Below are 56,073 nucleotides of genomic sequence, written 5' to 3'. Positions count from 1 at the left end.
CAACCGTGATGTCGATTGTCTCGCCCTCCGGCACGACCACCCCCAAATGATAGCGCAGCACACCTTTATAGGGCCCGCGATGGAGCGGGATCTGCTTGCCCGGCGCAAGAATGGAGAAGAACGCGGTGACCAACCCCGGCACATTCTGGAGCGCCGCCCAGGTTTGCGGGCAGGCGGCGATATTCTCTTCGAAAGGCAGGCCGTAGCCGAGGAAGAAATAGGTCTGCCAGCGTTTGTCGTCGGTCAGCTTGGTCTGGTCGTGGCTGATTTCCTCGAAGCCGGGAATCGCCGCGCCGGAACCCAGCAGCGCGTCGAGTTCGGCGCGGATGGCGGGAAAGGCGGCTTCGAGCTTATGCGTCCACGCAAAGCTGGCCGGATCGTAGAAGGCCGGATCGCCGTGTAACGAGTTGCGCCCGATCACCGCTTCGATCCGCGGCACCAAGCCGCCTGCAATGGCGAGCGTGCGCGGCGGCGCAACGGGCTGTCCGGCGGTCATTGCAAGGCCTCCCGGTAATGGCCGCGCATCGCCGCTTGCTCGGCGGCATCGGCGCGGAAGGTGGGATAGCGACCGAAAATGCGCTCGGCGACCAGTTCCATGCGGTTGCCCACCAGCGCGAGCGGCCGTTCCCGGCCGGGATATACGCGGGGCTCTGCCAGCCTGCGCCCGCCGAAATTGCGCAGGTAAAATCCTTCATGGCCACGGCGCGGTGTGGCGATCAGCCATGACGGGGCAAAAGCCTGCGCCAGCACCACCGGAATGCGCACGGCCAGCAGGGCAAGCTGCGGAAAGTCTCGCGCGAGTTGCGGTTCCACGCAGAAGCAGCTCGAATCCACGATAGCGCAGCCGCTTGCCAGCCACGGCGATGTCACCTCGGGGAACACCGTGCAGGCTGGCGAGGTGGTCTGCGTTCCCCGCGCAATATGGACGCGGATCGAGGCGATGGGCTCGCCCTCCAGCAGCACGGCATATGTCCGCGCATTGGCGTCGCTATCGCCCGCTTCCCAGATCGCGCCCGAGCGATCCTCCGGCACCGCGCCTGCGGCCAGATAGGCACGGTAACGCAGGCGGGCGACCGCAGCCTGCTCTTGCTGTCCGACAATCACCGTTTGCAGCGCCCCGGCAAGCGCGCCCAGCCTGTCCGCACCGCATGCCATTCCGGCGGTCAGATCCTGCAATTGGGCGGCCTGCGATGGCACTTCCCCTGACAATACACTGGCATACATACGCCGCCCCCCAGCGATTCGATACCAAACGTATATTGCATAGCGGCGCACGGATGGAACGGATTTGCTGCGGGCCGCACGCAAAAAGGGGCGGCAAACCGAAGTTCGCCGCCCCTTTCCGCGATGATGCGTTTACGCTTGGCTTAGAAGCGCGCACCTAGGCTCACGCCCACGGTCGAGCGCTGGAAATCGAAGCCGTAAATGTCGTAGCTTTCGCTGATCGAGGTCTCGATCCGGCCATAAAAGTTTTCGCCGAAGCTGTGATCGTAGCCGAGGCCGAAATTGTAGCCGCCGCCGGTTTCGCTCTCGTCGAAATTGATGATCGTGCCATTGTCATTGAACGGGCCGACCAGATCAATGGTCTGCTGGCCGTAACCGGCCTTGGCATAGACCATGCCGTTGGTGCCGACGAGCAGACCGGCGTGGATGCCCGCTGCCCAGTAGCCGCCCGACGAAACGCACAGCTGGCCTTCGCATTCCTCAATCGTGGAGGCCGAGTAGTTGGCATAGGGGCCAACCACGACGCGGTTGCTCACGGGGAAATCGAAGCCGATTTCGCCGCCATAGGAAATGCCGCTGCCCAGTTCGTAATTGATGCCCTGATCGAGCTCGGGATCGTTCAGACGTTCCCACGCCACCTGGCCTTCGATACGGATGCCATCCTTGCCCTGGACGGGGCCTTCCTGGGCCAGTGCCGGGGTCGAAACAACAGCTGCCAGAACAGCCGCGACGGTGATGATTTTCATTGTGCTTCCCTTTAGCAAACGCAGCCCGTGCTGCGATGGCCTGCGCTTAATGCCGCAAAAATTTACCGCACATTACAGTTTGAGAACGCGCGATAATTTGCCCTTGTTTGTGGCTTTCGCACCACAGGTAAGTACATCCATTGGCGGGGTTCAACCGAGAATCGCGAGCACATCTTCCAGCCGCGCGGGATCGCCCAGCGCCAGCACCGTGCCATCGCTGCCTGCGTGCAAAGGCTCGCCGCGCCAGTCGCTCATCACTCCGCCCGCGCCTTCGACCACAGGGACAAGCGCGGCGTAATCGTGCAGCTTCAATCCCGCCTCGGCCACGATATCGAGATGGCCGGAAGCAAGGCAGCCGTAATTGTAGCAATCGCCGCCCATCACCATGCGCTTGTGATCGGTCTGGCCTGCCAGCGCCATGAAGCGGTCGCCCTGCTCCACGCTGAAATAATGCGGGCCGGTGGTGGCGATGGAGGCGTTGCCGAGTTCGGGGCACAGCCGCGCGCGAACAGGCTGGCCGTTGAAGGTGGTGCCTTTGCCGGTAATGCCCACCCAGCGTTCGCCCGTGATCGGCTGGTCGATCAGACCGAGCACGGGGAAGCCGTCCTCCAGCAGCGCGATCAGCGTGCCGAAAATCGGGCGTCCGGCCAGAAAGGCGGTGGTGCCATCGATCGGGTCGAGCACCCATTGGCGGCCCGATACGCCGTCTTTCACGCCGTATTCCTCGCCATGGATGCCGTCGGCGCTCGCTTCGGCTTCGATCAGCTTGCGCATCGCCGCTTCGGCATTGCGATCTGCGGCGGTCACGGGGGAGGCATCGCCCTTCGCCTCGCTATCGATCATCGTGCGGAACAGCGGGACGATCTCCGCCCGGGCCACGTCGGCGAGGCGCGAAATAAGCGCGATATCGGCAGCTGACGGCATGGTTCTTACCTGTTTATCCCTAATTCCGTTGCAATTTGTCGCAATTTTACACATTCATCGCGGTAATGAATGTGGGGCCGCAAATAACATCGCAGACGGGCGCGACCAAAAGCGGGTCTCCGCTAGCCTTGTCCCGCGCGCCTGCAAGCGATCTGCTGCCCTGGTGTTACTGGTGGAGCATTGCCGAAGGGCAATTGCCAGCGGGAATGCGCATAGACTGTGGCCGCGTGGTAGACCACCCTTGCATTACCATCATCTATCACGACGCATGGACCGCCGGCACCGCCGATGGCGAGCAGGTGTGGCACCCCGGCCCGCATGGCCGCGCGCTCTATTTCGGCCCCCAGTCCAAAATGATGCCGCTGGGCATTTCGGGCAAGTATGTGGCGATCACCGTCCACTTCAACCCCGGCGCAGCGCCGCTGCTCGGCTTTCCCAGCAATGCCGAAATGGTCAATCGCATCGTCGATCTGGACGAGCATTTCGGGCGCGATGTGCCGCTGGGTTCGCTGGTCGACCTGTCTGCCAGCCACGAAAAATGGCTCGCCGCGCTGGAGGACGGGTTCCTGCGCCCGCTCGTCGAAGCGGCTGGCCGGAAAGCGCCCGATGCCCTCTCACTCGAATTCGAGCAGCAATGCCTCGCCAATCCGGAAATCAGTGTCGAGGCCTTTGCCGAAGGACGCGACGTTTCGAAGCGGACGATCGAGCGGCTCATCAAGCAAACCTTCGGCCTGACGCCCAAGCAGGCGCTGCGCCGCGCGCGGGTGCTGGATATGGGCGCTGCCCTGCTCGACGTGGCGCGCCCCGAAGACCGGCCCGAGATAGAGCTACGCTATTTTGACCAGTCGCACCGGGTGAAGGAAGTGAAGGCCTTCTTTGGCATGGTGCCCACCGATTTGCAGAGAGGCCGCCACCCTTTCCTCCGGCTGGCGCTGGAAGTGCGCCAGCGGCGGCGGCTCGACGCGCTCAACCGCCTGAAGCCCGACGAGATCGGCCCATGGCGCGATCCAAACGCGGAACCGCGCTCGGGTGGACAAAACACCTAGTCAAACAGGCTCGACACGCTGCTTTCATCGGCGATGCGGCGGATGGCTTCGCCCAGCAACGGCGCAATCGTAAGCACGCGGATGCGGCTCGATTGCTTGGCTTCCTCGCTCGCATTGATGGTGTCGGTAATCACCAGCTCGGTCAGCGCGGAGGTATCCACCCGCGCCACCGCGCTGCCTGACAGCACGCCGTGGGTGATATAGGCGGCAACGCTTTTAGCCCCGTGATCGAGCAGCGCCTGCGCCGCGTTGCACAGCGTGCCGCCCGAATCGACGATATCGTCGATCAGGATGCATTTGCGCCCTTTCACATCGCCGATAATGTTCATCACTTCGCTTTCGCCCGGGCGGTCGCGGCGTTTGTCGACAATCGCCAGCGGGGCGTTGTCCAGCCGCTTGGCGAGCGAGCGGGCGCGCACCACGCCGCCGACATCGGGGGAAACGACCATCAGATCATCGTCGCCATACCGCGCCTGGATATCCGCCGCCATCGTCGGCGCGGCGTAGAGATTGTCGGTCGGGATATCGAAAAAGCCCTGGATCTGCCCGGCGTGGAGATCGACGGCCAGCACGCGGTCGGCCCCCGCCTCGGTAATCAGATTGGCCACCAGCTTGGCCGAAATCGGGGTGCGCGGGCCGGGTTTGCGATCCTGCCGGGCATAGCCGAAATAGGGCACCACAGCGGTAATCCGCGCCGCGGAAGCGCGCCGCAAAGCGTCGATGCCGATCAGCAATTCCATCAGATTGTCGTTCGCCGGAAAACTGGTCGACTGGACGATAAAGACGTCCTCCCCGCGCACGTTCTCGTGAATCTCGACGAAGATTTCCTCGTCGGCAAACCGGCGCACGCTGGCATCGGTGAGCGGGACTTCGAGATAGGCGGCAATCGCCCGGGCGAGCGGCAGGTTCGAATTGCCGGACATGATCTTCATGGAACGCGAATCCCCGTTAGCTGGTCGTGGCCACCGCCTAGCCGAGTGTCACGGAAATGCAACGCGCTGCGCCCGCCTTGTCCGCAGATGCCGCCTCACTGCGCCGCCGCGATCCCCCAATGTTTGGGGGGTGATTGTCCGCTGGTTGCGTGGCATGACGCGGAATATGGAGGGGGATACCACCAGTGCCGCCCGGATTGTGGTGATCGAGGATGACGCGCCGACGCGCGCCGCCTTTTGCGCCGCCATCACGCGCGATCCGCAGCTGGCGCTGGCAGGTGCGGCGGGCGACCATGACGAGGCGCTGCCGCTGATCGTGGCGGGCGAATATGACGTGCTGCTGGTCGATATCAATCTGGGCACCCGCAAGAGCTTCGACCTTATCGAGCTGTCGCGCGCCAATCACGAAGCGCGGATCATGGTCATCAGCGTGCTGGGGGACGAGGACAGCGTGATCAGCGCGATCGAGGCGGGAGCCGATGGCTACATCCTGAAAGATGGCGCCTTTGCCGATCTTGGCCAGCCGATTGCGCAGGTGCTCGCAGGCGAAGCGCCGATCAGCCCTGGCGTCGCGCGGCATTTGCTGCGCCGGTTCCAGCCCTCGACGATGGCCGGCAGCGATGCCGAGAGCGTGGCGCTGTCCCGGCGCGAACGGCAGGTGCTGACCGAATTCGCCCGCGGGGCTAGCTACAAGGAAGTGGCGCGCAAGTTTGATATCTCGCTGCACACTGTGGGCGATTATGTGAAGACGCTGTATCGCAAGCTGCAAGTCAATTCGCGCGGCGCGGCGGTGAACAAGGCGCTCAAGGCCGGGATGATCGAGCTGTGATTGCGGGGACATGGCAACGACTGCGACGTGACGGTGAACTGCGCCGGGGGCTGGCGCGGCTAGTGCTGGCAATTCTTGCGGTGCAAGCGGTGTATTGGCTGGCCGTGCGCCCGCTTTTGGGGGCACCCGAGCTGCCCGATACGCTGTTCGAAGTCAGCTCGGTAGAAGCAGCGCAGATTGCCACGCCCGACCGCGCCGGGATCGAAGCAGCGCAATTCGAACCGGCAGAATTCATGTTCACCGGCTGCTGCGACCCCGCCTATTACGCGGTGCGGCTGACCTTCGATCTCGATCAGCCGATGCCCGACGGCGTGGGCATGACGCCCAGCATCCAGGCGGACAATGCACGGGTCTATCTCAACGGCCATCTGATCGTGAACGACGGCGCGATGGCCCTGCCGCAGCCAACGATCGAGCGGTTGCGCAATATCTGGTTTTTCTCGCCCGACCTGCTCCGTCCTGGAACCAACACGGTCGAAATTGTCACCGTGCGGGCCACCATGCCTTACACCGATGTGACCGAGCCGCGCATCGGCCCATGGCCCGATATGAAGCGCGCCTTCGGCTGGCGCGAGTTCCAGTTTGGCGAGCTGAGCTGGATCGGCATTTCAACCTGCTTGGTGCTGGCGCTCGCGGCGCTGGTGCTGTTCCTGCGCGGCGGACGCAATCCGGCATGGTTCTGGCTGGCCGTGCTGACGAGTGCATGGGGTCTGCGGCTCTATCTCGCCTTCTGGGCCGAATTTCCCCTTGGCGGCAATGGCCGCGTGCTGGTGTGGAGCGTGACGATTACGCTGGTCGCGCTTGGCTGGGCCAGCTTTGCCAATGAATGGGGCGGCAGGCCGGTGCGCTGGTTGCGCTATGCCTTGCCTGCGCTCACCGCCGCCAAGCTCGGGCTCAACGCCGTGGCGCTGTACACCTACCCTTCGCCCGAGGGGTATGACACCAGCAGCCTGATCGATCTGTGGGGCGGTGTGCTGCTGGCGGGCATCGCCGTGCTGCTCTTGCTGCGCCACGCTTTGCTGTTCGGCCTGCGCCATGCGCTGGAAACCGCGCTTTTCCTGCTGCTGGCCATGCTGGTGGGGATTGAGGCGCTGCAGACCCTGCAACTGGTCAGCCATGTCGGCGGACTGGAATGGACCGCGCCGCTGATCTTCGTCGCTTTCGCGGCCTCGTTTTTGTCGCGCAATATCCGCCTGTTCCGCTCGATGGAGGAATATAACGAGCAGCTCGCAACCGAACTCGCGGCGCGCGAGAAAGAGATCGCCGACGCTTACGCCGAACGGCAGGAAGTCGCGCGGCAGCAGGCGCTGCTGACCGAACGCCAGCGGATCATGCGCGATATGCACGATGGCATGGGCGGGCGGCTGATGAGCATTGCCGCGCAGCTCAAAGCGCAAGGCAGCGCCGCGCCGCCGCCCGCAGCCCTCGCTGATGAACTGATGGAGGCACTGGACGAACTGCGCCTGATTGTCGATTCGCTCGATACCGCAGGCGATGATCTGGGGATGGCGCTGGGCGCGTTCCGCGCGCGGATGGAAAGCAAGCTCGCCGCCGCCGGGATCGAAAGCGAATGGACGATTGACGAACACGCCGCCGAAACCACGCTATCGGCGACCGCCATTCTCGATATCTACCGCATCATGCAGGAAGCTTGCGCCAATATGTTGCGCTATTCGGGCGCGGACCACTTCGAAGTCGCGCTGCGCGCACGCGAGGATGGGGCGGTAGTACTGGAAATGGCCGACAATGGCATAGGGCTGGAGGGCGATGCTGACCAAACCGGCGGCAAAGGCCTTGCCAATATGCGCAGCCGCGCGGCGCGCCTTGGCGGGCAGATCGCCTTTGCCGTGAACGCACCGGGGCTGAAGATCAGCCTGCTGCTCCCTCCCGCCGGGACTTCCGCCACTCCCACGCAATAACCAGCATAAGCAGCGCGTCGATCGCGGCATAGATCCACGCGAGCCGTCCGGCACGGTCATTGCCTTCGACCATGCTCGTTTCCTGATCGGCGGGATCATAGACCACATCGATCGACGCGCCGTCGTAGTCGACGCTGGAAAAGGTCACCCAGTCCACGCTGTCGCGACCTTCCAGTGTGCGCGTTGCGCCCTGATAGCAGTAGGTGAGCAGATATTCGTCGGCGAAGCGCCCATCGGTGCGGTGCCGCTCGATCACTGCGGCGCGCACCGCAAAACCTTCGGCGTGGAGCCGCTGCTGCGTCTGCCAGACCGACCAGAGCGGATAATGCGCCGCTGCCCAGCCCAGCACGAGGCCCAGCACCAGCGTGATGACGAAGGCGGGGCCGATCCAGCCCTTGGGCGCCTTGGCCGCTGACTGGCCGGAGGGGGCGGGACTGGAGGACCGGTCATTATACGGATGGCGTGCCAGCCATTGCGCCAGTTCCTCCGCCAGCCTGATCCGCCAGGCAGGCGACACTTTCCCCACCAGTTCCATCCGGCGCGAAAAATCGGCGCGGCGCGGGTCTTTGCCGTTGGCGCTTTGCCCGGCGTGGAGCCGCGCGCCCTCTGCCGCGGCGACATCGCACACCAGACGGTACAGCAGCGCCTCGTCATCGGCAAAGCGGGTTTCGGCCAGCACTTGCCCGCGCTCGGTGACGCGCAGCCGCCATCCGTCCGGCGCAAGCGGTTCGATATGCGATCCGCCATCGTGCCGCGCGGCAAAGTGCAGTGGATAGTCCGCAGGCGCGAGGCCCATCCTTGCGATCATGCTGTCATACCGGGCGCGCAGCGCGCTGCTTCGATCCATGCCGCGCTTTCTAACTGCCCGCAAAGCCGCAGCTTATTCCCATGGATTGGGGAATTTCGAAACCCCGCGATCGGGCACACAACGGGGGCAATCTGACGCATCCCATAAGGACCGAGCCTGTGCTTTTCCCGATCAATGGCCATCGCCGCCCTCTCCGCTTTGTCGTGACCGCTTCGGCGCTTGCCATGGGTGTCGCGCTGTCAACGCCCGCGCTTGCCAATTGCCCCTTTGTCACCGCCACTGATGTCGAGTGCACCGGCCCCAACCCCAACACCACGGTCAACAATAGCGGCGCAGGCGCGCGCACCGTAACCGTGGCGCAAGGGGCGAGCGTTTCCTCCGGCCAGACGACGGTGATCGCGCAGGGCACCCCATCGACGATCACCAATAACGGCACCATCGCCACCGACAGCAGCGCCGGATCGAGCGACTATGCAGCCGCGCTGGCAACGTCCAACACCGGCACCGCGCGGATCGTCAACAATGCAGGCGGCGTAATTTCGGCAACCGGCACCAATGTGATGGGCGCGCGCTTTATCACGCAGAACGGATTGGCGGAACTGGTCAATGCCGGGACGATTTCGGCCAGCGGGACGAGCAGCAGCGGCAGTTTTGGTCCGCGCGGGGTTGCGCTGTTTGCTAGCTCCTCGGATGCGCGCATTATCAATAGCGGGTCGATCACCAGCACCTCGGTCGGCGTCGCAATTGACCATTCGGGCACAGGCGAGACCTATGTCTCCAACGCCAGCGGAGGAGTGATGTCCGGCGCTGCGACCGGCATCTATATCCGCAATGCGCGCGGGCCGGTGCAGGTCGACAATGCGGGCCAAATCCTGCGCACCAGCACCGGCACGGGCGGCTTCCTGCCCGCCGCCCTGGCGATTTTCGACCAGGACCCGGGAGCCACCGGCACGCAAGTCATCATCACCAACAGCGGCACCATCGGCAATGCCGGGCCCCTCGGAAGTTTCGCAATCTATGCCGCTCAAAACGCCAATGGCGTGCTGGAGGTGAACAACACCGGCACAGTCAATGGTGATATCGTCCAGTTCGGCGGGCTCTTGGCGCTGATCGACAATGCCGGGACAATCAATGGCAATATCCAGACCGGCGCGGGCGATGACACTGTGATCCTGCGTGGTGCCAACGTAGTGATGAACGGCCGGCTCGATGGCGGGCTGGATGCCGACACGCTGCGTTTCACCGGCGTTGATGGTTTGCTGTTCACCCAGAACCAGCAGACGTTCCGGTTCGAGAATATCGTTCTCGAATCGGGCACGCTGCGCTTCAACGGGGCCTCTTTCGAGACCTTTGGCAGCGAAGGCATTGGAGCCTTTACGACCCAGGCAGGCGCCACGCTGGCGGTGACAGGCGCGCAGAACAGCGTGTTCTTTGCCGATGGTGGCACCACGACGATTGACGGAACGCTGGTGCTTGATCCGCTCGCCCGCCTGTTCCTCGGCGCGGGGACGGGCGTCTCGCATGATTTTCTCGCCACCAGCGGTTCGACCACCCGCTTCGTGCTCGACACGGTGAGCGGCTCGACGGGCTTTAGCGGCCAGATCCACGCGACCAACATCGCTTTCCAGTCAGGCAGCGTGATCGACCTCGATGTGCGCGATCTCGATCTGCTGGTGAACGGGCGCGCCTTCGATGTTGCGGTCGCCACCAATAGCCTTACCGACGCCTCGGGCGCGATTACCGACAACAGCGTGCTGTTCGATTTCTCGAAGCAGCTCATCGGCGGCAACACGCTGCGCATCACGATGGAGCAACTGCTCTCTATCAGCGACACGATCAATCCGGCCGACCCCAACTCCGCCGCGCTTGCCGGCGCATTGCAGGGCCTGATCGATAGCGGATCGCCCGGAGGCAATGCCGTTTCCACCGTGCTCGGCGGGTTCAGTACGGTTGAAACGCTGGCCGCAGCGGTCGCGGATTTTGCGCCCGATAGCAGCAATATGCTCGCGCTGGGCGGCCTCGCCATGGTCGATCCGCTGCTCGCCAATGTGCGCAGCCGCGCGGCCAGCCATGCGATGAACGAAGGGGGTGTCCAGTTATGGCTGACAGGCGGATTGTTCTCCCGCTCCAGCGATGCAGAAGGCATGGCGCTGGGGTTTGACGGAGACGGCACGAATTTCGCTTTTGGCGGCGAAGTGCGGCTCGGCGGAAGCGGCGCGCTGGCATTGGGCCTGGGCTACGACCATGCGAGCGGTGATTTTACCAATGACGGCGCGCGTTCCACCGCCGATCTCTCTGCCGACCGGGTTTTCGCCTACGCTTTCCTGCCCACCGGCCCGCTGCGCCTCAACGCCACGCTCGGCCTCGGCTGGGGCGAGGCGGACACGGCGCGCGCGATCCTCGTGCTGGGCGATACCGCGACCGGCGCGACCAGTCTCGACAGCAGCTTCGGGCGGCTGGAGCTGGGCTATGATCTGGGCAGCGGCGCGTTTGTGCTCACCCCGCTGGCGGGCATTCAGTTCGCCTCGGTTAATGTGGATGCGTTTGCCGAAACCGGAGCGGACGGGGCGCTCTCCTTCGCCGAACAGAGCCTCAATTCGACCCGCGCCGATATTGGCCTCGGCCTGCGCTGGGCCGACACGGATGCGGAGCGCTCCGGTTGGCGCATCGACGCGGCGCTGCGCTATGCAGGCGAGCTCAATGATACCGGCGCCCCGCTGCGTGCGCAGTTCGTGGGCGGCGGCACCGGCTTTGACTGGGCGACGGGTGATCTCCCGGGCAGCGCGGTGGAACTGGATGCGGGCGCGCATTGGCGGATCGGCGGGCTGGGCACGCTGTCGCTCGCCTATCGCGGCAGCTTTGCCGGCGGCGCGGACGCCCACGCCGGAATGCTGACATTATCGACCGGTTTCTGATACACGAAGGAGCAAATCCGATGAATGACTCACCCAAACTTGCCACACGTTCGTCAGGCTGGCGCAGCTGGGGCGGCGCGGTGTTTGCCGCCGTCTGGGGCGCGCTGGCGGCGCTGCTGGTGCCCGGGCCGGAGCGCGGTTTTATGGAGGAAGCAGCGGAATATTCGGGCAAATTGTTCGGCACCGGGATGGTCTATGGCCTGATCGCGGCGGCGATTGCCCATGTGCTGATCCTGCGCGGGCAGAGCCGTTCAGCGAAGGTGACGACTTATCTCGCCGGAGCACTGGTGGGCGGCTTCACCGCAATGCTCGTCAATGGCTGAGCGATGACGCGCAGCTTGCCCACCGATGGCGGTGTGTTCGCTATCGCAGCCATCGCCCTGCTACTGTCCGGCTGTGCCACGGCAAGCGGTCCTGTCCCCGTACATTACGGCAATAGCGACGCGCTCGATGCGTGCGGTGCATGGGGCGAGGCGCGGGGCGCGGACATTCCTGTGCGGATTGCACCCGCCAGCACGGCGCGGATCGTCTATCGCCTGCCCCCGGGCGAAGGCTTCTGGCTGTGCGACGGCACCGATGACGATGCGTGGATCGGCATCATTGTCGAACACAATCCGTTAATCGGCGACCAGACTGGCGATCCGCAATGCGGTGCTGCCGATCTGGTCGATCCGCGCCAGCCCTATCGCGGGCCGTGCCTGTCGGGCTGGGTGCCCGCCGAAGCGGTAATCTTGATCGCTAGCTAGATCCGGTGCTCGCCGCGCACCCAGCGCACGGTTCCGCTGCTGGAACGCATCACCACGGTTTCGGTGGTGAGGATGCGTTCGCCATTGGCGCGCTTCTTGCGCTTGACGCCCTTCAACAGCGAGCCGTCGGTCACGCCCGTGGCAGCAAAAATGCAGTCGCCCTTGGCCAGATCGTGCAGTTTGTAGATGCGGTCGAGGTCTTCGATGCCCCATTTCGCCGCCCGTGCGCGCTCGTCGGCGTTGCGGAAGACGAGGCGGCCGTTGAACTGCCCGCCGACGCAGCGCAGCGCGGCAGCGGCCAGCACGCCCTCGGGCGCACCGCCCTGGCCCATATACAGATCGATGCTGGTGTCCTCATCAGTGGTGGCGATCACGCCTGCCACGTCGCCATCGCCGATCAGCACCACGCCGCAGCCCAGCCCGCGCAGTTCGGCGATCAGATCGGCGTGGCGCGGCCGGTCGAGCACGCAGACGATAATGTCCTTGGGCTGCACACCCTTGGCAGCGGCCACCGCCTGCACATTTTCGGTCGGCGTCTTGTCGAGGCTGATGACATCGTCGGGATAGCCGGGGCCAACGGCGATCTTGTCCATATAGACATCTGGCGCGTTGAGGAGGTTGCCTTCCTCCGCTGCCGCCAGCACGGCGAGCGCGTTGGGCCCGGCCTTGGCGGTGATCGTCGTGCCTTCGAGCGGGTCCAGTGCGATGTCGATCTTCGGCCCCTTGCCCGGCGCGCCGCCAACCTTTTCGCCGATATAGAGCATCGGTGCCTCGTCGCGCTCGCCTTCGCCGATCACCACGGTGCCATCGATATAAAGCTCGTCAAAGGCGCGGCGCATGGCTTCCACGGCGGCGGCATCGGCGGCCTTCTCATCGCCGCGGCCGATCAGATCGGATGCCGCGATGGCCGCCTTTTCGGTCACGCGCACCATTTCCAGCACCAGCACGCGGTCGATGACGCTCTTGTCTTGGCTCGTCGAATTCATCTGCAATTCAGCCTCTCTGCCCGATTTGCGGCCCGCTTAGGCCGGAGGTGTGTCAATGTCGAGAACAGCGCTCCGGCTTTTGCTGATTCCGTCGGGATTGGCATTCGCGCTGGCCTGTTCCTCTGCTGCCATGGCGCAGGAGACTTATGGCCCGGTGCTGGAAGAGCCGGAGGCAGACAGCGCGCCTCCGCTCACCGAGACGACGCCCCGCACACGGCAATGCGATACCGCGCCAAGCGGGGATGACGTCATTCTGGTGTGCCGCGAGCTGGAGGATGACGAGGCCTACCGCTCGCCCCTGCCCGCGCCCACCGCATCGGACCGCACGATCATTCCCGGCCTCACCGATCCGCCGTGCTGGGTGACCAATCCGTCGGCGTTGGGAACGCCCGGCTGTATGCGCTTCGGCTATGTCCCGCCGCCCGCGATCATCGTCGATCTGACGCAGTTCCCTGAACCGCTCGATCCGGAGGATGCGGCTGCGGTGTCGGCGGTCGCGGAGGAACCCGCAGCGCCAAGCCCGCAAACGGGCGAGAGGGTGCCGATCGATCTGACGGACGAGCAATGAATCGGTGCGGCGTGATCGTGGCCAGTTCGGTAGCGGCGGTGTGGCCGATGGCCGGTTCCGCTCAGGAAGCGGATGCGCAGGCAACGCACAATCAGCCCAGAATCACGGCGCGGGAAGAAGAGGCTTGCGGCCAGAACTTCACCGACGCGAACGTCATCACGGTTTGCGGGCGGCGCGACCAGACCGAGGAGTATCGTTCCCCAATTCCGCGTCCCGTCGATCCGCAGATCCGCATCCTGCCCGGCTTCGAACCGCCGCCTTGCGAAAACCACCTGCTGTCTTTTTGCGGACGATTTGGTGGCGGGAATTCCCGCCCGGCGGAAGTGGTCGACTTCTCGCGGCTTCCCGAGGCGCTTCCTGACGAGGTGGCCGAGCGCGTCACCGCCGCGCCTGAAACTGAACCATTGCCGGAGCCGTTGCCGGAGCCTGAACCGGAGCTCAGCCCAGCAACCACATCACCAGCGGTGCCTCGCTAAGGCTGGGGGAGCCGTCGAGCAGTTCCAGCGCCTTGGCGACGCTGCCTTCGGGGCCTTCATGCGTCACCATGGCGACCAGCACCGGCTCTTCGCTTTCGGCCTGCCGCCCTTGCTGGATCAGGCTTTCGATGGACACGCCCGCATCGCGCATCGCGGCGGTGATTTCGGCGAGGACGCCGGGGCGGTCGGCCACCATCAGCCGCAGATAGGCGCGATTGCGGCGACCGGCGGGGTCTGCGCGCACCGAGTCGGCGAGCATGGCCACCGGCAGCGAGAAGGCGGGCGGCGTGTTGCCGCGCGCAATATCGATCAGGTCGGCCACCACCGCGCTCGCCGTGGGGCCATCGCCTGCGCCCGCCCCTTCGAACAAGAGCCGACCGGCGAAATTGCCCTCGGCCACCACCGCATTGGTCGGCCCGCAGACGCCTGCCAGCGGGTGCGTAGCGGGGACGAGACAGGGCGCGACGCGCTGGAACAGCTGCGGGCTCGGCGCACTGTCGCAATCAGCAAGGCCGATCAGGCGGATCACATAGCCCAGCGCCCGCGCCTGTGCGATATCGGCGGCGCGAATGCGGCTGATGCCGGTCGTGTCCACGGCGGCGAAATCCAGCTTCGTGCCGAAGGCGAGCGCCGCGAGGATCGCCAGCTTGTGCGCCGCATCCACGCCTTCAATGTCGAAGGTCGGGTCAGCCTCGGCATAGCCCAGCGCCTGCGCTTCCCCTAATACCTCTGCGAAATCGCGGCCCGTGCTTTCCATTTCGGAGAGGATGTAATTGCAGGTGCCGTTGAGGATGCCGTAAATCCGCTCGATCCGGTTGGCCGCCGCGCCTTCGCCGATGCCCTTGATCGCCGGAATACCGCCAGCAACCGCCGCCTCGTAGCGAATCGGCGCGCAATGCTGTTCGGAGAGCGCGGCCAGTTCCAGCCCGTGATGCGCGACCATCGCCTTGTTGGCGGTGACGAAGGCCTTGCCTTGCGCCAGCGTCTTGCGCGCGAGCGTCAGCGCGGGGCCGTCCGACCCGCCGACCAGTTCCACCACCACATCGACATCATCGCGCGCGGCGAGCGCGGTCATATCGTCTTCCCACGCAAAGCCGGACAGATCGACCCCGCGATCCTTGCCGCGATCGCGCGCGGAAACGGCAGTAACGGCAATCGCGCGCCCTGCCCGCCCGGCAATCAGACCGGCATTCGCCTCCAGCAGACGAATCACCCCTGCGCCCACTGTGCCCAGTCCCGCCAGCGCGATTCGCAAAGGCTCTGCCATGTACCGTCTCCATTGCTGAACGAGCGGGCGCGTTAGTCAGCGGGCGCGGGCTTGGCCAGAGCAATTAAAGTTTCAGGTGAAACGGCGGGTGCAGGGGCCGAGCTGTTGCAGCACGAAGGCGTAATCGGCGCGCGCGCGGCTCTGCGATTCGCGGTCGTTCTGGAGGAAGGCACCGGCAGGCAATTCGCGCGGCAGCGAGCAGGCGAAGCGGAACCAAGCCAGCGATTCGGCTTCCGGCGGGCGCGCCGTGCTATCGACGATTTCGCCCAGCGATACGCCCCATTGCGGGGCCTGCCCGGGGCGGCGAATCACCGATAGCGAGACCGGCGCGCCGTTGGCGGTTTCCACAAACATCTGGGTTTCCGATTCGCCCGCCAGATTGCCCGCAATGGAAATCACGTCGCGCACGCCGGTGATCGCAGGGGTGGCATCGGCGGCGGCGAGCTGGCGCAACACGCGGCGCAGGCGCGCTTCGATGATCGGGCCGGAGGGGAAGAAAGCGCGGGTGGAAACCAGCTGCACCTCACCCGGGCGGCCGGGAACCTGATCGGCGAAAATGATGTAATCGCGCTCCTCGATATCGGGCACGCCGCCATCCGCCTCGCGGTCGATATCGGTAACAAAAACAAGCGTCCCGCCAATGCCGCCATTGGCAGCGAGCAGGTTGCGGGTGAGCGATTCGATATACAGCCGCGCGCGGGAGACAGGCACATCGGGCGCGCGTTCTGGCGGAAAGGTGCGCTGATCCTCAACGGTAACGATGGCGACGATATCCGCCTCCAGCGCGAAGGTCACCAGATCGGCATAGGTCGGGTCCTCGCCCAGGCGTAGCTCATACGAAACCGGCGCCGATTCGCCGCGCATTTGTGCGGGCAACGCGGTCGCGCAGCCCGCCAGCAAAAGTCCGGCGATTCCCGTAATAATGCTGCGGACCAGCAACTGGGGGCGGATAACTGCGCGCGGAACGATCATGCCGGAACCTCTACCTGGTAAACCTCGTGCCGCCATGGCACAGCTGCACCCTGCAGGCGAAGGGAATTGCGCGTGAATTGCGAATGAACCGATAAAGCGTTTGCCCATATCCTTCGCAATCGTTAAGGCCTCAACGCGCAGGTCCAGACAATCATAAAATAATAAGCCTGTGGCCAAACGGGCACATAAAGTGTCGCGGCCCGTTGAGCATCCGGCGTAACAAATGGCTGGACAACAATTCGCTGCGGCTGGCAGGGAGCGTTCCTTGTGAGTTGCGAAAGCCGGGTTTCCCGGCGTTGAAAACGGAGTGAAGGGACTGGATGGCTTACGCTGACCAAGAGATGAGCGGTAATCGCATGATCGCGATTATCATCGTTGCCCTTATCCACATCGGCATCGGCTATGTGCTGATCACCGGCCTCGCCTATTCGGCGGTCGAAAAGGTGATGGAGCGGGTGACGACGGTGGATATTGAGGAACCGGAAGAGCCGGAGCCGGAGGAAGAGCCGCCGCCACCGGAAGAAATGCCCGAAACCGTGCCGCCGCCACAATATGTGCCGCCGGTGCCGATCGATCTGAACCAGCGCCCGCCGGATTCGCCGACGTCGGACACGCCGCCGCCGCCGGGACCCCCGCCGACGCGCGTGCCGCCGCCCGGACCGCCTCCCGGCCGCCGCCAACGGTTGACCGTTCGCGTGCGCTGGCTCCCGACGGGCAGCAGAGCTGGACTCGCCGGATCATTGAGAACTATCCGTCGCGTGCCCTTCGGCGCGAGATTCAGGGCAACGTGGGCGTCACTGTCACGGTGGGCACCAATGGCCGGGTTTCCAGTTGCCGCGTGACGCGTCCGGCTGATCCGATCTTGGACGAAGCCGCGTGTGACGATTTGACCCGTTTCGCCCGCTTCACACCGGCGTTGGATCGCGATGGCAATCCAACAACGGCGACGTGGTCAACCACTATTGTTTACCAGATCAACTAATTAGCGAAATTCTCTAGGAAGAGGACACACAGCATGCTTATCGAACTTCTCACCAATGCGGCGACTGAAGCGCCCGCTCAAAACTTCGGCTTCTGGGAAGCCATGGAAGAAGGCGGCCCCGTCGCTTGGAGCATCCTTGCCGTCATGATCATCATGTCGGTCGGCTCGTTCTACATTCTCATCACCAAGTATTTCGAACAGAACAAGGTGATGAAGGAATACCGCACCAACCGTGCCGCTTTCTGGCGCGCTGGCTCGCTGCGGGAAGGCGCAACGAAGTTCGACAAGAACTCCGCATGGCGCCAGCTCGTCGATGACGGCATCCGTGCCGGCGAAGAATCGTCCAAGATGGATGACAGCCTCGAATCGCACGATTGGCTGCACGGTACGCTTGCCCGTTCGGAAGCCTCGATCAACGCCTCGCTGGCCGGTGGCCTGCCCTTCCTCGCCACCGTGGGTGCAACCGCTCCCTTCGTCGGCCTGCTCGGCACCGTGATCGGGATCTACCGCGCACTGATCAAGATCGGTGCGACCGGTTCGGCCTCGATCGACCAGGTTGCCGGCCCCGTGGGTGAAGCACTGATCATGACCGCTATCGGTCTGCTCGTCGCTGTGCCTGCCGTGTTCGCATACAACTATCTGCAGTCGCGCAACCGTCGCATCGCGGCGATGCTCTCGGGCTTCTCGACCGACCTGCAGGCGAACATCACCTCGAACGGCCAGGTGAAGCCGGCTGTGCAGGCGCCTGCCACGGCTCCGGCCAAGGCTGCTCCTGCTGCCGCTGCGCCGACCAAGAAGGCCTGATCGGTCTGCATATGAAAGGGCGGGCGCTTCTCATGCTGGCGCCCGCCGCTTCCCCGATTACGTGAGATAGGACGAAACACATGGCAATCAGTTTGGGCGGCGAAGAGACGCCGATGTCCGACATCAACACGACGCCTCTCGTGGACGTCATGCTGGTGTTGCTCATCATCTTCCTGATCGCGGTTCCGGTCGCCATCCAGACGGTGGAAAAGCTGGAAATCCCGATCATCGCTACGGTCGAATCCGAAGACAAGGTGGAGAACCTGCTTATCACGGTCACCACGACCGATGCCGAAGGCCGTTCCCCGCGCACGATCCGCTCGGGTTATTCGGGCGCCTTCCGTGGCGGCGAGTGCCGGGTGTTCTTCAACAACACCACGCTGGTCGACTCGGCCGAATTGTATGACGCTGCGTTCGAGCGACTCGACAATATCGTGCAGAATTATCCGGGCGGCGCAGAGGAGATCGTGAACGATCCCGATGCCATTCCGCAGGTGCACATCCGCGCCGACGTAGAAGCCCCTTGGCGCTGTGTGGCAGGCACGATCTTCAACGTGCAGGCCGCCGGTTATCCGACCATCGCATTCATTTCGAACCCGGTGGATCCCAACGGCCCGTAAGGGACGTGGACCGGCGAACAGATAATTTAGGAGTACGCATCCATGGCAATGTCAGGTGGCAGTGATGACGGATCGCCGATGATGGAAATGAACATGACGCCGTTGATCGACGTCTTGCTCGTCCTCCTCATCATGTTCATCATCACGATCCCGGTCGCGACCCACGCGATCAATATCGACCTGCCCGCACCCAACCCGAATCCGAACCAACCCGAGGTCGATCCCATCACCAACAAGGTGGTGATTACCGAGGATAACCAGATCCTGTGGAATGGGGAGCCGCTCGATCAGGAAGGATTGAGGTACAATCTGCAGCAATCGCTGGCGCTGCCGGTGGAGCCTGAACTGCAGTTCGAACCGATGGCCAATGCCAGCTATGATCTCTCGGCCCGCGTGCTGACAGAGATCAAGAATTCGGGCGCGACGAAGTTCGGCTTTGTCGGCAACGAACAGTACCGCACCTTCGACTGCGGTGGCTGCGCAGGCCTCCAGGCCGCCGAATAGGCTGCAACAGTCCTAGCGACAGGAAAAAGGGCGGCTTCGGTCGCCCTTTTTTGTGCCTGCATTTTTGCCCACAACGGACGGGTTCGATTGGCGTGGCGCGCGAAGGCGGTTTGACAAACTCCACAATGCATGATGTTATGTCATAACATCTTTGGGAGAATGCGATCATGGCCATCAAGTCCCGCCTGCTGGAGCAACGCTATTCCACCACGCCCGCACCGATGCGCGAGCTCAACATCACCCCGCTGATCGACGTGCTCCTCGTCCTGCTGGTGATGCTCATTCTGGCCATCCCCATTGCAACGCATCAAGTGGAGGTCGATCTCCCCAGCGGCGGCAATGGCATCGCACCCGAACAGCAGATCGCGCTCACCATCACGCAAGGCGGCACGGTGCTGTGGAACGGCGAGGCAGTGGATCGCCCCGAACTCGAAGCCCGCCTCGCCTACGCCGCGGTCGACCCCGCCGAACCAGTGATCAGCTTCCAGCCAGACGCCAATACCAGCTATAATGACGCGGTGCAGGTGATCCATCTGGCGGGCGAAGCGAATGTCAAAGGCTTCAGCTTCAGGGGCAACGAGCAATACCGCCAGTTCGATGCGGAGTAGCACGGCGAGGCGCCGCCAACCGCGCCTGCCCTACGACCATGGCGAACCGATCTGGCGCTGCCGCTATGATGTGATTGCGGGAGTGTTGTTTGTGCTCTTTGTGGCGATCACGGCGATGCCGCTGACGCAGATTCGGGCGCACGCACTGGTCATCGATTTACCCACACCTGCCTACGATCAGTTTCTCGGAACAGATGGATTGCCAAAAGATGAGACAAGCCACCTGATCGCACCGCAAGCCGACGGCTCCATCGAATGGGACGGCGAGAGGGTTTCCGAAGTCGAACTGTTGGAGCGCATCCAGGCCGCGCTTGCCCGGCCTATTCTGCCTGAGATCCTCCTGACACCCGATGCCAATGCCAGCTATGAAAGCTCCCTAAGGGTGGTCGCAACTTTGCGTTTGGCCGGTGCCGACCACTTCTGCTTTGGCGAGTTGGAGATTTACCGGAGCTTCGGGAAAGGCGAAGCACTTCCCCGCTTGTCGCTGACCCTGATTGGCGACCCGATCTCGCCTCCACCTCCGCTCATGCGCGGGGCAAGGTGCACCTCGAACGCGATCATCGCCTACTAACCCAACCCCTCCGGCAGCCCGTCCACCCGCATCGCCACGCCCGCCAGCGTCTCCGCCTCCAGCAGCAGTTCGTCGTCCACGCCGCTTTGCGGAACCGCCTCGCGGCCGATCATCGTCATCACGGGCACGGCGAGCGGACTCACGCGGTCGAGCACCACGTGCTCCAACTTCTCGGCGGCGGTATCGAGCAGATCGCCCAGCCGCCCGATATCGGTCATCCGCGCCCGCGCATCCTGCCACGCCGCCTCGATCAACACATGGTCGGGCTCGTATTTGCGCAGCACGTCGTAAATCAGATCGGTGCTGAAGGTGACCTGCCGCCCGCTCTTCCGCTTGCCGGGATGCTGCCGTTCCACCAGCCCGCCAATCACCGCCACCTCGCGGAAAGCGCGGCGCAGCAAGTGGCTGTCCTGCACCCAGTCGATGAACTCTTCGGTCAAGATGTCGGGCGAGAGCAGCGGGCGCGGATCGTCCACCGGCTTGAGGCTCCACACCGCCAGCGAATAGTCATTCGCCACAAACCCGCCCGGCATCATCCCCAGCGCCTCCATCCGCGAGGTAATCAGCATCCCCAGCGACTGGTTCGCGTTCCAGCCGGTGAAGGTGTAATAGACGGTGTAGTGCTTCTTCGCGTGCGGGAAGCTCTCCACCAGCAGATTGTCCGGCCCCGGCATCCTGCTACGCCAATCCTGCACTTCCAGCCATTCGCGCACATCATCGGGAAAGCGCGCCCAGCCCGCGCGGTTGGTGAGCAACCCACGCACCCGCTGCGCCAGATGCGTGGTGAGCGGCAAACGCAAGCCGCCATAGGAGGGGATCATCGCCGATTTGGCCGAAGCGCGGACGACCAGCGCCATGTCCTTCAATTGCTCGACCTCGACATTCACGCCTGCAAACTGGAACGTGTCGCCCGGCCTTAGCGAGGCAGCAAACCGTTCCTCCACTTTGCCGAGCGAGCGCCCGTTGCGGAAGCGCACTTCGAGCATTTCGGAATCGACGATGATCCCTGCATTCATGCGGTGCTGATACGCCTTCTCCGGATGGGTGAGCCGCCATGTCCCGCCCTTGTCACGGGTAATCCGCTTGAACTTGTCATAGGCCTTGAGCGCGTATCCGCCGGTGGCGACGAACTCCAAGACACGTTGCCATGTGCCCGCATCCACCCGCGCATAGGGCCAGCAGGAGCGCACCTCGGCAAGCAGCGCGTCCTCTTGGAACGGCCCTGCACAAGCGCAACCCATCACGTGCTGGGCGAGCACATCGAGCCCGCCGGGGCGGAAGTCCTCGCCGTCGCGTTGGCCTTCCTCGACCGCTTCCAGCGCAGCGGTCGCTTCGAGAAACTCGAACCGGTTGCCCGGCACCAGCAGCGCACGGCTCGGCTGATCGAGCCGGTGGTTCGCACGCCCGATCCGCTGCAGCAGGCGCGAGGAGCCCTTGGGCGCGCCCATCTGCACCACCAGATCGATGTCCCCCCAGTCGATGCCGAGATCGAGGCTGGCGGTGCACACCAGCGCGCGCAGCTTCCCTTCCGCCATCGCCGCTTCGACCTTGCGCCGCGCCTCTTTGGACAGCGATCCGTGGTGGATGCCGATGGGCAGATTGTCCTCATTCGCGTCCCACAGGTTCTGGAAGATGTACTCGGCCAGGAAGCGGGTATTGGTGAAGACGAGCGTGGTGCGGTTGGCTTTGATCCGCTCATACAGCTGGCCGATAGACCACGTCGCCGCGTGCCCGCCCCACGGCACCCGCTCGCCTTCGGGCAGCAGGATTTCGACCTGCGGTTCGGCCCCCTTTTCGCCCTCCACCAGTTGCACCGAATCCATGTCCCCCCACGGCGCAATCCACGCGGCGAAGCCCTGCGGATCGGCCACCGTGGCAGAGAGCGCAGCACGCTGCATATCGGGGGCAATCGCCTGCAACCGGCTGAGCGCGAGCGCCAGCAAATCGCCGCGCTTCTGCGTGGCGAAAGCGTGGATCTCGTCCACCACCACCCGCTTGAGGCCGGTGAACAGGTCGAAGCTCTCGGGATAGCTCAGCAGCAGCGAGAGGCTTTCGGGCGTGGTCAGCAGGACATTGGGCGGTGCGCTGCGCTGGCGCTTCTTCTTGTCGGCGGAGGTGTCACCGCTGCGGGTCTCGACCGTGATCGGCAGGCCCATTTCCGTGATCGGCGTCAACAGGTTGCGCTGCACATCGGCGGCCAGCGCCTTCAAGGGCGAGACGTAGAGCGTGTGCAGGCCTTCGGGCGGCGCATCCCCGTCCAGCCGCGAGGGCGTGAAGGCGGCGAGCGTCGGCAGGAAGCCCGCCAGCGTCTTGCCCGCTCCCGTATCCGCTACCAGCATCGCGTGCTTGCCCGCATCGCTGGCCTCCAACATCTCGGTCTGATGCCGCCGCACCCGCCAGCCGCGCCCCGCGAACCATGCGGTGATCTCCGGAGGGACGCCCGCGCCGCTCATCGGGAGGCCCCCGCGAAGGCGAACCTGTTACACCTGTTACACAGTCCTGGGGCAAAAACACCCGCCTGCATTTCTCCCGCGATTCCAATGACATTGAACAGGAGGCAGGCGTTCAGCATGGTGCCTTGTCGCACACCGGCGGTCTGTAGGAAAGCACCGCACCTTCTGCCAAGGCGTCAGGTGGTGGTACAGAAGCTCAGGAGGAGAAAGAACCCGCCCAGCCACCACGCCGCATATTCCTGCGGCGGATAGCGCCGCAGGAAGTCGACGAAAAGGTCGCTGTCCTGCGTGCGCGGCGGATCGCGGTCCTCGATGGGCGAATACTGCGTGTCGTAAACCGGCTCCGCGCTCCGTGGATCGCCGGGGCGGACGGGCTCGGGATGATCGGGCGGCAGGGTGTCGAGATAATCGGTTGGGTCGGCATAGCGCGCGCCCGGCGCGTAGGATGGTTCCTCCTGACGTCCTGTGTCGATCGCCGGTGGAGGCGGAGAGACCGGCGCGACGGGCGCGGATGCGGGCGCGGCATTTGCACCGAACCGCACCGTGACCTGCGGCGGCGGGAGTTCGTCCGGCTCCGGCTCCGGCTCCGGCTCCGGCTCGGGTTCGGGTTCGGGTTCGGGTTCGGGTTCGGGTTCGGGTTCGGGTTCGGGTTCGGGTTCGGGTTCGGGTTCGGGTTCGGGTTCGGCGGGAAGTTGTGGCGGAGGGGGAGGCGGGTCAACTTGGACATCATGCCAATCGCGCCCCTCGCGCTCGGCCTGCCGTTGCAATTCCGAAGCGAAGAACAGCGCCTTCTCGCGCGCCGCTGTCAGATCGGCAAAGGCCGAAATCGACCCACCCCCATCAAGCGCCGCCCGCGCCGCATCATAGGCCGTGCGGATCGCATCCTTGTCAGGCGTGGGGCCAATACCGAGTGCCGACCACGGCCAGCCGATGGCAGCTCCCGCAACCACCCGTTATTCGGCAGCCTTGGCGGCGCGCTTGGGCCGCGTGGGCCATTCGTCTTCCAGCGCCCCTTCGACAGCCGCTTCGGCCCCCACGGCGGCATCTTCCCATGTCGACGGATCGAAGTTCATCGCATATTCGAGGTCTTCGAGGCTTTGTCCCGTGAGTGAGGCCAAGCGACGGCGTTCCTCGGGCGAGAGATCGGCAAAGGCGCGCCGCCCCGGTGGCGTTCCAATCGGAGCTGCTTCCTCCACCAGTCCCCCCATCGCCTGCCAGTATTCCCGCGAACCCAGAAGACGGGCAAACAGGCGGGGATCGCTCGACATCGCAAAGCTCTGGCTCGCGAACACTTGCCCGGTGGGCGTAGCATAGAATTCGGCGATATCGGCGAGTTGCGCATCGGTGAAGTAAATCGCGTAAAGCTCCGCAATCGCATCCCGCACCAGCGGTTCCATCGTCTCCATCATGCTGGCCGCCATTTCCATTTGGGCGGCCTGTTCGGCCTCCTCGCGCGCGCGCCAGTCGGGGTCGATGATCGCCAGCGCCGCCTCTGCCTTGCGCGGTTCGAGTTCGAAGAAGAAGTAGTAATTGAGCGATGCGGTTAGCGTGCTGTTCGGATCGATTGCGGCTTCCTGCGCCAGACTGCCGAACACTCCGCCCAGCATCCCTTCCATCGCCGAACGCAGCGCCCCTTCGGGCATTGCGGTGTTCATGATTTCGCGCGCGAGGGGCAGGCGCGCTTCCTGCTCGGGGGTCAGCGGTTCAAGGGCAAACGACTCGCCCAGCATCGCCTGCATTTGCACGAAGGCTTCCTCGTCAAACGCCTCCTCCTGTGCCGCAGCAGGCGCGGTGGTGGCCAATCCGGCAAAGGCGGCCGCGGCAAGCATTAGTTTCTTCATTACGCCTTCTCCATCGGGGCCGGTATGTGCCGGCCGCGTTTACTCCGCGCCTTCCAGCGCCTGCCAGTCATTGTTCATCGCCGCTTCGAGCGCGCCGAGGCTTTGGCCCGTCAAGGCGGCGAGGCGTTCGCGCTCTGCCGCAGTGAGGTCGGCAAAGTGGCGGCGTTCGGGGAAGTTTTCGGCGGGGTCCGCCGCCATGTAGGACGCCATTGTCGCTTCCCAATAAATGGGCGAGGCGAAAATCCGCGTCGAGAGCCGCCCATTGGACGCCACCTCCAATTGTTGCCGGGCGAACAGGCCGCCGGTGGGCGTGGCGAAGAAGGCGGCGATATCGCGCAATTGCGCCTCGTCGTAATAGATCGCGTAGACCTCGGCCAGCGCCTCGCGCATCAGCGGTTCGAGCGCGGCCATCCTTGTGCGGGTGGCTTCGAAGCTGGCGCGGTTGAGCGCGACCTCCCGCTCGCGGTAAACCGGATCGATGATCGCCAGCGCCATTTCCGCCTTGCGTGGCTCCAGCTCGATCGCGATCAGCCAATTGAGCGACTGCGCCAACGCATCATTGGGTGCAGCGCCTTCGAAGGTGGCGGGGTCTAGATACGCGCCTTCGAAATAGACCGCGAGCGCTTCCAGCAGGCTGCCTTCGGGCAAGGCGCGGGTAAGAATATCGCGCGCCAGCGGCAGGCGCGCGGCCTGTTCGGGGGTCAGCGGTTCGACCTGGAACTCGCTCGCATATTCCGCAGCCATTGCAACCGTGTCGATTTCCTCTTCCTGCGCAGCGGCAGGCGCGGCCAATCCGGCCAAGGCCCATGCAGCAGTGGCAGCCAGCAGCAATCGCTTCATCATCGGCCCCCCTTTAATGGCCCACGCTTTCTCCGCGTTCGAGGCCGCTTAGTGCCAGCTGCTCGTCAATCGAGCCGAGCAGGCGCTGAAGCCCCTCTTTTGTATCACTTTCCGCGCGCGCCACCAGCACATCCTGCGTGTTCGATGCGCGCAGCAGCCACCAGCCGTCGGGCGTGTTGACGCGCACGCCGTCTGTCGCGTTGACCTCTACCCCGTCGGGCAGATCGCCGCTCATCCGCGCCTTGATCTCGTCAATCGCAGCGAATTTGCGGGCTTCGTCGACCTGGAAGCGCAGTTCGGGGGTGTTGAGCATCGCAGGCATTTCGCCGCGCAAAGCGCTCACCGATTTGCCCAGCCTGGCCGATGCCGCGATAAGGCGCACGCCGGCATAAAGCGCATCGTCGAAGCCGTAGTAATCGTCGGCAAAGAACACGTGGCCGCTCATTTCGCCTGCCAAGGGCGAGGAAACTTCCTTCATTTTGGACTTAATCAGCGAGTGGCCAGTCTTCCACATCAATGGCTGTCCACCGTGCTTTGCGACATGGTCGAACAGCGCGCGGCTGGCCTTCACGTCGGCGATAATGGTCGAATTAGGGAGTTTCCCCAGGAGGTCCTCGGCATAAATCATCAGTAGTTGATCACCCCAGATGACGCGGCCTTCGCCGTCGATTGCGCCGATGCGGTCGCCATCGCCGTCAAAGGCAATTCCGAAGTCGCAGGACTTTGCGGCGACCACGGCTTTCAGGTCGGCAAGGTTCGCCTCGACAGTGGGATCAGGGTGATGGTTTGGGAAGTTTCCGTCCACTTCGGTGAAAAGCAGGTGATGCGTGCCGGGCAATCTCGCCGCGAGCTTTTCGAGCGCGGGGCCGGCGGCGCCATTGCCAGCGTCCCAGGCGACGGTGAGGCCTGCCAGCGCGCCAGTGTCGATCCCGTCCAACGCGGCGAGCATCCGCTCGATATAGGCGTCCATGACATCGACCCGCTCGACCTCGCCCGAACCATCGCTCCAGTCACCCGCCTCGGCCATGCGGCCGAGCGTCTGGATGTCCTCGCCGAAGAAGGGCCGCCCGCGAAATACCATTTTGAAGCCGTTGTAATTGGCGGGATTGTGGCTGCCAGTTATCTGAATGCCGCCATCCACCTGTTCGGCTGAGGCTTCCGCGTAATAAAGCATCGGGGTTGCGCCCATGCCGATGGCGCGGACATTGCAACCGCTGGCGGTCAGCCCTTCGATCAGCGCGTGTTCGAGCATGGGCGAGCTGACGCGCCCGTCATATCCCACCGCCACCAGTGGCTTCGCCTCCGCACCCAGATCACGGCGCAGCAGCGTGCCGAAACCGCGCCCGATGGCCCGCGCATCATCGGGGCCGAGCGTTTCGCCGATAATCCCGCGAATATCGTATTCGCGCAGGGTTGTTGAATGGAATGTGTGCTTCATCAGACAGGGCCTTTCGTTGGCCCTGCGGTAGCTTAGCGCACTTCGCGGGGCAACTCGTCGAGCAACAGATCGCGTGCGGCGTTCGCTTCGTGGACTTGATCGCTGGAGCCGCCGCGATCGGGGTGAACCATGGCGATAAGCCGCTTGTGTGCCGCGATTATGTCAGCACGGCTGGCATTCGCTTCCACTCCCAACAAACGGCGCGCGCGGAACAGCGCCTGGTTGCGGGTGGAGATTTTCGGCTCCCACGGCCAGCGGCCCATTGTCCAGCGGAAGAGCAGCAGGAGGGCGGCGGCGATGACAGCGAATTTGAGCATTTCAGGCGAGCACTTTGGGCTGCCGGGTCGGCAGCAGCTCGGCGGGCTTGACCTCGGCTTCGGGGCGCGGCGGCACGGGCAGGCGCAGATGCTGCACCAGATTGCGCAGTTCCTGCCGCGCGACGAGATGGCTGGTGCCGAGCTCGCCCAATTGCCCCTTGTCGAGCAGGGTCAGCCCGCTCGGGAACAGCTCGCGATAAACGACGCGCTCTGACAGGCCCTGCACGGCGCGAAAGCCGACGCGCTTGGACAGTTCGCCCAGCGCCTGATCGATGCGCCGCTGGTTGCGGGCATCGGTAAAGCCGGTGCGGTTGCGCACCACCACCCAATCCATCTCGCGCTTGTTCTCGGCGAGTTGCGCGCGGCTGCGCTTGATCCGCGCTTCCCAGATCAGCTCGGCATAGAAGGAGAGCTTGCGGACGTTGAACGTCTCAGCATCGACTTGCCCGATCAGATCGAAATCGACGAAGCTGTCATTCATCGGCGTCACCAGCGTGTCGGCACTCGCCGCTACATGGCGGGCGAAGGGATCGTCGCGCCCCGGCGTATCGAACAGCAGGAAATCCGCGCCTTCGCTGATCCGCGCCGCCTCTTCCTCCAGCGCTTCGACGGTGTCGCCGCGACATTTGTCGAACACCGGGCCAGCCAGCGTGATGCCTCGCCGTTCCTGTGTGGCGACGCGGTTTTCGCAATAGCGGAAGAAGGTCGCCTGCCGCGTGTCGAGATCGAGCGCCGCGACTTTCGCGCCCTGGAACGCCAGCGCCACAGCCACGTGCACGGCGGTGGTCGATTTGCCCGTGCCGCCTTTCTCGTTGGCGAAGACGATCCGGTGCGGATGGCTCATATGCGGGCTTTCTCTGTGGTTGATCGCGCGTTAGCTATGCCGGGCATACTATCGGAGGCGTGGACTCTTGGAAACCGTTACGACCCTTGCCGACCTGCGTTTGGCTGTGGATGAACTGCGCGGCGGCGGCGCGACACTCGCACTTGTCCCGACGATGGGCGCTTTGCACGAAGGGCATCTGACGTTGATGCACGAGGCGGCGAAGCACGCCGACCATGTCATCGCGTCGATCTTCGTCAATCCGCGGCAATTCGGCCCGAACGAGGATCTGGACGCCTATCCGCGCCAAATGGCCGAGGATTCGGCCAAGCTAGCAGCAGAGGGCGTGGCGCTGCTCTGGGCGCCAACGGTGGAGGCGATGTATCCGCAAGGCTATGCGACCAATATCAGCGTCGCGGGCGTGTCTGGTGGGCTTTGCGGTGGCAACCGCCCCGGCCATTTCGACGGCGTGGCCACAGTGGTGTGCAAGCTGTTCAACCAGGTGCGGCCTGACATGGCGTTTTTCGGCGAGAAGGACTGGCAACAGCTCGCGGTGATCCGCCGGATGGCGCGCGATCTGGATCTGGTGCTACCACGTGTGGAGGCGATCCACGGCGTTCCCACGGTGCGCGAGGCGGACGGCTTGGCGATGAGCAGCCGCAATGTGTATTTGTCTCCCGCCCAAAGGGAGCAGGCGCGGGCCATTCCCGAAAGTCTGGCGACGGCGAAGGCTATGCTTGGCGAAGGCAAGGCCTGGGCGGAAATCCGCGCGGCGGCGGAAGCGGTGCTGCTCGGCAATGGCTTTGCCAGCGTCGACTATTTCGACCTGCGCGATGCGGATTCGCTCGAACTGCTGGCCTCGGACAATGGCAAAGCGCGATTGTTCGCAGCAGCAAGGATCGGCGGGACACGCCTTATAGACAACGTAGCAGTCACCTAACTCAACCCATCCGCCTTTTCCCAGCGCGCCTGCATCCGGTAAATCGTCGAGGGGCTGACATCGAGTTCGCGCGCGGCTTTGGGGACGCTGCCGCCCGCGCGGGCTATCGCAGCTTCGACCGTGCGCCGCTCGATTTCTGCCAGCGTCATCGGCACGCCGAAGCCATCGGCAGCCTGCTGCGCGGCAGGCGAGGGGATGGGCGACGCGGCAGAGGCAAAGGCATTGCCCACCGCTTCGCCCGCAATAACCACGCGCTCGGTGGGGAAGTCGCTCGCCGAAAGTAGCGGACCGGGAGTCATCACCACCACGCGGCGCATCGTGTTTTGCAGCTCACGCACATTGCCCGGCCAGCGCCTCGCATCGAGCTCCTGCAGCAGTTCGGGCGAAAGCGGATCGAAGCTCTTGCCTTCTTCATTGGCAAAGCGTTCGAGAAATGCCTGTGCAATAAGCCCGACATCGCCCGGCCGCTGGCGCAGCGGAGGCAAATCGAGCGGAATGACGTTGAGCCGGTAAAACAGGTCTTCGCGGAAACGCCCTTCGGCCACTTCGCGCGCGGGGTCGCGATTAGTCGCGCAGATTACCCGCACATCCACCGCTTCGGGCCGGCTCGAGCCGACCGGCTGCACCATGCCGGATTGCAGGAAGCGCAGCAGCTTGACCTGCAAGGCCAAATCCATCTCGCAAATCTCGTCGAGAAACAGCGTTCCGCCATCGGCCTCGCGCGCGGCGCCCTTGCGGTCGGCAATCGCGCCGGTGAAGCTGCCTTTCATATGGCCGAACAATTCGGATTCGAGCAGGTTTTCCGGAATCGCGCCGCAATTGATCGCCACAAACCGCTTGCCCGCACGCCCGCCAGCCTTGTGGATCGCTTCGGCGGCGACTTCCTTGCCCGTGCCGCTTTCGCCGGTGATGAACACCGTCGCCTTGGAAGCGGCGACATTCTCGATCTCGCGGTAGACCGCCTGCATCGGTGCTGACTTGCCGATAAAGCCCTGAAAGCTCTCGCGTCCGGCCAGCTTCTGCGCGGTTTCCGCCTTCTGCGCCAGATCCTGCCGCTCATAGGCATTGCGCACCGTGGTGAGCAGGCGCGGCGGAGCGACCGGTTTCACGAGGAAGTCATAGGCACCCAGCCGCATGGCATTGATTGCGCGGTTGATCGAACCATCACCGGTAATGACAATCACCGCCGACTGGCTGGCAATCGCGGGGCGCGCTTCGAGCCATTCGAGCCCGTCATAATCGGGCAATTGCAGGTCGAGCAGCAGGATATCGAACGGTTTGACCGCATCGGCCATCGCTGCATCGCCATCCGCGCCGGTTTCCGCCAACGTCACCGAATGGCCTGCTCCTTCCAGAATCGCGGCATAGGTTTGCGCGATCGAAGGCGAGTCCTCGATAATCAGAATGCGGGCGGCGGACATGCTCATGCAGGGTGCCGCAAGGTAAATGTGGCGCGGGTGCCCTCGTCATTGGCTTCCCATTCCAGCCTGCGCGGATCACCGTAATGTTCGATGCTACGCGCGATCAGGCCATGCGCGATATGCGCCATGGGGCGATGCGATTCGTAGGTGACCGTCATCACATCGCCATCATGCTGCGTCGTGACGCTGGGCGGCTGCGCGCCGGGATAGAGAACGCGCACTTCTTCGTGGATATGCGGCCCCACATGATCGAGCAGCGCATCGACCGTCGCGTACAGCTTCATGATGTCGGGAAACAGCACGTTAAAGCGGTCAAAAAGGTAGCGGCCATATTGGTCGCACAACTCGCCAGCCGGAATGCCCGACTTCTCTGACGCGATAGTAACGAGGCTGAGCGCTTCGGCAGAGGGGTAGGATCCGACCGCGCTGTAGGCGCCGCCATGCGGCAAGTCCGCCTCCATCAGTACCTGATCGGCAAAGACCACGCCTGCGATCTCCTCCATAAATCCCACCAGTTCGGTGAAGATGACACCTTTCATTCCGGCATTCTCCGCTTTGCGCCCTGCGGGCTTTGCACATTGCAAGCACGGACCGTGCCAAAGCCACTTACGGTTAGGACATTGCAAAACGCAATGCCTGCCACCACACAGCAACGCATTTTGCGAAGACATATTTGCATGATGCAAAGAAATCGTTGCGAAATGCAAGAATGCGTGCGGTGCGGGGTGCATTTTGCAGGGCGCGCGCAATTGGCACGATGCTTGAAACGTGAGGGGCAACTCAAATTGGAGATGCCAAATGCGTTGCACATTGCTCACCCTGTCTGCCGCTGCCTTGCTGGGCGGCTGCGCTGCAGGCCATCAGCCGGTCAATTATGCCGGTGCAGCCTGGATGCCCGAACAGCAATATGCCGCAACCCCCGGTGCGTGTTCGCGTGCGCCCACTGCTCTGCCCGATATCCCGACTGCGCATTTGTCCGCGCCGGTCGGCCTGCTGCTTGCGCCCGGCGACCGCGTGCGGATTGAGGTGCTGGGCGATGCTGACCGGATCAGCGGCACCTATGTGATCGGCGATGACGGGCATCTTCGCCTGCCTTCGCTCGGCCGCATTGGCGCGGCTGGCCTGTCGCAAGCCGATGTCGAAGCGCAATTGCGGCAAATGCTCGTCGCGCAGCGCCTCGTCCAGCCGCTCACCAATGCCGTGCGGTTCTCGGTGCTGGAAAGCACCGGCGTTTCGGTTGCGGTGAGCGGGGCGGTGTTCAACCCCGGCACAGTGCGCACCGGTGACCGCGCGCCCGAAGACCGTGTCGGCCAGAGCGAAGGGGCTGCCAATGGCGATGCCAATGCCGCGCGCAGCGTCACCACGGCCTTGCGCGCGGCGGGTGGCGTGCGCCCCGATGCCAATATCCAGCAGATCGGGCTGGTCCGCCAAGACCGGATGATGGTGATCGATCTGCGCCCCAGCCATGACGGCACTGCCACTGGCGATGTGCTGCTGGCACCGGGTGACCGGCTGATCGTCCCTTCCACCGGATGCTTCGATCCTTATCTCGTGCGCCCCTCGCTCGTCACCCAACCGGGGATCCGCGTGCATATGTCCAACCTCACCCGCCCCGCCAACAACAATGCCGGCGCGGCGATTGGCGAGCGGACGGGCAGCCTGCCTTATGGCACGCGCTTCCTGCAGGGGCTGGTGGCGATGAATTGCGTGGGCGGTTCGGCAATGAATTCGGGCCGCCGCGCAGTGTTGATCAGCCGCAACCCGATGTCCGGCCAATCCGTGGTGGTCGAGCGCGAAGTCGAAGAACTGGTGCGCCACGCCAATCGCGACGCCTTTGACCCCTATCTGATGCCGGGCGATGCACTGGCTTGTTATGACAGCCGCTGGATGAACCTGTCCGATGCCATCGGCATGGTGACCGGCGCGGCTGGCGCGCTGACGCCTGCCATCCTTCTGCAAGACACGGTGGCGAACTGATGGAACAGTCGCTTCCCCCGCGCCGCATTGTACGCCTGTGGTGGCTTATCCGCGACGGACTGCCGCCGCTTGGCCGCTACCGCCGCTATGTGCTGGCGATTGCTCCAGCGCTGCTGCTGATCTGGGGCGTGACCGGCGCCTTTCTCGCCTTCGCGCCGACCCGCTATGCCAGTGAGACCGCGCTGATCCTGCCCGGATCGGGCGTGGGCGGATCGCTCAATCTCAACGATGTGGGTCAAGCGACGACCGTCACCTCTTCCGCTTTCTCGAGCACTACGCTGAGCCCGACCGAGAATTACAAGCGGCTACTGATGGCGCAATCGACGCTGTCGCGCGCGGCTGCCGCGCTTGGCGAAGAGCCGGGCGATTTCCCCGAGCCGAGCATCACGCTGGTCGACCAAACCAATCTGATCGAGATCACCATGACCGGTGACAGCCCAGAGCACGCGCAGGCGCGCGGCGAGGCCTTGCGCAGCGCCTTTCTCGCCACGCTGGATGAATTGCGCGAAGACGAAGCAACCGCGCGCGAGTCCGCCGATGCGGAACGGCTGGTCGAGCTGGAAGCCAAAGTTGCCGAAACGCAGGCCGCGCTGCTCGAATTCCAGGGCCGCACCGGGCTTGCCAGTCTGGAACAATTCAACGCCCGCCTTGGCACGATTGACGATCTGCGCGCCCGCGAACGCGATGCCCGCGCTGGCGGCGCACGCGATGCGGCGGTCCGCTCGCGGCTGTCATCGGTGCTCGATATCTCGCCCGCCAATGTCCGCCGCGCCTTGCGGCTGAAAGCCGATCCGGTGTTCCAGTCGCTGCTTGATCGCTATGCCGATGTGAACACCGAAGCGACCGAAGCGGCGGGCACGCTGGGCGAGGCACATGCTACGCGCGAGCAACTGGAAGCCGAGCGTTCCAGCCTGCGCCGCGAAATCGTCGCCCGTGGCAGCGAAGTCAGTGGGTTGTCCGAACGCGCGCTGCTGGGATTTGCAGATATTTCGGTAACCGACGGGCGCGAGCGGATGTTCGAGGCACTCATTGCAGCGGAAGGCATGAATGCCGGTTCGCAGGCCATGCTCGCCGAAATCCGCCGCCAGATCGGTCAGCAAGGCAGCAACAGCGGCGCGCTGGCCGAACAAGCGGGCGAGCTGGCCGATCTGCTGCGCGAACACCGCGTCGCAGAGGCGGTCTTTTCTTCCGCATTGGCTCGCCTGGATACCAACAAGGCCGATCCCTTCGCCTCCTATCCTCTGGTGCAGACATTCGAAGCGCCTTCACTGCCCGACCGCCCTTCTTCGCCTTCGTTGCTGATAGCCCTTGCCGGTGCCATCACCGCGAGCCTTATCGTCCTTGTGGGATTTGCCCTTGCATGGCTGCGCCAACCGATCCTTGCCACGCTGCTGCCGAAAGGCTGATCGCACTCGCCATCGGCAGCACATGGCTGCTGTGGCTGACGGGGGGCCTGTATATTGCAGGCCCCGCGCTCGGCTGGATTCTGGCGGCGCTGGCGGCGTGGAAACTCTATGCCGCGCCTTACCTGCCAGCCGAGCAGCGCCCGGCACCGCTCGGCCCTGTCATCTGGGCATTCCTGATCGGCATGGGCGCGATGCAGATTATCCTGCTGGTGGGCCATGCCACCAATGGCTTTGGCGTGGGGCAGACTATCAAGTCTTCAGTCGGCTGGGCCAAGGGCTGGGCGCTGATTGCGCTCTTCCCTTTTGCCGCAGCCGTGCTCAATGTCCGCGCCGAAGTGATTTACCGCGCCGTGTGCAAACTGGGCGCGCAGACGCTGGTGCTGATCCCGCTCTTCATAGCGGCGCCCTATATCGGCCTTCCCGAGACGCTGTGGGTGTCGCCGCTCAAAGTCATCGGCGGCAGCGGGCCGGAATATTTTGCGGTCACGCTTTACACGATCGAGCCGGGCGCGGGCACGCCGCGCTGGCAGTTCTTCGCGCCATGGTCTCCTGCGGCGGGATTGGTCGCGGTGGTCTATGCGATCTGTGCGGCGGAGGAGAAGCATCGCGGCTGGAAGTTCTGCGGACTGGCGGCGGCCCTGGCCATTGCGCTCCTTTCGCAATCGCGCCTTGCGCTGGTGGCGTTGCTGGTAATCTGGCCCTTTGCCTTTGGCGTCTCGCGGCTCGGCAAGGCGTGGATCTGGTGGGCGGCGGCGCCTGCGGTGCTGGCTTTCGCTTTGCTCGCCCCCATGCTGATCGACATGGCGAGCCAGCTCGCGAGTGACTTTTCCAGCGCCCGCGCCGATAGCAGCCGCGTGCGTGCGACGCTGGGGCGCATCGCCATCGAGCGGTGGCAGAATGAAGCTCCGTGGTTTGGCCACGGCATTGTCGAGGCCGGGCCGCATATCGTCGAATATATGCCCATCGGCAGCCATCACAGCTGGTATGGCCTGGTGTTTGTCAAAGGCATCACCGGGTTGCTCGCTTTGGCGATCCCGCTGGCGGTTGCCGCGCTTAGCACGGCGCGCCTTTCGCTGGTGCAGCCCATGGGCCGCCTCGGCTTTGCGATGGTGCTTGTGATGCTGCTCTACAGCTTTGGCGAGAATTTGGAGATGCTCGCCTATCTCTATTGGCCCGCGCTGGTGCTGATCGGCATCGCTGCCCGGCACGCTGTTCTGCAGCGCAGCGCCTGACGACCGCCCCCCCGCAGCGCCTTTCATGCGCATACAAGAAGGGCCCGGCTGCCTTATTAGCAGTCCGGGGCCCGCCCTGCTTGCGCCCGAAGGGTCGCAGGGATCACGCGAGGCGTTCGTCGAACTCGGCTTCGGAAGGAGGTGTTGGCCCGGCGGCAAGTTTGGCGCGGGCATCGCTGAACAGCTGCGCCCAACCTTTCAGCCGCTCGGCCTGAGCGCCTGCCATGGATCGGCGCGCTGCCTTGCCCATGTGCTCGAGTGGGGCGGTGGTGAAGCGGGCAATCGCCTCGGCCAGCTTTGCCGGATCGGAGCAATCGGCCACCAGTCCGCAACCTTCAACCTGTTCGGGCAAGCCGTCGGTATCGGCGACGAGCACCGGACGGCCGGCCTGCTTTGCCTCGGCCGCGACAAGGCCGAAAGCTTCATAACGCGAGGGCACGATGATCGCGTCGCATTGTGCGTAGAAGTCCGCCGAGTCGGTAATGCGTCCGGCAAAGCGGATATGCGAGCAGCCGCGCGCCAGATGATGCAATTCTGCCTGGCCGGGGCCGAAGCCGCCGATAACCAACTCTGCATCCATGGGTGAGAGCAATTGCATGGCGCGGATCAGCGTGTCGAAGCCCTTCGCCGGATCGAACCGTCCCATCGCGCCGAGACGCAGCGGGCGGTGCGGGCAGAATTCGGGCGGCGGTACGCTGGCAAGCGCGTCACCGCCGCTCCACGGGTGGATCACACGGATTTTGTTCGCGAGCGCCACGCCCGCTTCCACCATCCAGTCGCGCTGCGCCACCGAAACCGCGACGATCTCGTCAAAATTGGCATAGGCCAGTTTGAGCATGGTGCGGAACCGGCCTTTCTCGGCCACATTCGCCGCTTCCCAGGCGCGAGTGTAGGAATGCTCGATATGCACCATCCAGCTTGCCCTGTTGCGCAGGCGGAGAAGGCACACGAAGGGCAAGGAGGCCCAATTGGGTGTCGCGTGGTTGATGACGACATCGGCATCGAGCTTGGGCGCGGGAACCACCGCCATATTGACGGGCACGACACGGCTTTTGGCGTGGATCTGCAATATGGGATGTTCGAACAGGCCAAGCGACTTGGTGACCCCGCCCAGGGCGAAATCGGTGTTGAGATGGATGCAGCGCAAGGGCTTCATGCCACACCTGCCTTGCCCAACTGGCGCCGGGCGATCTGGCCGAGCATGGGTGCCGGCAATATGGCGCTGGCAATTGCGGCGGCGGCAGTAACCAGCGATTTGCGCGGCTCCTGCAGCAGCATCAGCGGATAGCGGCGCAAAGCCTGTACGGTGAGCGAGCGGGCGAAGGCATAATCGCCCAGCTGGATTGCCCGCCGCGCGAGATAACGCAGCTGATAGGCTTCCGCTGCTGCCCGGTGCCGCTGCAGCAGCACGGGAGCATAGGCCTCTGCCTTGTCGATAGCGCGCTGCCAGCTTTCATACTGGCGCACGATATTGGCCGACAGCCCGCCGCCGATAATGCGATATTCGGTCAGCAGCCCGTCAATACCTTCGAACTGGCAGCCGTGCTTTGCGGCCATTCGCAACCACATCTCGATATCTTCCGACTGACGGAAGCTCTCATCGAACCAGCAGGCACGATCGGGCTCGTCTGGATGCGGGAAAACGGCGAGATCGAGCGCGGTGCGGCGGATCACCGGCGCAGAGCCATTGCCCACCGGATTACGCTTCAGAATATGCGCGGCGGTCACCCCGCCAAGGCGCGGTCGCATGGCCACGGCGAGCGGTCCGCCATCGGCATCGATCAGGCGAGAGCCCGAATAGCTCACATCGATATGCGGGTTCTTGCGCAAGTGGATCGCGTGCAGAGTGAGCTTGTCAGGGTGCCAGCGGTCATCCGAATCGAGCAGTGCGATATAGGGGCCACGTGCATAGGCAATGCCGGTATTGCGCGCACCGGCAAGGCCGCGATTGAGCTGGCTGATGATCCGGATACGCTCGTCGGCAAAGCCGCGCACGATTTCCATACTGCCATCGGTCCCGCCATCATCGACAATGATCAGCTCGAAATGCTCATGCGTCTGCGCAAGCACAGAACGGATCGCTTCGCCGACATAAGGGGCGACATTGTAGACAGGCATGACAACCGAAATGAGGCTGGATGTATGCATTGGGTTTCTCCTCAGGAAAGACTTAGGCGAATAGCCGCTGGCGCAGGCTGACGGGGATGGCAGGGGCGGTGAGCGCGCCGAGCAGGGTCGGGATCGCGCGTCGCAAATCGGACAGGAAAGCTTGGTGGTTGATGGCAAGGCCGCGCATGGCAAAGCCGCGCGCCTCGGCAGGCGCATTACCGCTGCGCAAGGCGCGGCGGGCGAGATAGCGGCAAAACAGCGCCTCGGCTCCGCTCACATCCAGATGCGCGGCATGGCGCGACACCAGCGTGCGCCAGCCATCATACATGGCATCGAGATTGACCGAGAGCCCGCTGGGCGAAAGCCGATAGGCAACCAGCAGCGCACCGAGCCCTTCGATCAGCGCACCCTGCCCGATGGCGCGGGCGAGCCATTCCTGGTCCTCGGCGTGGCGCATCGCCGGATCGAAGCCGCCAAACCGTTCTAAGGCCGCGCGGGTGACCACCAGATTGGACGTGGTGCACACCGGGTTCTCTCCGATAATCTGCGCCAGCGTCAAAGCGCCTGAGGGCACGGTGGAAAGCGTTTGCATGCGTCCGGAAGCGTTCGGATCGACAAACGCGATCTGCGCAAAGCTGGCATCCAATGCAGGGTCGGTATCGTGCATCGCCAGGTGCGCGGCGAGCTTGTCCTCGTGCCACAGATCGTCGGCATCGCAGAAGGCAATCAGCCATCCGCGGGCCAGCTCGACACCGCGATTGCGCGCGGCGGAAACGCCCGCATTGTGCTGGCTGACCAGCCGGATACGCTCATCACGCCCGGCTTCGCGCAACATGAGGAGAAGGCTGTCATCGCTCGATCCGTCGTCGACAAGGATGAGCTCGAAATCGTCACAGCTCTGCGCGCAGATCGATGCGATCGTGTCGGCAATTGTGGCCGAAGCATTGTAGACCGGCACAATGATGGAATAGGCTGGGTTGGACATGATCATGCTCCTTTCAAGGCAGCATCAGGGGAGGCAGGTTCGCGCATTCTGACGAACGCGAGGGCAGCGGGAATCTGGGTAAGCCAGAGCGCGGCAACGAATGACCAGGCAGCCGCTTCGAGGCCGAAACCGGCGCCTGCAGTAAGGCTGGCGAGTGCGGCAAAGCTCACCACCAGCGAGACAGCGGCATCGTGTTGCGGTTTGCCATTGGCACGCAACCACGCGGTCAGCAGGCTGCCGAAAATCGCCGGAACGCCGCCAAGACAGAGGATGGCCGCCAAGGGTGCCATTGTCGTCCATTGCGCACCGAACAGCAGCGGAACATACCAGTCGGCAAACAGCATCTGCGCCGCAATCACAGGGACAAAGATTGCAAGCGAAAGCGCACCTGCCTGCAACAGCCGATTGCGCCGCTCGCGCTGGCCACTTGCGGCACACAGATGCGGGAAAAGGACAATGCCGAGCGCGGCAATGAAGCTGGTGGTGATGCCAAGCCCGGCGTTGAACGCGAAGAAATACAGGCCCAGCGCCTCGGTCCCCAGCAATGCGCCGATAATGACCTTGTCGAGCTGCGTACGCGCGGCAACAAGGATTTCGCTGCCCAATACGCCGAGGCTGAATGTGCGAAATTCGGCGAAGGGCGCGGGCGCTACACCGGGCACGGGCGACCAGTGGCGCGCGCGGCGTACCAGGACCAGCCAGAGCGGCGTGGTGAGCAATTTGGGGAGGACGATTGCCCATGCGCTCGGCCAAAACAGCGCAAGGATGATCGACAACACATGGTCTGCCGCGGTCTGGCTCGCGGCAATCCGCGCAGTGGCAGCCATGCGCCCTTCGCGCATCAGCAGGAATACCTGTACCAGGCCGGGCGGCATGAAGGCATAGACGCCGCTCATCACGACGAGCATCGCGGCAATCTCTGCCATACCGAACACGGCGAAAAGCAGGGCGGCGACCGCGAGCTGGATCAGAGCCACCGCGGCGCACCACAGCACGAACAATCGCCGCGCAGCGTTGCAGATCGCGGGCAGCTCCGCGTCACTAGCGGCAATGATGCGCAGGCCGATGCCGCTATTCGCCAGCACCCGCACCAGTTCGAACAGTGCGATGGCCAGCGCCGCCACGCCAATCTGCTCGGGCGCGATCTGGCGGGCGATGACGATGATGGCAAGGATGCGCAGAAGCCGCGTGCCAACCTCCGCCACGCCATAAGCCGCCAGCCCAGCGACAACCGGTCGCAGGCCAGCGGGGATCAGGCTCTCGAGGTGGGAAATGATGGGCACGGGAGTATTCCTGTTTTGCGGTGCCCACCACAATTCAAAGACCGTGCCAAATCATTTTATCGTGTAAAAACAAGATGAAAAGGAGAGGCGCGCCGGATGGAGCGCAGAGATTCGCATTTTGCAACGCAATTCGGCGCAATCCGCTTTGCAAAATGCGAATCTGGCCCAATTCGGCCTTCACCGCTTTTTCTTCACTGGCCATACATCATTGATAACAAGCTGTTTTCTGAATCTGGCACGCAAAATGCCAATGATCTCTCCAGAATTTTGGAGAATGTGCCATGTACCAGTCTTTCAATCCCGCCATCGCCCATGACTTCATGTCCAAGTCCGTGCGCGCCCTTCCCGCGTGGGAGCCGATGCGCATTGCCACGACGCGCCTGTTCGGGCTCGATATCGTCAAAGCAAGCCGGCGGGATATGGCTGAGGAACTGGTTGGCCGGGCAATCCATGCGCGCCGCACGCAGGTGGCCTTTATCAATGCGCATTGCATCAACACCGCAGCCAATGACCGCGCCTATCGCCGCGCTCTGGGCGGCGCCGATCTGCTGCTTCCCGATGGCTCGGGCCTGCGCGCAGCAGCTCGGATGGCAGGAACCGATTTCGGCGAGAATCTCAACGGCACTGATCTCTTCCCGCTGATCTGCGAGCAGGCCGCGCGCAAGGGTGCCAAGCTCTATCTGCTCGGCGGGGTACCTGGCGTCGCCACAAAGGCCGGTCTGAACATGATCCGCCGCTTTCCGGGCTTGCAGATCGTCGGCGCGCAACATGGCTATTTCGAGCGGCACGATACCGCGCGTGTGCTGCGCGACATCAATGCGAGCGGTGCGGATATGCTGTTTGTCGGCTTCGGCGTGCCTTTGCAGGAATGCTGGCTGGCCGATCACGGGGCGAGCCTCGATACGCCGGTGCAGCTCGCCGTGGGCGGCCTGTTTGACTATTATTCGGGCCGCATTCCCCGCGCGCCTGAAAATGTCCGCGCGATGGGCTGCGAGTGGGTGTGGCGCCTTGCGCAGGAGCCAAAGCGGCTCGCGCGGCGCTATGTATTGGGCAATGCAGTGTTTTTGGCCCGTGCCGCCGCGCACGCTTTCACACAGCGCAGCGGCTGGAATCCCGTGGCCGCTATAAAGCGCGCGGGCGATTTTCTGGCGGTGTTGCTGGGTCTGCTGATCCTCGCACCGGTCTTCGCCGCCATCGCTCTGGCCATCAAGCTGGAGGATGGCGGACCCGTTTTCTTCTCGCAAACGCGCATCGGCGCGGGCGGGAAACCGTTCCGCGTGTGGAAATTCCGCAGCATGGTGACCGATGCCGAACGGGTGCGCAAAGAGCTGGAAGCGCATTCCGAACGCGATGGCGTGTGCTTCAAAATGCGCCGCGATCCGCGCATTACCCGCATCGGCGCGATGCTGCGCCGCACGTCGCTGGATGAGTTGCCGCAATTGTTCAATGTGCTGGGCGGGGAAATGTCGCTGGTCGGCCCGCGGCCCGCATTGCCGCAGGAAGTCGCCGCCTATTGGGACCGGGCGTTGCAGCGGCTCGACGCCAAGCCCGGGATCACGTGCGTCTGGCAAGTGTCAGGTCGCGCCGAGATTCCCTTTGCCGAGCAGGTGGAAATGGACATCGACTATGTCGAACGCCACGGCCCCTTGCGCGATGTAAGCTTGCTCGCCCGCACCATACCGGCAGTGCTGACGGGACGCGGCGCTTATTGATCCTGATGGCGGAGGCGGCGTACCGTCTCCGCCGCAAGCGCTGAAAGGTCTTCGCCGGCTGGTAGGGGCTTCATAGCCACCAGGTCAGCCAATGCCGCCGCGCCGATATTCGCCGCAACGCCTTTCAGACTATGCGCGGCGCGCTTGGCAGCCTCTTCGTCATCTGTGGCGCGCGCAGATTGGTAACTTGCGGAAAGTTCTTCAATATCGGCAATCGCCTGAGCGAGGATCCTTTGCGCCTGTCCGGGTGCGAGTGCCGCAAACAGCATGGCGGTAGCGTCGGTGTCGATCAACGGCGCGGCAGTGTCGCGCGGCTCGGCCAGAATATGCGCCAGACGATCAAGCGCGATGGGCTTGGGGAGCAGAGCGTCCATGCCGCTGGCGAGCAAATCTTCCTGCGTGTCAGGCAGAACGTGTGCGGTGACACCGATGATGCGCACTTTGCCATGTCGGGTGGGCAAAGTGCGGATCGCCAAGGTTGCCTCACGCCCGTCCATCTCGGGCATATTCACATCCATCAGTACACAATCGAAAGTATCCGATGACGCCGCAGTAAGCGCCTGCGCGCCGTCGGGAACAACGCGGTATGTGCAGCCAAGCTGATCGAGCATTGCGGTAAGCACGATGCGGTTGGTTTCGATATCTTCGGCGACAAGGATATGCAGGCCAAGTGCGGGCAGGCTCGCGGCAGGTTCGGCCGTTGCGCTCTCCTGCGCTGGTGCCTCCGCCTCCTGCAAAGGAACGGCAAACCAGAATGTGCTGCCTTTGCCGACTGCGCTCTCGACACCGATTGCGCCGTCCATTGCCGCAACCAGACGTTTGCAAATGGCTAGGCCCAGACCCGCGCTCTGACCGGTGGTTGCAGCCATATCGCGCAGCCGTGAGAAGTCTGCGAAGAGCAGTTTCTGGTCTTCGGCCGATATACCACGCCCCGTATCGCTCACCTCGACGCGGATGTGCTCATCGGCAACCAGAGCGCGCACGCCGATCTGCCCCGCTTCGGTATATTTGAGCGCGTTTGACAGGAAATTGTCGAGCAATTGGCGGAACCGCGTCGGATCGAGCAGAACGCGCGCCGGCAGGCTGTCGGTATCGTCGAGCGCGAGCACGATTTGCGGATTGGCATTGGCCTGCGCCCAGAACTCGACGACGCCTTGCAAGGTCGCCGCCAGGTCCACCGGCTCTGCCTGCAAGTCGATTTTGCCGCTTTCGGCTCGGACAATCTCGATGATCTCGTTGAGCAGAAAATTGAGCTGCCGCCCAGATTCGCGTGCGAGATCGAGTTTGCGGCGCTGGTCTGCGTCAAGCTTGCTCAGGGCAAGCGTATCGAGCAGGCCGAGCACGCCGTTCATCGGTGTGCGAATATCGTGGCTCATCATTGCGAGGAATTGCGACTTGGAACGGTTGGCGCGTTCGGCCTCGCCCTTTGCCTGCCGCAATTCGAAGGAGAGCGAGATCAGTTCGTCAACCCGGTCGGAGAGCTCTTCGCGTTGGTTGCGGAGCGAGGCCTCGACCGATTTGAAGTGCGACACATCGGCATAGGTGCGCACCATGCTGCCATCATCGCGGCCAATCACATCGACTTTGACGATCCGCCCGTCGGACAATTCGCGCTCATAGGTTTCGCTCACCACATTGCCCGCCTCGTCGCGTTTGACCTTGCCGGGATTGGGGACGGGTATGGCGCCTGGTTTCAGAGGCGGCGGACTCTTGAACGCCATACCGACCTTGAGCGTTTCGGGTTCGATCTCGGTCAGGCTGACAAGTGGGGCGTTCCACGCTGCCAGCTTGAGATCCCGGTCAAATACAGCAATGCCTTGCGGCACAGCATCCAGCACGGCCTGCAGGAAAGTGTTTGCTTCCTGCTGTGCAAAATTGGCGGCTTCCAGCTCTGCGGTAAGGCTGCCGAGCATGTAGACCCGCCGCTCTGCTAGCAAGCCTAGCGCTCGTGCGCGCCGGGTGGTTCTCCGCGTTTCGGTAATGTCCTGCACCGTGCCGGAAAGCGAGACGAATTGCCCCGCTTCATCGAGGTCGCGTCTCACTGACCATCGCAGCCAGCGGGTTTCGCCGTCGTTCTGCCGGATGATTCTGTGCTCATACGATTTTTCTTCGCCAGTTTTCGCTCCTTCGAGAAATTCCCGCTGCGCATGATCGAATCGTTTTTGGTCGAGCGGGTGCACCACTCCTGAAATATGCGTGGAGTTCGGCTTCGCGCCTTCGGGCAGACCGATCAGTCTTGTGAACTCGGGCGAGAAGGCGACCTCTCCGCCGCGTACGCGATAGACTGTCGCAATTGCAGCCATGCGCTGCGCAGCGAGCAATTGCCGAATGTTGATGTCGAGCTTTTCGCGCAGATCCTCTTCGCGCGCGCGCAGATCGCGGTTTGCGCGGTCTAGTTGTCGCGCACGGCTTTCGAGCAGGCTTTCCGCAGCAAGCCGCGCATTTTCCGACCGCTCGAGCCGGCGCAGTAAAATCTCCACCTGCTGATCAGGCGGAATGTCACGAAGCTGTTCGCGTATTTTCTGCATCAGCGGCCACGGTTTGCGGTTGGGAGGCCCACCCTAGCGGCAAAATCCTAATTTGCTCAATCACCGGCGCACGGGATTTATGATAAGGCCGGATAGCGCGCGTGCAGCGAGAATGGGAGAAAGAAGTGGAGCGGGTAAGGGGAATCGAACCCCTCTAGCTAGCTTGGAAGGCTAGAGCATTACCACTATGCTATACCCGCGCTTCGGCAGTGCCGAAAAAGCCATGCGCGATTGCCACTTGCGGGGCGTATTCGTCAAGCCTTCATTGGGTTGCGCAAAGCGGCTTAGTGGCCCTGATAGGAGATGAGCGCGGTGGCGGTTACCCCCGCCTCGGCCAACACCTGCCCGCCACCCAGTTCGGGGAGGTCGATCACGAACAGCGCCCGATCAACTTCGGCACCCGCACGGCGCAGCAGCTTTGCACCCGCTGCGGCGGTGCCGCCGGTTGCGAGCAGATCGTCTGCCATCAGCACGCGCATTCCCGGCGTAATCAACGTGGGATCGAGTTCGAGCCGTGCGGTGCCGTATTCGAGCGCGTAATCCTCGCCGATCGTTGCGACCGGCAATTTGCCCGCCTTGCGCAAGGGGATGAAGCCCACGCCCAGCGCGATGGCGAGCGCGGTGCCGAAAATGAAGCCGCGCGCTTCCATTCCGGCGACGGCATCGACCGGCGCTTGGCGCGCGTGATCGGCCAAGGCATCAACGGTGCGGGCAAGGCCCGGCCCGCTGGCCAGCAATGTGGTGATATCGCGGAACTGGATGCCGGACTTGGGAAAGTCCGGCACGGTGCGGATCAGCGGCTCCAATTCATCGGCGATTGCCATCGGAGCCGCTAATTCCCTTTAGTCTTTCTTGCGCTTCAGATCGGCCCAGACCTGCTTCTTGGCAAGCCAGGCAAGGATCGTGGCGAACAGCGTGAAGGCAATCACCCACCAACCGGTCTTCTGGCGCTCGATGAGCTTGGGCTCGGCCGTCCAGGTAAGGAAGGCGGCGACGTCTGCCGACATCTGCTGCACCGTCGGTTCGGGCGAACCTTCAGCGGTGTAGGTCACCTGCCCGTCAACCACCAGCGGCGGTGCCATCGCCAGATTGATATTGGGGAAGTACGGGTTAAAGTTCAGCCCCGTTGCCGGCATGTAGTCGGGCGCGGTTTCGGAGAAGACCAGCCCGTCGGCATTGGTGTAGGTGTTGGGATCGGCGTAGCCCGACAGCAGCGAATACACGTAATTCGTGCCGTCATGCCGCGCCTTCGTCATCAGCGAGAGGTCCGGCGGGATCGCGTTGTTGTTCGCCGCTGCGGCCGCGATGGCATTGGCATAGGGCGACGGGAAATTGTCGGTCGGCAACGCCGGACGCATCACGCTTTCGCCAGTGTCGGGATTGATGCCCGGCACTTGCCACGTGGCCGCCTCTGCCCGCACCTGCGCTTCGGAGAAGCCGATATCCTGCAGATTGCGGAAGGCGACATAGTTCAGCGAGTGGCAGGCCGCGCACACTTCCTTGTAGACCTGATAGCCGCGCTGCAACTGCGCCTGGTCCCAGCGACCCATCGGGCCTTCGAAGGAGAAGCCGCCCTCGGGCCCTTCGGCTTCCAGCACGAAAGGATAGTAGGCGGGCTTTTCCGCAGGCTCGGTGGCCGCAGTATAGGCGCCGACGCCGAAGGACACGAGCACCACGAGAGTGAAGCCGAGACCGATGAGGATACCAACTAGGCGGATCATAATATCTGTCTTTCCTCTAAACCGTCGCGGGGTCAGGCAGTTACCGGCTTGGCACTATCGCCCAGCACAGCCTTGTCGTCGCTTCCCAGCACGGCCTCGGTAATCGAGTAAGGCAGCGGGTCGGGGCGCTCGATCGAGCTGATAATCGGCAGGATGACCAGGAAGTGCAGGAAGTAATAAGCCGTGAAGACCTGGCTCAGCATCACATAGGGCTCTTCAGCCGGAGCGCCACCGAGATAGAACAGGCCCGCCATGCAGGGGATCAGGCCGAACCAGAAGAACTTGCGGAACAGCGGACGGTAATGGCCGCTGCGCACCGGGCCCTTGTCCAGCCAAGGTAGGAAGAACCACACCAGAATGGCCGCGAACATCGCCAGCACGCCCCACAGCTTGGCCGGGAGGATGAAGTCGAAGGTGAAGGCGCGCAGGATCGCGTAGAACGGGTAGAAATACCATTCGGGCACGATGTGAGCAGGGGTCGAAAGCGGGTTGGCCGGGATGTAATTGTCCGGGTGGCCCAGCACGTTCGGCAGGAAGAACACGAAGGTGAAGTAGATCAGCAGGAACACGCCGAGGCCGAACCCGTCCTTCGCGGTGTAATAGGGGTGGAACGGCACCGTGTCCGATTCCTGCTTCACTTCCACGCCGGTCGGGTTGGACGAGCCGGGGATGTGCAGCGCCCAGATGTGCAGGATTACGCAGCCCGCGATCACGAAGGGCAGCAGGTAGTGCAGGCTGAAGAAGCGGTTCAGTGCCGCCGCGTCAGGCGCATAACCGCCCAGCAGCCAGATCTGCAGCGGTTCGCCCACCAGCGGGATCGCGCCGAACAGGCCAGTGATGACCTTGGCACCCCAGAAGCTCATCTGGCCCCAAGGCAGGACGTAGCCCATGAAGGCGGTTGCCATCATCAGCAGGAAGATGGTGACACCCAGCAACCAGATCATTTCGCGCGGCGGCTTGTACGATGCGTAGAAGAAGCCACGGAAAATGTGGATGTAGATGACCATGAAGAAGAAGCTGGCGCCGTTGGCGTGCGCATAGCGCATCAGCCAGCCCCAGTTGACGTCGCGCATGATGTGCTCGACCGAGGAAAAGGCTCCGTCAGCATTGGCGGTATAGTGCATCGCCAGCACCACGCCGGTGACGATCTGCAGCATGAGGCAGAAGCCCGCCAGCACGCCGAAATTCCAGAAATAGGAAAGGTTGCGCGGCACCGGATAGCCCGCGCCGACAGCGTTGTAGACGAGGCGCGGCAGCGGCAGCTTCTCGTCGAGGAACTTGGTGAAGCCGTTGGCCGGCTGATATTCCTTGGCCCAGGGAAAGCTCATGGTCTCTCTCTTCTTCTTCGGCTTAGCCGATCACGAGGGTCGTGCCGGCGATGGTGTATTCGGGCACCAGCAGGTTGGACGGCGCGGGGCCCTTGCGGATGCGTGCGGCTGTGTCGTAGTGCGAACCGTGACAAGGGCAGAAATAGCCGTTATACTCACCCTTGTTCTCGCCTTCGGCAGCGCCCAGCGGCACGCAGCCGAGATGGGTGCAGACCCCCATCACCACCAATACGTCTTCATGGCCCTCTTGCGTGCGCTCGGCCAGAGTCTGTGCATCGCGCAGCGAATCGACATCGACCGCGTTGGCTTCGTCGATTTCGGCCTGCGTCAGGCGGCGGATGAACACCGGCTGCTTGCGGAACACCGCCTTGATCGCCTGGCCGGTTTCCAGCGCGCCGATATCCAGCTCGGTGGTGCTTTCGGCGAGCACGTCTGCCGAGGGAGCCATCTGGCTGACCAGCGGATAGACCATCACGCCTCCACCAACAGCCGCAGCCGACGTGGCAGCGACCGTGATAAAGTCGCGGCGACGCACGCCTTCTTCTGTGCTGACTTCCGGAGGAGTGCCGTTTTCTTCTGACATACCCTTGCCTTGCCTGTTTGGCCGCTATGCGCCGCATCGGGCGGTTTCGGCCGTCACTCGAATACTCAACGCGCCGGATGCAAAAACTGTCCCGAAAAACGGGACGCAGGCCGACAGCTTGGCGCGGCTGATAGACGAGCAATCGCGCCCTGCCAACCCGCCTTTTGGCTATAGGTCTTTTGGAGCGGGGGATGATGGCGCAGCGCGCTGATATGTAACGGCTTTGCGGCCCTCTAAGCGGACAATCCGATCAGCGAGTACTGGCGCTTATCCGTGGCTTCTGCGCGATGAGTCGCGCGCCGGTAGGAGTGGAAGCGGTCTTCCGCCGCATAGGTATCGATCGCCAGATCCTCGACCGCGCGCAATTGCAGCGAGCGCAGCCGCCATGCGACATAGGCGGGCAGATCGAACTGCCATTTGCCCGGGCGGCTGCGGGTGAAGAAGGACTGGTGCCGTTCCTCGAACTGCTCGACGAAATCCCAGCCGACTTCGTAATTGGCCTGCGCGATGGTCGGCCCGATGGCGGCGATGATATTGCCGCGGCTTGCGCCCAGCTCTTCCATTCGCCGCACGGTCGCCTCGAGCACGCCGAAATGCGCGCCGCGCCATCCGGCGTGGGCCGCGCCGATCACGCCTGCCTCGCGGTCGGCAAACAGCACCGGCGCGCAGTCGGCGGTGACGATACCCAGCACAAGCCCGGGGGTGGCGGTGGCCATGGCGTCCACCTCGGGGCGCGCATCGGGCGCAAAGGGAGAGTCGACAGCCAGCGCGAGCGGCGAGTGCACCTGTTTGACGAGCACGAGCTGCGCGCCTGCAAGAATGCAAGCCGGATCAGGCTCGCCCTCGTGGCCAACGCCGGTCAGGAAGCCGTGCGGTACGCCTTCCAGCGCCTCGGCCCGCTCCATATCGCGCGTGTCAGCCAAGGCTCTTGTCCACCTGCTCGCGCGTGTCGCGGGAGAGCGATGCCACCGCCGCGATCCGCTCCAGCTGCTCGCGCATCATGGCCGAGCGCACCGGCTCGATCCGCCGCCAGCGGCCCAGCTGGCCGACAAAGCGGCTGGCAGTCTGCGGATTGACCGGATCAAGCGCGAGGATGAGATCGGCGATCATGCGGTATCCCCGCCCGCTCGCATCGTGGAAGGCGTGCGGATTATACGCCATCGCCATATGCAAGGAGCGCACGCGGTTGGGGTTCTTCATGGTGAAGTCGGGATGCTTCGCCAGTGCCTCGACATGATCGAGGACGCGGGGGTGGAGCGAGCTCGCTTGCAGCGCGAACCATTTGTCGATCACCAGCGCGTTGCCGGTGAAGCGGGCGTAGAAATCCTTGAGCGCCGCTTCGCGCGCATCGTTTTCCAGCCCGCACAGCACCATCAGCGCGCCTTGCCGGTCGGTCATATTGTCGGCTTTGGCATATTGCTGCGCCGCCAATTCCGCGGCCTTGGCGGGGTCGCTGGCGGCTGCATAGGAGAGCACGAGCGACTTAATTTTACGCGCACCCCGCGCTTCGGCAGAAAGGCTGAATGGCACCTTCTCCGCCCGATCATACAAGGCATGGAAGTCCGCTGCCAAAACGCGGCCCAGATGCGCTTTCAGTCCCTCCCGCGCGGCATGGATTGCGCCGGGATCGGCAACCGGAATGGTTTCCGCCAGATAGGTCTCGCTCGGCAAGACCAGCAATTCGCCCCGCATCAGATCATCAAGCGCATCATCGGTCAGCACCGCGCCAATCGCCTTCGCAATCGCCGCCTCGCCCTCCGCATGGGCCGCTTCGTCGAGCGTGCCGTTCACCGCCGCCTTCAAATGCCCGACAACCAAGTCTTGCAAGGCCTCATACCGGGCAAAGGGATCATCATCATGCGCGGCGAGGAAGACCAGCTCCTCCTGCGCGACATCGCGTTCGATAATCACCGGCGCGGAAAAGCCGCGATTGACCGAAACGACCGGCTCTTTGGGATATCCAGAAAAGCTGAAGCTCGCTTGAGATTCAGTAATTGTGAGCAATTTCTCGCCATTATGGTTCGCGGAGTTGCGATCGAACAGCGCGATCTGCAACGGGATGGGCATGGGCTGCTTGACGGGCTGGCCGGGCGTCGGCGGCACCTCCTGTGTAACGTGCAGAGTCGCGGCGTCGCCTTCATGCTCCAGCCGGAGCGAGAGTTTGGGCGTGCCCGCCTGGCTATACCACAGGCGGAATTGCGAGAGATCAAGCCCAGCGCCGTCCTCCATCGCACGCACGAAATCCTCGCAGGTCGCCGCTTCGCCGTCGTGCCGCTCGAAATAAAGATCACACCCGGCGCGGAACCGCTCTTCGCCGCACATTGTGCGCATCATGCGGATGACTTCGGCACCCTTGTTGTAGACGGTGGCGGTGTAGAAGTTGCTGATTTCCTGATAGCTGTCTGGCCGGATCGGGTGCGCGAGCGGGCCGCTGTCCTCGGGGAATTGCGCGCCGCGCAGCACGCGCACATCGGCAATCCGCTTCACCGCCGCGCTGCCCATGTCCTGGCTGAACAGCTGGTCGCGCAGCACGGTAATGCCTTCCTTCAGGCTCAGCTGGAACCAGTCGCGGCAGGTCACGCGGTTGCCCGACCAGTTGTGGAAATATTCATGCGCGATCACGCCTTCGATCCCGTCATAATCGGCATCGGTGGCGGTATCGCTGTCGGCGAGCACATATTTGGTGTTGAAGACGTTGAGACCCTTGTTCTCCATCGCCCCCATGTTGAAATCGCTCACCGCGACGATGTTGAACAGGTCGAGATCATATTCGCGACCGAACACTTCCTCGTCCCAGCGCATCGATGCCTTGAGCGATTCCATCGCGTGCCCGGTGCGCTCCAGATCGCCCGCGCGGACATAGATGTTGAGCGCGACTTCGCGGCCCGACATGGTCGTGAACCTGTCCGAATTGGCGACCAGATCGCCCGCCACCAGCGCGAACAGGTAGGACGGCTTGGGCCACGGATCGTGCCACTCGGCCCACGGCACGCCGTCCTCACATGTGCCTTGCGCCACAAGGTTTCCATTCGACAGCAGCACCGGAAAGTCGCCGCGCATCCGCACCGTGTAGACCGAAAGCACATCGGGCCGATCGGGGAAGAAGGTAATGCGGCGGAAGCCCTCGGCCTCGCATTGCGTGCAGAGCATTCCTTCCGACGCATAGAGCCCCATCAGCTGGGTATTCGCGCTGGGATCAATCTGCGTGGCGATGGTGATTTCATGCGCTTCGGCAGAGAGCGGGATCAGCAGATCGCTGCCATCCATCGACCAATCTAGCGTCGGCTCGCCATCGACGGAGACGCCGAGCGGCACAATATCGTCGCCATTCAGCCGGATCGTGGGCGAGGGATCGGCCTTGGCATTGCGCACCACGGTCAGCTTGGCGACCACGCGGGTGGCATCGAGGCCGAGATCGAAATCCAGCTGCACTTCCGGCACCAGCCACGCGAAAGGCGCGTAATCCTCGCGCCGGATCACGGCAGGCGCCTTCGGATCGGGCGCGGCGTCGGCCATGTCGGGGTTGTTTTCAGGAGCGGCGGGGCTGGGGGGAATATCCATGCCACGAAACTGGGTCTTTCTCTTCGTCGTGTCGAGAGGCTAAACGCTTGTGGATGGCAAATCTGTTCATTTTCGGCCTCGGCTATACCGCGAAACGCATCAAGGCACTGGCAGAGGCGGCGGGATGGCGCGTCTCTGCCACCGGTTCGGATGGCGATATGGCGTTTGGCGACACCGCAGCGGTGCGCGCGGCGCTGGCGGAGGCGGATTATGTGCTGTCCTCCGTCCCGCCCGACAATGAAAGCGGCGGAGACATGGTGCTCGATCGCTATGGCCCGCTGCTCGGCGCGCAGCGGCTCGGCTATCTGTCCTCGACCGGCGTCTATGGCGATGCGGGCGGCGCGTGGGTGGACGAGGCCTCCCCCACCGGCACAGGCCGCCGCACTGCCCGCGCCGAGGCGGATGCCGCATGGCTGGCGCTGGGTGCACAGGTGTTCCGCCTGCCCGGCATTTACGGCCCCGGCCGCTCGCCGTTAGACCGCGTGCGCGATGGACGTGCGCACCGGATCGATCTGTCGGGACAAGTCTTCAGCCGCGTCCATGTCGAGGATATTGCGAGCGGCGTGTGGGCGGCGATCCGCAGCGAGGCTCTAGCAGGGGCCTACAATCTGGGTGATGATCTGCCGTGCAGCCAGAACCTTGTGATCGAAGAAGCCTGCCGCCTGCTTGGTGTGGAACCACCGCCGCTGCAAACTATCGACGAGGCCGGCCTTTCCCCGATGGCGCGCAGCTTCTACGCCGAGAACCGCCGCGTGGCGAATGGCAAGGCGAAGCGGGTGCTGGGCTGGCAACCGGCCTTCCCGACCTATCGCGAAGGGCTGGCAAAGCTGCGCGACGCCTAGCTGCGATCAGAACATCGAATAGCCGCCGGGCTCGCCCTCTTCCATTGCACTGCGCAAAGATGGGGTATCGCCGTCATTGATGTCGTCCAGCAGCCAAGTGCCACCAATCCGCTTCAAGACGAGGCGCTTCGGCGTATCGACGCCAAAACTGCGAAAGGTCACCGAGACCCGCGCTTCGTCGCCGGAAATGGCGAGCGTATCGATGCGCACAGAAACATCGCCAAAGTCCTGGCATTCGCAATAGGGATCATACCCCATCGAACCCTCGGGGCCGAGGGCATAGTCCCAAGCCGCTGAAAAAGCGGGGGTCATTTCGGTGCGGGCGGAGGGATTTTCGACGTAATCGGCAAACACGCCAAGCGCAGCTGCGCGGACGGCCTCCTCCTCGGGGTCAGCACTTGCGGCTGGCGAGGGGTTTGCGCCCTCCGGTAATGGCTCGGATGCCTGCTGTGCGGGCGCGGTGTCGCGCGCATCTTCGGCCGTCACAGCCCCGCTTTCGGTAGGGGCAGAGCAGGCGATCAGCAATGGCGCGAAGGCCAGAAAACCCGTTGCTCCGAATGTCATACCGGCCATCACACATCCCCCCGATTGTCTACGCAAAATCTGCGAGGTTACGCGCAGTCTGTCAAGATGGCGCCTTCTGCCGCCGCGCCTTGAGCGCGAGCAGCATCCCGACCACGGCCAGCGCCATGCCCAGCATGGTGAGGCCCGTCCACGCATAGCCCTCCAGCAGCGTCGATATCAGCATCGCCACCGAAACCGTCACGATCGAATTATACGCCGTGCGCCCCGCGCCGATCTCGCGCACCAGATTGTAATGCAGCGGGAAGGTCACCACCGAACCGATCAGCGCCAGATAGACGATCCCGCTCCAGTAGTTCGCCGAATCCGGCACCGGCGGCGCCCCCGTGGTCACAAAGGCAAAAGCGCAATCGAACAGCGTGCCATAGAGCATCGCCCATGCGAGCAGGCTGACCATCGGCACGCCGCGCCCGGTCGGGTTCGCCTGCACCACATTGGCAAAGGATGCCGCCAGAATGCCGAGCATCGCCAGCCCGATCCCCAGCCCGACATTGCCGCCGATCACGCCTGCATCGGGGTTGGCCTGCCATTCATGCCACAAGAGGAAGCTCACCCCGACAATCGCCACCGCGCTGCCGAGAATAAAGCCGCCCTGCACTTTCTCGCCCAGAAACACCCGCGCAAACAGCGCATTGGGCACCATCAGTAATGCGAACATCATCGCCACGATGCCCGAGGTCACATACAGCTCGGCATGATAGACGAAGAGGAAATTGCCGCTGAACTGGAACAGGCCCACCAATGCGGCGAGCATCTGCTCTTTGCGGGTGAGCCGCAACCGCCGCTTCATCAGCCATGCGACGAGAAACAGCGCAGGGGTCGCCAGCGCAAAGCGGTAGAATACCGACCACGCGGCGGGCACGCCGTCGATCTGACCGGTGATGACATACCAGGTGCTGCCCCAAATCGTGCCGGTCAGCAGGAAAGGCACCAGCACCCGCCAGCTGAGCATAGTCGTATGTTGGGTGCTCATAAGGCGGCGATGGCCTTGCCGAGCGCGTGCGAATGGTCGGGATCGCTGGCCCAATGGGTGACGAGGCGGATGCAGGCATCATCCCAGTCGTAGAAAGCGAAACCGGCTGCGCGCAAAGCGGCGCGTTCGGTAGCAGTTGCGCGCACAAACAGCTCGTTGATCTGTGCGGGATGCGCCAGCCGGTCAGGGATCATTTCCGCAACAAGCGCCGCCGCCGCATTCGCAGCGCGGGCATTGGCGAGCCAGAGATCGCCCTCTAGCATCGCCAGAATTTGCGCAGCGAGAAAGCGGCCCTTGCTCTGCAAATGGCCCGCCCGCTTGCGCCGCCAGCGCACCAGCTCGGCCTGTTCGGGATCGAAAAAGACAATCGCCTCCGCGCCCATTCCGCCATTCTTGACGAAGCCGAAGCTGAGCGCGTCGCACGGCCCGACAGCCTCGGCAGGCGCGCATTCCAGATGCGCGACCGCATTGGCAAAGCGCGCCCCGTCCATATGCAGGCCAAGCCCGCGCTCGTTGGCTAAAGCGCCAATCGCAGCGAGTTCTTGCGGCGTATAAACCAGCCCGTACTCGCTCGCCTGCGTGATCGAGATCGCGTGGGCGGGCACCTGATGCACGCCGCGTGTAATGCCGTTCAGCACGTCCGTAATGCTCTGAGGCGTCAGCTTCGCGCCTGCGCCCTCCGCCAGCAGCAATTTCGCACCGTGCAGATAGAAGCCGGGCGCGCCGCATTCGTCCATCTCGATATGCGCTTCCTCGTGACAGATCACGCCGCCATGCGGCTGCACCATCGTGGCAAGCGCAAGGCAATTTGCCGCTGTCCCAGTCGCTACCCACAGCGCCGCGCAATCTCGCCCGAACAGGTCGGTGAAGCGCGCGTCCAGCTCGCGGCTCAGCGCGTCGGTGTCATACGGCGTATCCACCGCGTCGGCAGCGCGCATGGCGTCCCATAGCTTGGGGTGGACGGGTGCCGCATTATCTGAAAGGAATTGCATCAATTCGCGCCCTGCCCAATCGCTGGCCGCTGCGCAAGAAGGAGTATGCCATGGCCGATCCCGCAATCACTCGCGTCGATGATGGGGAGACGGGCGCCTATTACGCCGATGTCGAAGGCACCGACGTCAAGGCGGAGCTGACCTGGCGCGCCAAAGGCGCATCGCGCGTTGCCGATCACACCTTCACGCCGCCCGAAGCACGCGGCCAAGGGATTGCGCTGAAACTGGTGGAAGCGCTGGTCGCCGATGCGCGCGCAGAGGGTTTTACGATCGTGCCGACCTGCCCCTATGTGGTGGTGCAATTCAAAAAACACCCTGAATGGGCAGATGTACTCGCCTAAGGTTACCTCGGCAAATTGGCGAAATCGACCGAGGCGATGCTGTCCAGCACCGCAGCGCGCAGCTTTTTCGCATCCTCCAGCGCAAGGCCTTCGAAGGCGAAATTGCCGCCCGCCATGCCGAACACCAGATCGCAATAGCCGCGCCAGCGGGCAATTGGGCCTTGCGCAATCTCGACCGAATGCAGCTTCACCCGGTTGGCGATCTGCGTGCGGGGGGCGAGCCAGCCGCGCCGTGAAATCACCTGCGCGGGATCGAGCGCGTGGCGGTCGTAGTGCCAGAGGTAAATCTGTTGCACGGCGAAGAACACCGCGAGGGCCAGCATGATGAAGAAACCCACGTCGAGGCCAACAGCTTCCGGAGGGAGCACTATCTCCGCAGTGAGAAATGCAAACGCAGCCAAGATGCAAGACCCGGCGCTTAGCAGCGCTTTGTCGAACCGATAATTGGCACTGGGCCGTCGCCATTCCTCGCTGCCATCGGGCAGGTCAAAGCCCGCCTCGGCGGCAATCGGCGCGATTTCGGCCATTCTGGCGAACGGGGCGACCTCGTGGTTCGCGCTGCCCGAATCCTGCGCCAGACTGATGAAGGAAAGGCCGTGCCAGCCGAAGCGGCGGCGGATGATCCCGGTCGATACCACCAGCGCCTGCACGCGGTGGACGGGCATCACCACATCGGTTTTGGTGAGCAGGCCACGGCGGCGGCGAAAGCCCTTGGGCGTGCGCTCCAGCCGGAAATCCCAATCGCGCACAAAGGTCTTGGCGATGCCCGACAGCACGCCGACGCCGATCACCGTGATGAGGATATACAACGCGCCAAGAATGCGCGCGGTCATATCCATGCCTTCGAGATATTTGCCCGCTTCGAAGTAGCCCTCGTCGCGCACATATTGCTCGGCATAGTCCCACACGTCGAAAGGCAGCAGGAATTCGAACTGCTGGATCGCGCCGATAATCACCGCGAAAATCACCAGCGAAAAGCTGAACAGGCCGTAGGTGAACAGCCGTCCGGGCGGCATGGCGAACAGCATCGTCGCAGGGGCGGCAAAGCCTTGGGCGGCTATCGCATGATCCTCGCCCTGCCCTTGTGCGATGTCTGGCAGGGCTTCTGCCCCATCCGCGCCTTCCACCAGCGCGCGCACCGTTTCGCGCAGCCGCTCGCCTTCGGCTTCGCTGACATAAGCGAGTTTCAGCTCTTCCTTGCCACCCGCGCCGGTTTCGAACTTGACTTCGACCAGACCGAGCAGGCGCGGGACGAGCTTTTGTTCGAGGCTGACATCCTGGATACGGTCATACGGCACCGAGCGGGCCGAGCGGCTGACAATGCCCTGTTCCAGCCGCACATCGCTAGTGCCGATGCGGTAGCGCAGGCGATACCAGCCGAGCCATGCAGGGACGAGG

General features: G+C 63.6%; 56 protein-coding genes and 1 tRNA gene (2 of these 57 running past the window's edge). 22 read left to right on the top strand and 35 right to left on the bottom strand.

Annotated elements, in window-relative coordinates:
* The 4 genes from GC121_RS05745 to GC121_RS05730 form a co-directional block, all read right to left on the bottom strand.
* Positions 1-496, bottom strand: the 5' portion of a protein-coding gene (locus GC121_RS05745) for an aspartyl/asparaginyl beta-hydroxylase domain-containing protein (protein ID WP_151973173.1). The gene continues 239 nt to the left of window position 1, outside the view; only the first 496 of its 735 coding nucleotides appear in the window; it begins with the start codon at positions 494-496; its stop codon lies off the left edge, out of view.
* Positions 493-1,224 carry a hypothetical protein gene (locus tag GC121_RS05740; protein WP_151973172.1) on the bottom strand — a complete coding sequence of 244 codons (732 nt, stop codon included), beginning with the start codon at positions 1,222-1,224 and terminating at the stop codon, positions 493-495. The genes GC121_RS05745 and GC121_RS05740 overlap by 4 nt, the downstream gene beginning before the upstream one ends.
* Before the next feature lie 143 nt (positions 1,225-1,367).
* A complete protein-coding gene (locus GC121_RS05735) occupies positions 1,368-1,970 on the bottom strand; it encodes an outer membrane protein (RefSeq protein WP_151973171.1) in 603 nt (200 codons plus the stop codon).
* 150 nt (positions 1,971-2,120) lie between these two features.
* Positions 2,121-2,894 (bottom strand): inositol monophosphatase family protein, encoded by a 774-nt coding sequence (locus tag GC121_RS05730; protein ID WP_151973170.1) that lies wholly within the window; start codon positions 2,892-2,894, stop codon positions 2,121-2,123.
* A 65-nt stretch (positions 2,895-2,959) separates the two neighbouring features.
* Here GC121_RS05730 and GC121_RS05725 point away from each other — a divergent pair, with 65 nt between their 5' ends.
* Positions 2,960-3,940, top strand: coding sequence for a helix-turn-helix domain-containing protein (locus tag GC121_RS05725; protein ID WP_151973169.1), 981 nt, complete (start codon positions 2,960-2,962; stop codon positions 3,938-3,940).
* Here GC121_RS05725 and GC121_RS05720 read toward each other — a convergent pair.
* Positions 3,937-4,872, bottom strand: a complete 936-nt coding sequence (locus tag GC121_RS05720) for a ribose-phosphate pyrophosphokinase (RefSeq protein ID WP_151973168.1) — start codon at positions 4,870-4,872, stop codon at positions 3,937-3,939. The two genes, GC121_RS05725 and GC121_RS05720, sit on opposite strands and share 4 nt — an antisense overlap.
* Before the next feature lie 154 nt (positions 4,873-5,026).
* Between GC121_RS05720 and GC121_RS05715 the strand changes: the two genes are divergently transcribed.
* Both GC121_RS05715 and GC121_RS05710 read left to right on the top strand, forming a co-directional pair.
* Positions 5,027-5,701: a response regulator transcription factor gene (locus GC121_RS05715; protein ID WP_199857769.1), complete on the top strand. Its 675-nt coding sequence runs from the start codon at positions 5,027-5,029 to the stop codon at positions 5,699-5,701.
* A 62-nt stretch (positions 5,702-5,763) separates the two neighbouring features.
* A complete protein-coding gene (locus tag GC121_RS05710; RefSeq protein ID WP_151973166.1) occupies positions 5,764-7,620 on the top strand; it encodes an ATP-binding protein in 1,857 nt (618 codons plus the stop codon).
* On the opposite strand, the gene GC121_RS05705 is transcribed toward GC121_RS05710, so the two are convergent.
* A complete protein-coding gene (locus GC121_RS05705; RefSeq protein WP_151973165.1) occupies positions 7,571-8,467 on the bottom strand; it encodes a hypothetical protein in 897 nt (298 codons plus the stop codon). The genes GC121_RS05710 and GC121_RS05705 overlap by 50 nt on opposite strands.
* 119 nt (positions 8,468-8,586) lie before the next feature.
* Between GC121_RS05705 and GC121_RS05700 the strand changes: the two genes are divergently transcribed.
* The 3 genes from GC121_RS05700 to GC121_RS05690 are packed head-to-tail and all read left to right on the top strand — an operon-like array spanning position 8,587 to position 12,089.
* Positions 8,587-11,343, top strand: a complete 2,757-nt coding sequence (locus GC121_RS05700) for an autotransporter domain-containing protein (protein WP_199857768.1) — start codon at positions 8,587-8,589, stop codon at positions 11,341-11,343.
* Positions 11,344-11,363: 20 nt separating this feature from the next.
* Entirely contained in the window at positions 11,364-11,666 is a 303-nt protein-coding gene (locus GC121_RS05695) for a hypothetical protein (RefSeq protein WP_151973163.1), read from the top strand.
* Between the two features lie 3 nt (positions 11,667-11,669).
* Positions 11,670-12,089: a hypothetical protein gene (locus GC121_RS05690; protein ID WP_151973162.1), complete on the top strand. Its 420-nt coding sequence runs from the start codon at positions 11,670-11,672 to the stop codon at positions 12,087-12,089.
* On the opposite strand, the gene glpX is transcribed toward GC121_RS05690, so the two are convergent.
* The gene (gene glpX / locus GC121_RS05685) at positions 12,086-13,075 is read right to left on the bottom strand and encodes a class II fructose-bisphosphatase (RefSeq protein WP_151973161.1); all 990 of its coding nucleotides are present in this window, start codon (positions 13,073-13,075) and stop codon (positions 12,086-12,088) included. The genes GC121_RS05690 and glpX overlap by 4 nt on opposite strands.
* Positions 13,076-13,205: 130 nt before the next feature.
* On the opposite strand from glpX, the gene GC121_RS05680 reads away from it, so the two are divergent.
* Both GC121_RS05680 and GC121_RS15245 read left to right on the top strand, forming a co-directional pair.
* Positions 13,206-13,643, top strand: coding sequence for a hypothetical protein (locus GC121_RS05680; protein ID WP_151973160.1), 438 nt, complete (start codon positions 13,206-13,208; stop codon positions 13,641-13,643).
* Positions 13,644-13,660: 17 nt separating this feature from the next.
* Positions 13,661-14,119, top strand: coding sequence for a hypothetical protein (locus GC121_RS15245; RefSeq protein ID WP_199857767.1), 459 nt, complete (start codon positions 13,661-13,663; stop codon positions 14,117-14,119).
* Here GC121_RS15245 and GC121_RS05670 read toward each other — a convergent pair.
* Together GC121_RS05670 and GC121_RS05665 are read right to left on the bottom strand one after the other, a co-directional pair.
* Positions 14,082-15,386 (bottom strand): homoserine dehydrogenase, encoded by a 1,305-nt coding sequence (locus GC121_RS05670; RefSeq protein ID WP_151973158.1) that lies wholly within the window; start codon positions 15,384-15,386, stop codon positions 14,082-14,084. The genes GC121_RS15245 and GC121_RS05670 overlap by 38 nt on opposite strands.
* Before the next feature lie 72 nt (positions 15,387-15,458).
* The gene (locus GC121_RS05665) at positions 15,459-16,358 is read right to left on the bottom strand and encodes a hypothetical protein (protein WP_151973157.1); all 900 of its coding nucleotides are present in this window, start codon (positions 16,356-16,358) and stop codon (positions 15,459-15,461) included.
* 320 nt (positions 16,359-16,678) lie between these two features.
* Here GC121_RS05665 and GC121_RS05660 point away from each other — a divergent pair, with 320 nt between their 5' ends.
* The 7 genes from GC121_RS05660 (at position 16,679) to GC121_RS05635 (ending at position 20,447) form a co-directional block, all read left to right on the top strand.
* Positions 16,679-17,200 (top strand): hypothetical protein, encoded by a 522-nt coding sequence (locus GC121_RS05660; protein WP_339390060.1) that lies wholly within the window; start codon positions 16,679-16,681, stop codon positions 17,198-17,200.
* Complete coding sequence (locus GC121_RS15840; RefSeq protein ID WP_339390058.1) at positions 17,146-17,340, top strand: energy transducer TonB; 195 nt, start codon at positions 17,146-17,148, stop codon at positions 17,338-17,340. Before GC121_RS05660 ends, GC121_RS15840 begins: the two co-directional genes overlap by 55 nt.
* A gap of 33 nt (positions 17,341-17,373) precedes the next feature.
* A complete protein-coding gene (locus tag GC121_RS05655; protein ID WP_151973156.1) occupies positions 17,374-18,144 on the top strand; it encodes a MotA/TolQ/ExbB proton channel family protein in 771 nt (256 codons plus the stop codon).
* Between the two features lie 80 nt (positions 18,145-18,224).
* Complete coding sequence (locus tag GC121_RS05650; RefSeq protein WP_199857766.1) at positions 18,225-18,764, top strand: biopolymer transporter ExbD; 540 nt, start codon at positions 18,225-18,227, stop codon at positions 18,762-18,764.
* 42 nt (positions 18,765-18,806) lie between these two features.
* Positions 18,807-19,268, top strand: a complete 462-nt coding sequence (locus GC121_RS05645) for a biopolymer transporter ExbD (protein ID WP_151973155.1) — start codon at positions 18,807-18,809, stop codon at positions 19,266-19,268.
* A 167-nt stretch (positions 19,269-19,435) separates the two neighbouring features.
* Entirely contained in the window at positions 19,436-19,876 is a 441-nt protein-coding gene (locus GC121_RS05640) for a biopolymer transporter ExbD (protein WP_151973154.1), read from the top strand.
* On the top strand, positions 19,866-20,447 hold the full coding sequence (locus GC121_RS05635; RefSeq protein WP_199857765.1) for a biopolymer transporter ExbD: 582 nt from the start codon (positions 19,866-19,868) through the stop codon (positions 20,445-20,447). The genes GC121_RS05640 and GC121_RS05635 overlap by 11 nt, the downstream gene beginning before the upstream one ends.
* Here the strand turns inward: GC121_RS05635 and GC121_RS05630 are convergent.
* The 7 genes from GC121_RS05630 to GC121_RS05600 all read right to left on the bottom strand — a co-directional run bounded on the left by GC121_RS05630 (position 20,444) and on the right by GC121_RS05600 (position 28,180).
* Positions 20,444-22,900: a ligase-associated DNA damage response DEXH box helicase gene (locus GC121_RS05630; RefSeq protein WP_151973152.1), complete on the bottom strand. Its 2,457-nt coding sequence runs from the start codon at positions 22,898-22,900 to the stop codon at positions 20,444-20,446. The two genes, GC121_RS05635 and GC121_RS05630, sit on opposite strands and share 4 nt — an antisense overlap.
* A 176-nt stretch (positions 22,901-23,076) precedes the next feature.
* Positions 23,077-23,850: a hypothetical protein gene (locus GC121_RS05625; RefSeq protein WP_151973151.1), complete on the bottom strand. Its 774-nt coding sequence runs from the start codon at positions 23,848-23,850 to the stop codon at positions 23,077-23,079.
* Positions 23,851-23,853: 3 nt separating this feature from the next.
* Positions 23,854-24,741, bottom strand: coding sequence for a DUF2059 domain-containing protein (locus GC121_RS05620; RefSeq protein ID WP_151973150.1), 888 nt, complete (start codon positions 24,739-24,741; stop codon positions 23,854-23,856).
* A 39-nt stretch (positions 24,742-24,780) separates the two neighbouring features.
* Positions 24,781-25,584: a DUF2059 domain-containing protein gene (locus tag GC121_RS05615; protein WP_151973149.1), complete on the bottom strand. Its 804-nt coding sequence runs from the start codon at positions 25,582-25,584 to the stop codon at positions 24,781-24,783.
* A gap of 10 nt (positions 25,585-25,594) precedes the next feature.
* Positions 25,595-27,019 carry a phosphoglucomutase/phosphomannomutase PgmG gene (pgmG, locus tag GC121_RS05610; protein ID WP_151973148.1) on the bottom strand — a complete coding sequence of 475 codons (1,425 nt, stop codon included), beginning with the start codon at positions 27,017-27,019 and terminating at the stop codon, positions 25,595-25,597.
* A 32-nt stretch (positions 27,020-27,051) separates the two neighbouring features.
* Complete coding sequence (locus GC121_RS05605; RefSeq protein WP_151973147.1) at positions 27,052-27,336, bottom strand: J domain-containing protein; 285 nt, start codon at positions 27,334-27,336, stop codon at positions 27,052-27,054.
* Between the two features lies 1 nt (position 27,337).
* Entirely contained in the window at positions 27,338-28,180 is an 843-nt protein-coding gene (locus tag GC121_RS05600; RefSeq protein ID WP_151973146.1) for a division plane positioning ATPase MipZ, read from the bottom strand.
* Positions 28,181-28,247: 67 nt separating this feature from the next.
* Between GC121_RS05600 and panC the strand changes: the two genes are divergently transcribed.
* Positions 28,248-29,099: a pantoate--beta-alanine ligase gene (panC, locus tag GC121_RS05595; protein WP_151973145.1), complete on the top strand. Its 852-nt coding sequence runs from the start codon at positions 28,248-28,250 to the stop codon at positions 29,097-29,099.
* Here panC and GC121_RS05590 read toward each other — a convergent pair.
* Entirely contained in the window at positions 29,096-30,526 is a 1,431-nt protein-coding gene (locus GC121_RS05590; protein ID WP_234421126.1) for a sigma-54 dependent transcriptional regulator, read from the bottom strand. The two genes, panC and GC121_RS05590, sit on opposite strands and share 4 nt — an antisense overlap.
* On the bottom strand, positions 30,523-31,059 hold the full coding sequence (locus tag GC121_RS05585) for a heme NO-binding domain-containing protein (RefSeq protein ID WP_151973144.1): 537 nt from the start codon (positions 31,057-31,059) through the stop codon (positions 30,523-30,525). The genes GC121_RS05590 and GC121_RS05585 overlap by 4 nt, the downstream gene beginning before the upstream one ends.
* 259 nt (positions 31,060-31,318) lie before the next feature.
* On the opposite strand from GC121_RS05585, the gene GC121_RS05580 reads away from it, so the two are divergent.
* Genes GC121_RS05580 through GC121_RS05570 form a run of 3 tightly spaced genes read left to right on the top strand, consistent with a single transcriptional unit; the run spans position 31,319 to position 35,135 of the window.
* On the top strand, positions 31,319-32,497 hold the full coding sequence (locus tag GC121_RS05580) for a polysaccharide biosynthesis/export family protein (RefSeq protein ID WP_151973143.1): 1,179 nt from the start codon (positions 31,319-31,321) through the stop codon (positions 32,495-32,497).
* The gene (locus tag GC121_RS05575) at positions 32,497-33,903 is read left to right on the top strand and encodes a hypothetical protein (RefSeq protein WP_151973142.1); all 1,407 of its coding nucleotides are present in this window, start codon (positions 32,497-32,499) and stop codon (positions 33,901-33,903) included. The genes GC121_RS05580 and GC121_RS05575 overlap by 1 nt, the downstream gene beginning before the upstream one ends.
* On the top strand, positions 33,858-35,135 hold the full coding sequence (locus GC121_RS05570; RefSeq protein ID WP_151973141.1) for an O-antigen ligase domain-containing protein: 1,278 nt from the start codon (positions 33,858-33,860) through the stop codon (positions 35,133-35,135). The genes GC121_RS05575 and GC121_RS05570 overlap by 46 nt, the downstream gene beginning before the upstream one ends.
* A gap of 103 nt (positions 35,136-35,238) precedes the next feature.
* Here GC121_RS05570 and GC121_RS05565 read toward each other — a convergent pair whose 3' ends face one another.
* Genes GC121_RS05565 through GC121_RS15240 form a run of 5 tightly spaced genes read right to left on the bottom strand, consistent with a single transcriptional unit; the run spans position 35,239 to position 39,714 of the window.
* On the bottom strand, positions 35,239-36,291 hold the full coding sequence (locus GC121_RS05565; protein WP_151973140.1) for a glycosyltransferase family 4 protein: 1,053 nt from the start codon (positions 36,289-36,291) through the stop codon (positions 35,239-35,241).
* Positions 36,288-37,283 (bottom strand): glycosyltransferase family 2 protein, encoded by a 996-nt coding sequence (locus GC121_RS05560; RefSeq protein WP_234421125.1) that lies wholly within the window; start codon positions 37,281-37,283, stop codon positions 36,288-36,290. Before GC121_RS05560 ends, GC121_RS05565 begins: the two co-directional genes overlap by 4 nt.
* 22 nt (positions 37,284-37,305) lie before the next feature.
* Entirely contained in the window at positions 37,306-38,229 is a 924-nt protein-coding gene (locus GC121_RS05555) for a glycosyltransferase family A protein (RefSeq protein ID WP_151973139.1), read from the bottom strand.
* A gap of 2 nt (positions 38,230-38,231) precedes the next feature.
* Positions 38,232-39,512, bottom strand: coding sequence for an oligosaccharide flippase family protein (locus GC121_RS05550; protein WP_234421124.1), 1,281 nt, complete (start codon positions 39,510-39,512; stop codon positions 38,232-38,234).
* Between the two features lie 34 nt (positions 39,513-39,546).
* Positions 39,547-39,714 carry a hypothetical protein gene (locus GC121_RS15240; RefSeq protein ID WP_199857764.1) on the bottom strand — a complete coding sequence of 56 codons (168 nt, stop codon included), beginning with the start codon at positions 39,712-39,714 and terminating at the stop codon, positions 39,547-39,549.
* 79 nt (positions 39,715-39,793) lie between these two features.
* Here GC121_RS15240 and GC121_RS05545 point away from each other — a divergent pair, with 79 nt between their 5' ends.
* On the top strand, positions 39,794-41,224 hold the full coding sequence (locus GC121_RS05545) for a WecB/TagA/CpsF family glycosyltransferase (protein WP_234421123.1): 1,431 nt from the start codon (positions 39,794-39,796) through the stop codon (positions 41,222-41,224).
* Here GC121_RS05545 and GC121_RS05540 read toward each other — a convergent pair.
* The 8 genes from GC121_RS05540 to pepN all read right to left on the bottom strand — a co-directional run bounded on the left by GC121_RS05540 (position 41,218) and on the right by pepN (position 50,945).
* Entirely contained in the window at positions 41,218-43,752 is a 2,535-nt protein-coding gene (locus GC121_RS05540; protein ID WP_151973138.1) for an ATP-binding protein, read from the bottom strand. The two genes, GC121_RS05545 and GC121_RS05540, sit on opposite strands and share 7 nt — an antisense overlap.
* A 126-nt stretch (positions 43,753-43,878) precedes the next feature.
* Positions 43,879-43,952 (bottom strand) — tRNA-Gly (locus GC121_RS05535).
* An 84-nt stretch (positions 43,953-44,036) separates the two neighbouring features.
* Positions 44,037-44,576: an adenine phosphoribosyltransferase gene (locus tag GC121_RS05530; RefSeq protein WP_151973137.1), complete on the bottom strand. Its 540-nt coding sequence runs from the start codon at positions 44,574-44,576 to the stop codon at positions 44,037-44,039.
* A gap of 18 nt (positions 44,577-44,594) precedes the next feature.
* Positions 44,595-45,473 carry a cytochrome c1 gene (locus GC121_RS05525; protein ID WP_151973136.1) on the bottom strand — a complete coding sequence of 293 codons (879 nt, stop codon included), beginning with the start codon at positions 45,471-45,473 and terminating at the stop codon, positions 44,595-44,597.
* Positions 45,474-45,505: 32 nt separating this feature from the next.
* Complete coding sequence (locus GC121_RS05520) at positions 45,506-46,801, bottom strand: cytochrome b/b6 (protein ID WP_151973135.1); 1,296 nt, start codon at positions 46,799-46,801, stop codon at positions 45,506-45,508.
* 22 nt (positions 46,802-46,823) lie between these two features.
* Positions 46,824-47,384 carry a ubiquinol-cytochrome c reductase iron-sulfur subunit gene (petA, locus tag GC121_RS05515; protein WP_151973134.1) on the bottom strand — a complete coding sequence of 187 codons (561 nt, stop codon included), beginning with the start codon at positions 47,382-47,384 and terminating at the stop codon, positions 46,824-46,826.
* A gap of 233 nt (positions 47,385-47,617) precedes the next feature.
* Positions 47,618-48,307 carry a peptidoglycan editing factor PgeF gene (gene pgeF / locus GC121_RS05510; RefSeq protein ID WP_234421122.1) on the bottom strand — a complete coding sequence of 230 codons (690 nt, stop codon included), beginning with the start codon at positions 48,305-48,307 and terminating at the stop codon, positions 47,618-47,620.
* Positions 48,300-50,945 (bottom strand): aminopeptidase N, encoded by a 2,646-nt coding sequence (gene pepN / locus GC121_RS05505; RefSeq protein ID WP_151973133.1) that lies wholly within the window; start codon positions 50,943-50,945, stop codon positions 48,300-48,302. The genes pgeF and pepN overlap by 8 nt, the downstream gene beginning before the upstream one ends.
* A gap of 53 nt (positions 50,946-50,998) precedes the next feature.
* Between pepN and GC121_RS05500 the strand changes: the two genes are divergently transcribed.
* On the top strand, positions 50,999-51,787 hold the full coding sequence (locus GC121_RS05500) for an SDR family NAD(P)-dependent oxidoreductase (RefSeq protein ID WP_151973132.1): 789 nt from the start codon (positions 50,999-51,001) through the stop codon (positions 51,785-51,787).
* Between the two features lie 6 nt (positions 51,788-51,793).
* On the opposite strand, the gene GC121_RS05495 is transcribed toward GC121_RS05500, so the two are convergent.
* The 3 genes from GC121_RS05495 to GC121_RS05485 form a co-directional block, all read right to left on the bottom strand.
* Positions 51,794-52,351 carry a DUF3828 domain-containing protein gene (locus tag GC121_RS05495; RefSeq protein WP_199857763.1) on the bottom strand — a complete coding sequence of 186 codons (558 nt, stop codon included), beginning with the start codon at positions 52,349-52,351 and terminating at the stop codon, positions 51,794-51,796.
* Between the two features lie 61 nt (positions 52,352-52,412).
* Complete coding sequence (locus GC121_RS05490) at positions 52,413-53,342, bottom strand: DMT family transporter (RefSeq protein WP_151973130.1); 930 nt, start codon at positions 53,340-53,342, stop codon at positions 52,413-52,415.
* The gene (locus GC121_RS05485) at positions 53,339-54,334 is read right to left on the bottom strand and encodes a low specificity L-threonine aldolase (protein ID WP_151973129.1); all 996 of its coding nucleotides are present in this window, start codon (positions 54,332-54,334) and stop codon (positions 53,339-53,341) included. Before GC121_RS05485 ends, GC121_RS05490 begins: the two co-directional genes overlap by 4 nt.
* 50 nt (positions 54,335-54,384) lie before the next feature.
* Here GC121_RS05485 and GC121_RS05480 point away from each other — a divergent pair, with 50 nt between their 5' ends.
* On the top strand, positions 54,385-54,675 hold the full coding sequence (locus tag GC121_RS05480; RefSeq protein ID WP_151973128.1) for a GNAT family N-acetyltransferase: 291 nt from the start codon (positions 54,385-54,387) through the stop codon (positions 54,673-54,675).
* Between the two features lie 2 nt (positions 54,676-54,677).
* Here GC121_RS05480 and GC121_RS05475 read toward each other — a convergent pair whose 3' ends face one another.
* Positions 54,678-56,073 carry the 3' portion of a PH domain-containing protein gene (locus tag GC121_RS05475; RefSeq protein ID WP_151973127.1) on the bottom strand. The gene runs 224 nt beyond the window's last position, so only the last 1,396 of its 1,620 coding nucleotides appear in the window; the start codon falls outside the window, past its right edge; the stop codon is at positions 54,678-54,680.

Origin of the sequence: Erythrobacter sp. EC-HK427, from assembly GCF_902498745.1 — a bacterium.
In the GTDB taxonomy this organism is placed as follows: domain Bacteria; phylum Pseudomonadota; class Alphaproteobacteria; order Sphingomonadales; family Sphingomonadaceae; genus Alteraurantiacibacter.
The sequence above is the reverse complement of the archived record's forward strand: the minus strand, read 5'-3'. Positions and strand labels throughout refer to the sequence as shown.

Coding starts and splice junctions, on each gene's coding strand:
- GC121_RS05740 (WP_151973172.1), bottom strand. CDS start 1,224: ATGTATGCCAGTGTATTGTCAGGGGAAGTGCCATCGCAGGCCGCCCAA.
- GC121_RS05735 (WP_151973171.1), bottom strand. CDS start 1,970: ATGAAAATCATCACCGTCGCGGCTGTTCTGGCAGCTGTTGTTTCGACC.
- GC121_RS05730 (WP_151973170.1), bottom strand. CDS start 2,894: ATGCCGTCAGCTGCCGATATCGCGCTTATTTCGCGCCTCGCCGACGTG.
- GC121_RS05725 (WP_151973169.1), top strand. CDS start 2,960: ATGAATGTGGGGCCGCAAATAACATCGCAGACGGGCGCGACCAAAAGC.
- GC121_RS05720 (WP_151973168.1), bottom strand. CDS start 4,872: ATGAAGATCATGTCCGGCAATTCGAACCTGCCGCTCGCCCGGGCGATT.
- GC121_RS05715 (WP_199857769.1), top strand. CDS start 5,027: ATGACGCGGAATATGGAGGGGGATACCACCAGTGCCGCCCGGATTGTG.
- GC121_RS05705 (WP_151973165.1), bottom strand. CDS start 8,467: ATGGATCGAAGCAGCGCGCTGCGCGCCCGGTATGACAGCATGATCGCA.
- GC121_RS05695 (WP_151973163.1), top strand. CDS start 11,364: ATGAATGACTCACCCAAACTTGCCACACGTTCGTCAGGCTGGCGCAGC.
- GC121_RS05690 (WP_151973162.1), top strand. CDS start 11,670: ATGACGCGCAGCTTGCCCACCGATGGCGGTGTGTTCGCTATCGCAGCC.
- glpX (WP_151973161.1), bottom strand. CDS start 13,075: ATGAATTCGACGAGCCAAGACAAGAGCGTCATCGACCGCGTGCTGGTG.
- GC121_RS05680 (WP_151973160.1), top strand. CDS start 13,206: ATGGCGCAGGAGACTTATGGCCCGGTGCTGGAAGAGCCGGAGGCAGAC.
- GC121_RS05670 (WP_151973158.1), bottom strand. CDS start 15,386: ATGGCAGAGCCTTTGCGAATCGCGCTGGCGGGACTGGGCACAGTGGGC.
- GC121_RS05665 (WP_151973157.1), bottom strand. CDS start 16,358: ATGATCGTTCCGCGCGCAGTTATCCGCCCCCAGTTGCTGGTCCGCAGC.
- GC121_RS05660 (WP_339390060.1), top strand. CDS start 16,679: ATGGCTTACGCTGACCAAGAGATGAGCGGTAATCGCATGATCGCGATT.
- GC121_RS05655 (WP_151973156.1), top strand. CDS start 17,374: ATGCTTATCGAACTTCTCACCAATGCGGCGACTGAAGCGCCCGCTCAA.
- GC121_RS05650 (WP_199857766.1), top strand. CDS start 18,225: ATGGCAATCAGTTTGGGCGGCGAAGAGACGCCGATGTCCGACATCAAC.
- GC121_RS05645 (WP_151973155.1), top strand. CDS start 18,807: ATGGCAATGTCAGGTGGCAGTGATGACGGATCGCCGATGATGGAAATG.
- GC121_RS05640 (WP_151973154.1), top strand. CDS start 19,436: ATGGCCATCAAGTCCCGCCTGCTGGAGCAACGCTATTCCACCACGCCC.
- GC121_RS05635 (WP_199857765.1), top strand. CDS start 19,866: ATGCGGAGTAGCACGGCGAGGCGCCGCCAACCGCGCCTGCCCTACGAC.
- GC121_RS05630 (WP_151973152.1), bottom strand. CDS start 22,900: ATGAGCGGCGCGGGCGTCCCTCCGGAGATCACCGCATGGTTCGCGGGG.
- GC121_RS05620 (WP_151973150.1), bottom strand. CDS start 24,741: ATGAAGAAACTAATGCTTGCCGCGGCCGCCTTTGCCGGATTGGCCACC.
- GC121_RS05615 (WP_151973149.1), bottom strand. CDS start 25,584: ATGATGAAGCGATTGCTGCTGGCTGCCACTGCTGCATGGGCCTTGGCC.
- pgmG (WP_151973148.1), bottom strand. CDS start 27,019: ATGAAGCACACATTCCATTCAACAACCCTGCGCGAATACGATATTCGC.
- GC121_RS05605 (WP_151973147.1), bottom strand. CDS start 27,336: ATGCTCAAATTCGCTGTCATCGCCGCCGCCCTCCTGCTGCTCTTCCGC.
- GC121_RS05600 (WP_151973146.1), bottom strand. CDS start 28,180: ATGAGCCATCCGCACCGGATCGTCTTCGCCAACGAGAAAGGCGGCACG.
- GC121_RS05590 (WP_234421126.1), bottom strand. CDS start 30,526: ATGAGCATGTCCGCCGCCCGCATTCTGATTATCGAGGACTCGCCTTCG.
- GC121_RS05585 (WP_151973144.1), bottom strand. CDS start 31,059: ATGAAAGGTGTCATCTTCACCGAACTGGTGGGATTTATGGAGGAGATC.
- GC121_RS05580 (WP_151973143.1), top strand. CDS start 31,319: ATGCGTTGCACATTGCTCACCCTGTCTGCCGCTGCCTTGCTGGGCGGC.
- GC121_RS05575 (WP_151973142.1), top strand. CDS start 32,497: ATGGAACAGTCGCTTCCCCCGCGCCGCATTGTACGCCTGTGGTGGCTT.
- GC121_RS05570 (WP_151973141.1), top strand. CDS start 33,858: ATGGCTGCGCCAACCGATCCTTGCCACGCTGCTGCCGAAAGGCTGATC.
- GC121_RS05565 (WP_151973140.1), bottom strand. CDS start 36,291: ATGAAGCCCTTGCGCTGCATCCATCTCAACACCGATTTCGCCCTGGGC.
- GC121_RS05560 (WP_234421125.1), bottom strand. CDS start 37,283: ATGCATACATCCAGCCTCATTTCGGTTGTCATGCCTGTCTACAATGTC.
- GC121_RS05555 (WP_151973139.1), bottom strand. CDS start 38,229: ATGTCCAACCCAGCCTATTCCATCATTGTGCCGGTCTACAATGCTTCG.
- GC121_RS15240 (WP_199857764.1), bottom strand. CDS start 39,714: ATGGCCAGTGAAGAAAAAGCGGTGAAGGCCGAATTGGGCCAGATTCGC.
- GC121_RS05545 (WP_234421123.1), top strand. CDS start 39,794: ATGTACCAGTCTTTCAATCCCGCCATCGCCCATGACTTCATGTCCAAG.
- GC121_RS05540 (WP_151973138.1), bottom strand. CDS start 43,752: ATGCAGAAAATACGCGAACAGCTTCGTGACATTCCGCCTGATCAGCAG.
- GC121_RS05530 (WP_151973137.1), bottom strand. CDS start 44,576: ATGGCAATCGCCGATGAATTGGAGCCGCTGATCCGCACCGTGCCGGAC.
- GC121_RS05525 (WP_151973136.1), bottom strand. CDS start 45,473: ATGATCCGCCTAGTTGGTATCCTCATCGGTCTCGGCTTCACTCTCGTG.
- GC121_RS05520 (WP_151973135.1), bottom strand. CDS start 46,801: ATGAGCTTTCCCTGGGCCAAGGAATATCAGCCGGCCAACGGCTTCACC.
- petA (WP_151973134.1), bottom strand. CDS start 47,384: ATGTCAGAAGAAAACGGCACTCCTCCGGAAGTCAGCACAGAAGAAGGC.
- pepN (WP_151973133.1), bottom strand. CDS start 50,945: ATGGATATTCCCCCCAGCCCCGCCGCTCCTGAAAACAACCCCGACATG.
- GC121_RS05500 (WP_151973132.1), top strand. CDS start 50,999: ATGGCAAATCTGTTCATTTTCGGCCTCGGCTATACCGCGAAACGCATC.
- GC121_RS05495 (WP_199857763.1), bottom strand. CDS start 52,351: ATGACATTCGGAGCAACGGGTTTTCTGGCCTTCGCGCCATTGCTGATC.
- GC121_RS05490 (WP_151973130.1), bottom strand. CDS start 53,342: ATGAGCACCCAACATACGACTATGCTCAGCTGGCGGGTGCTGGTGCCT.
- GC121_RS05485 (WP_151973129.1), bottom strand. CDS start 54,334: ATGCAATTCCTTTCAGATAATGCGGCACCCGTCCACCCCAAGCTATGG.
- GC121_RS05480 (WP_151973128.1), top strand. CDS start 54,385: ATGGCCGATCCCGCAATCACTCGCGTCGATGATGGGGAGACGGGCGCC.